Annotated in this window: 48 protein-coding genes, 1 tRNA gene and 1 pseudogene (1 of these 50 running past the window's edge); 38 read left to right on the top strand and 12 right to left on the bottom strand. The window is 37.7% G+C overall.

The genetic code is table 11. The features are described 5' to 3' along the window. Positions 1–12: 12 nt before the first annotated feature. Positions 13–669: an ankyrin repeat domain-containing protein gene (locus AQF98_RS05520; protein ID WP_055130919.1), complete on the bottom strand. Its 657-nt coding sequence runs from the start codon at positions 667–669 to the stop codon at positions 13–15. Positions 670–1117: 448 nt separating this feature from the next. Here AQF98_RS05520 and AQF98_RS05515 point away from each other — a divergent pair, with 448 nt between their 5' ends. The 5 genes from AQF98_RS05515 (at position 1118) to AQF98_RS05495 (ending at position 5981) form a co-directional block, all read left to right on the top strand. Further along, positions 1118–3667, top strand: coding sequence for a DNA translocase FtsK (locus AQF98_RS05515; RefSeq protein ID WP_055130918.1), 2550 nt, complete (start codon positions 1118–1120; stop codon positions 3665–3667). Positions 3668–3725: 58 nt separating this feature from the next. Further along, positions 3726–4376, top strand: coding sequence for an outer membrane lipoprotein carrier protein LolA (locus AQF98_RS05510; RefSeq protein WP_055130917.1), 651 nt, complete (start codon positions 3726–3728; stop codon positions 4374–4376). Between the two features lie 146 nt (positions 4377–4522). Beyond that, positions 4523–5287 carry an MBL fold metallo-hydrolase gene (locus AQF98_RS05505; RefSeq protein ID WP_055130916.1) on the top strand — a complete coding sequence of 255 codons (765 nt, stop codon included), beginning with the start codon at positions 4523–4525 and terminating at the stop codon, positions 5285–5287. A 16-nt stretch (positions 5288–5303) separates the two neighbouring features. Next, positions 5304–5387: transfer RNA gene (locus AQF98_RS05500), tRNA-Leu, on the top strand. A gap of 180 nt (positions 5388–5567) precedes the next feature. Further along, a complete protein-coding gene (locus tag AQF98_RS05495) occupies positions 5568–5981 on the top strand; it encodes a hypothetical protein (RefSeq protein WP_152969642.1) in 414 nt (137 codons plus the stop codon). 62 nt (positions 5982–6043) lie between these two features. Here AQF98_RS05495 and AQF98_RS05490 read toward each other — a convergent pair whose 3' ends face one another. The 3 genes from AQF98_RS05490 to AQF98_RS05480 all read right to left on the bottom strand — a co-directional run bounded on the left by AQF98_RS05490 (position 6044) and on the right by AQF98_RS05480 (position 10053). Next, complete coding sequence (locus AQF98_RS05490) at positions 6044–6790, bottom strand: LytTR family DNA-binding domain-containing protein (protein WP_055130914.1); 747 nt, start codon at positions 6788–6790, stop codon at positions 6044–6046. Between the two features lie 4 nt (positions 6791–6794). Further along, positions 6795–8414: a sensor histidine kinase gene (locus AQF98_RS05485; protein WP_055131085.1), complete on the bottom strand. Its 1620-nt coding sequence runs from the start codon at positions 8412–8414 to the stop codon at positions 6795–6797. 112 nt (positions 8415–8526) lie between these two features. After that, the gene (locus tag AQF98_RS05480; protein ID WP_055130913.1) at positions 8527–10053 is read right to left on the bottom strand and encodes a TlpA disulfide reductase family protein; all 1527 of its coding nucleotides are present in this window, start codon (positions 10051–10053) and stop codon (positions 8527–8529) included. Positions 10054–10296: 243 nt separating this feature from the next. Between AQF98_RS05480 and AQF98_RS05475 the strand changes: the two genes are divergently transcribed. Next, a complete protein-coding gene (locus AQF98_RS05475; RefSeq protein ID WP_055131084.1) occupies positions 10297–10725 on the top strand; it encodes a DUF1801 domain-containing protein in 429 nt (142 codons plus the stop codon). A gap of 17 nt (positions 10726–10742) precedes the next feature. Here the strand turns inward: AQF98_RS05475 and AQF98_RS05470 are convergent, their stop codons facing one another. After that, positions 10743–11798: a hypothetical protein gene (locus AQF98_RS05470; RefSeq protein ID WP_055130912.1), complete on the bottom strand. Its 1056-nt coding sequence runs from the start codon at positions 11796–11798 to the stop codon at positions 10743–10745. A gap of 143 nt (positions 11799–11941) precedes the next feature. Between AQF98_RS05470 and AQF98_RS05465 the strand changes: the two genes are divergently transcribed. From AQF98_RS05465 to AQF98_RS05435, 5 genes are all read left to right on the top strand, one after another. Next, complete coding sequence (locus AQF98_RS05465) at positions 11942–12685, top strand: AAA family ATPase (RefSeq protein WP_055130911.1); 744 nt, start codon at positions 11942–11944, stop codon at positions 12683–12685. 552 nt (positions 12686–13237) lie between these two features. Then, positions 13238–13591, top strand: a complete 354-nt coding sequence (locus AQF98_RS05455) for a hypothetical protein (protein WP_055130909.1) — start codon at positions 13238–13240, stop codon at positions 13589–13591. 596 nt (positions 13592–14187) lie between these two features. Then, positions 14188–15093 (top strand): hypothetical protein, encoded by a 906-nt coding sequence (locus AQF98_RS05445; RefSeq protein ID WP_152969641.1) that lies wholly within the window; start codon positions 14188–14190, stop codon positions 15091–15093. Between the two features lie 114 nt (positions 15094–15207). Then, positions 15208–16422 carry a serine hydrolase gene (locus AQF98_RS05440; protein WP_082434915.1) on the top strand — a complete coding sequence of 405 codons (1215 nt, stop codon included), beginning with the start codon at positions 15208–15210 and terminating at the stop codon, positions 16420–16422. 129 nt (positions 16423–16551) lie between these two features. Next, positions 16552–17178 (top strand): bifunctional 2-polyprenyl-6-hydroxyphenol methylase/3-demethylubiquinol 3-O-methyltransferase UbiG, encoded by a 627-nt coding sequence (locus tag AQF98_RS05435; RefSeq protein WP_055130906.1) that lies wholly within the window; start codon positions 16552–16554, stop codon positions 17176–17178. A 10-nt stretch (positions 17179–17188) separates the two neighbouring features. On the opposite strand, the gene AQF98_RS05430 is transcribed toward AQF98_RS05435, so the two are convergent. Further along, the gene (locus tag AQF98_RS05430) at positions 17189–18559 is read right to left on the bottom strand and encodes a phosphatase PAP2 family protein (RefSeq protein WP_082434914.1); all 1371 of its coding nucleotides are present in this window, start codon (positions 18557–18559) and stop codon (positions 17189–17191) included. Between the two features lie 81 nt (positions 18560–18640). Beyond that, positions 18641–18895, bottom strand: coding sequence for a hypothetical protein (locus tag AQF98_RS05425; RefSeq protein ID WP_055130904.1), 255 nt, complete (start codon positions 18893–18895; stop codon positions 18641–18643). A 168-nt stretch (positions 18896–19063) separates the two neighbouring features. Here AQF98_RS05425 and AQF98_RS05420 point away from each other — a divergent pair, with 168 nt between their 5' ends. Together AQF98_RS05420 and AQF98_RS05415 are read left to right on the top strand one after the other, a co-directional pair. Beyond that, a complete protein-coding gene (locus tag AQF98_RS05420; protein WP_055130903.1) occupies positions 19064–19753 on the top strand; it encodes a peptidylprolyl isomerase in 690 nt (229 codons plus the stop codon). 16 nt (positions 19754–19769) lie between these two features. After that, complete coding sequence (locus AQF98_RS05415; RefSeq protein WP_055130902.1) at positions 19770–20036, top strand: hypothetical protein; 267 nt, start codon at positions 19770–19772, stop codon at positions 20034–20036. A 48-nt stretch (positions 20037–20084) separates the two neighbouring features. On the opposite strand, the gene AQF98_RS05410 is transcribed toward AQF98_RS05415, so the two are convergent. The 3 genes from AQF98_RS05410 to AQF98_RS05400 form a co-directional block, all read right to left on the bottom strand. Continuing rightward, a complete protein-coding gene (locus AQF98_RS05410; protein ID WP_055130901.1) occupies positions 20085–20684 on the bottom strand; it encodes a YceI family protein in 600 nt (199 codons plus the stop codon). A 216-nt stretch (positions 20685–20900) separates the two neighbouring features. Continuing rightward, positions 20901–22337 (bottom strand): fimbrillin family protein, encoded by a 1437-nt coding sequence (locus AQF98_RS05405; RefSeq protein ID WP_055130900.1) that lies wholly within the window; start codon positions 22335–22337, stop codon positions 20901–20903. A gap of 36 nt (positions 22338–22373) precedes the next feature. Then, positions 22374–24020, bottom strand: a complete 1647-nt coding sequence (locus AQF98_RS05400) for a fimbrillin family protein (RefSeq protein WP_055130899.1) — start codon at positions 24018–24020, stop codon at positions 22374–22376. A gap of 614 nt (positions 24021–24634) precedes the next feature. Here AQF98_RS05400 and AQF98_RS05395 point away from each other — a divergent pair. The 11 genes from AQF98_RS05395 (at position 24635) to AQF98_RS05345 (ending at position 43062) form a co-directional block, all read left to right on the top strand. Then, the gene (locus AQF98_RS05395; RefSeq protein WP_055130898.1) at positions 24635–26116 is read left to right on the top strand and encodes an alpha/beta hydrolase; all 1482 of its coding nucleotides are present in this window, start codon (positions 24635–24637) and stop codon (positions 26114–26116) included. 185 nt (positions 26117–26301) lie between these two features. Further along, entirely contained in the window at positions 26302–26691 is a 390-nt protein-coding gene (locus AQF98_RS05390; RefSeq protein WP_055130897.1) for a hypothetical protein, read from the top strand. 143 nt (positions 26692–26834) lie between these two features. Further along, positions 26835–27920 (top strand): efflux RND transporter periplasmic adaptor subunit, encoded by a 1086-nt coding sequence (locus AQF98_RS05385; protein ID WP_369816913.1) that lies wholly within the window; start codon positions 26835–26837, stop codon positions 27918–27920. A 24-nt stretch (positions 27921–27944) separates the two neighbouring features. Then, positions 27945–31112 carry an efflux RND transporter permease subunit gene (locus tag AQF98_RS05380; RefSeq protein WP_055130896.1) on the top strand — a complete coding sequence of 1056 codons (3168 nt, stop codon included), beginning with the start codon at positions 27945–27947 and terminating at the stop codon, positions 31110–31112. Continuing rightward, positions 31105–32535 carry a TolC family protein gene (locus AQF98_RS05375; protein ID WP_055130895.1) on the top strand — a complete coding sequence of 477 codons (1431 nt, stop codon included), beginning with the start codon at positions 31105–31107 and terminating at the stop codon, positions 32533–32535. Before AQF98_RS05380 ends, AQF98_RS05375 begins: the two co-directional genes overlap by 8 nt. A gap of 149 nt (positions 32536–32684) precedes the next feature. Then, positions 32685–33071: a hypothetical protein gene (locus tag AQF98_RS05370; protein ID WP_152969640.1), complete on the top strand. Its 387-nt coding sequence runs from the start codon at positions 32685–32687 to the stop codon at positions 33069–33071. 73 nt (positions 33072–33144) lie between these two features. Next, positions 33145–37476 (top strand): CusA/CzcA family heavy metal efflux RND transporter, encoded by a 4332-nt coding sequence (locus tag AQF98_RS05365; protein WP_055130893.1) that lies wholly within the window; start codon positions 33145–33147, stop codon positions 37474–37476. 3 nt (positions 37477–37479) lie between these two features. Continuing rightward, positions 37480–38616, top strand: coding sequence for an efflux RND transporter periplasmic adaptor subunit (locus AQF98_RS05360; protein ID WP_055130892.1), 1137 nt, complete (start codon positions 37480–37482; stop codon positions 38614–38616). Positions 38617–38885: 269 nt separating this feature from the next. Beyond that, positions 38886–40358, top strand: coding sequence for an ankyrin repeat domain-containing protein (locus tag AQF98_RS05355; protein ID WP_055130891.1), 1473 nt, complete (start codon positions 38886–38888; stop codon positions 40356–40358). A gap of 2 nt (positions 40359–40360) precedes the next feature. Further along, entirely contained in the window at positions 40361–40852 is a 492-nt protein-coding gene (locus AQF98_RS05350) for a DUF2271 domain-containing protein (protein WP_055130890.1), read from the top strand. A 14-nt stretch (positions 40853–40866) separates the two neighbouring features. Further along, positions 40867–43062, top strand: coding sequence for a PepSY domain-containing protein (locus AQF98_RS05345; RefSeq protein WP_055130889.1), 2196 nt, complete (start codon positions 40867–40869; stop codon positions 43060–43062). 58 nt (positions 43063–43120) lie between these two features. Here AQF98_RS05345 and AQF98_RS05340 read toward each other — a convergent pair whose 3' ends face one another. Continuing rightward, positions 43121–44110: an FAD:protein FMN transferase gene (locus AQF98_RS05340; RefSeq protein WP_082434913.1), complete on the bottom strand. Its 990-nt coding sequence runs from the start codon at positions 44108–44110 to the stop codon at positions 43121–43123. A gap of 96 nt (positions 44111–44206) precedes the next feature. On the opposite strand from AQF98_RS05340, the pseudogene AQF98_RS05335 reads away from it, so the two are divergent. Next, positions 44207–44938: pseudogene (locus tag AQF98_RS05335) on the top strand (superoxide dismutase). A 90-nt stretch (positions 44939–45028) separates the two neighbouring features. Here AQF98_RS05335 and AQF98_RS05330 read toward each other — a convergent pair. Next, positions 45029–45760: a LytTR family DNA-binding domain-containing protein gene (locus tag AQF98_RS05330; protein ID WP_055130887.1), complete on the bottom strand. Its 732-nt coding sequence runs from the start codon at positions 45758–45760 to the stop codon at positions 45029–45031. Positions 45761–46262: 502 nt separating this feature from the next. Here AQF98_RS05330 and AQF98_RS05325 point away from each other — a divergent pair. The 13 genes from AQF98_RS05325 to AQF98_RS05265 all read left to right on the top strand — a co-directional run. Further along, on the top strand, positions 46263–46448 hold the full coding sequence (locus tag AQF98_RS05325; RefSeq protein ID WP_055130886.1) for a hypothetical protein: 186 nt from the start codon (positions 46263–46265) through the stop codon (positions 46446–46448). Then, positions 46441–47310 (top strand): hypothetical protein, encoded by an 870-nt coding sequence (locus AQF98_RS05320; RefSeq protein WP_055130885.1) that lies wholly within the window; start codon positions 46441–46443, stop codon positions 47308–47310. The genes AQF98_RS05325 and AQF98_RS05320 overlap by 8 nt, the downstream gene beginning before the upstream one ends. A gap of 206 nt (positions 47311–47516) precedes the next feature. Then, positions 47517–48086, top strand: a complete 570-nt coding sequence (locus tag AQF98_RS05315; protein WP_055130884.1) for a DUF4255 domain-containing protein — start codon at positions 47517–47519, stop codon at positions 48084–48086. Beyond that, positions 48083–48922 (top strand): hypothetical protein, encoded by an 840-nt coding sequence (locus tag AQF98_RS05310; protein WP_055130883.1) that lies wholly within the window; start codon positions 48083–48085, stop codon positions 48920–48922. The genes AQF98_RS05315 and AQF98_RS05310 overlap by 4 nt, the downstream gene beginning before the upstream one ends. A 28-nt stretch (positions 48923–48950) precedes the next feature. Then, positions 48951–50531 (top strand): phage tail sheath C-terminal domain-containing protein, encoded by a 1581-nt coding sequence (locus AQF98_RS05305; protein WP_055130882.1) that lies wholly within the window; start codon positions 48951–48953, stop codon positions 50529–50531. A 43-nt stretch (positions 50532–50574) separates the two neighbouring features. After that, positions 50575–51039 (top strand): phage tail protein, encoded by a 465-nt coding sequence (locus AQF98_RS05300; RefSeq protein ID WP_055130881.1) that lies wholly within the window; start codon positions 50575–50577, stop codon positions 51037–51039. Then, a complete protein-coding gene (locus AQF98_RS05295; RefSeq protein ID WP_055130880.1) occupies positions 51029–51496 on the top strand; it encodes a phage tail protein in 468 nt (155 codons plus the stop codon). The genes AQF98_RS05300 and AQF98_RS05295 overlap by 11 nt, the downstream gene beginning before the upstream one ends. A gap of 4 nt (positions 51497–51500) precedes the next feature. Next, positions 51501–51671, top strand: coding sequence for a DUF5908 family protein (locus tag AQF98_RS22120; protein ID WP_161805846.1), 171 nt, complete (start codon positions 51501–51503; stop codon positions 51669–51671). Between the two features lie 8 nt (positions 51672–51679). Next, entirely contained in the window at positions 51680–52363 is a 684-nt protein-coding gene (locus AQF98_RS05285) for a hypothetical protein (RefSeq protein WP_055130878.1), read from the top strand. After that, complete coding sequence (vgrG, locus tag AQF98_RS05280; protein WP_055130877.1) at positions 52363–54162, top strand: type VI secretion system tip protein VgrG; 1800 nt, start codon at positions 52363–52365, stop codon at positions 54160–54162. Before AQF98_RS05285 ends, vgrG begins: the two co-directional genes overlap by 1 nt. Positions 54163–54167: 5 nt before the next feature. Further along, the gene (locus AQF98_RS05275) at positions 54168–54467 is read left to right on the top strand and encodes a PAAR domain-containing protein (RefSeq protein WP_055130876.1); all 300 of its coding nucleotides are present in this window, start codon (positions 54168–54170) and stop codon (positions 54465–54467) included. Further along, the gene (locus AQF98_RS05270) at positions 54460–54885 is read left to right on the top strand and encodes a GPW/gp25 family protein (protein WP_200911844.1); all 426 of its coding nucleotides are present in this window, start codon (positions 54460–54462) and stop codon (positions 54883–54885) included. The genes AQF98_RS05275 and AQF98_RS05270 overlap by 8 nt, the downstream gene beginning before the upstream one ends. Positions 54886–54900: 15 nt before the next feature. Further along, positions 54901–57671, top strand: the 5' portion of a protein-coding gene (locus AQF98_RS05265) for a hypothetical protein (RefSeq protein ID WP_152969639.1). It continues 835 nt past the right edge of the window; the window shows 2771 of its 3606 coding nt (coding positions 1–2771); its start codon is at positions 54901–54903; its stop codon lies beyond the right edge, outside the window.

The following is a 57671-nucleotide window of genomic DNA, read 5'->3' as shown; positions in this document are numbered from 1 at the left end:
TGATACTCTCTACTAATCTTCATCCCTTAAAATCTCTGCAATTTCGTGAAATCCCTTTTCTGCAGCTAGGTCGGCAGGTAGTTTGCCACCTTCCATGCGTAAAGTAACTTCAGCGCCATGTTCCAATAAAAGGATAATGAGTTCGATATTGCCTAATTGTGCTGCAGTGTGCAAAGGGGCAACCCCTAGTTTTTGGCAAACATTTGGATAAGCACCCGCATCTAACAACATTTTAGTAATGCTGAAATTGTTAGCGGCTACTGCAGAATGGATCGGAAAAACATTGTAGCCGTTTTTACTGGCAATATTTACTTCAGCTCCCTTTAAAACCAAAAATCTTGCAATTTCTTCGTGGGCAAAATAACAGGCCAATCCTAAAGGGGTAAAACCGTCGGCAGAAAAAGAGTTAACTACTTGTGGATCTTTAAAAACCAATAAGGTTACAGTATCAAACTTACCTACAGCACAAGCATCGAAAATGTTCAGTTCAGGCACAAACCCTGCAATGGTATTGGCAATCTCTTGTTTTTTGTAAAAACAGGCCAATAAGATAGGAGAAATGTGATGTGAAGTAACCTGAACGGCCAGTTGGGGTTTTTGCGAAAGTAAAGCAATAATTTGGTCCAATTGGTCATTTTCAATATACGTTTCGAGCTGCGTAATGTCCATTTTAAAGTAGTTTTTAAACTAATCCGTTAAATTAACAAAAATAAATTGAGATTGTTAAATGGTCTGTCCAGAATAATCAACTTTAAGCTATGGCCATTTCTGTAAAAGCCAAGCAATAATTGCCCAACTTTTTAACAAAAAAACCCTGCTTAATAAAATCAAGCAGGGTTAACCTAAAACAAAACTATTTAAACAAGTAATCATGATAGCACTTTAAAGTGCAAATATTCATGATGCCCCCATTTCATAAAAAACAAATTATGTTTTAATGAAAATTTATTAAGTTTTAGGTATGACACTTATTTACACGAAAAGTTTAATAACCATTAAATAAATTTTGAGAAAGGCTTTTGGCAATTCGAAATAATTTGTTTAAATCGTAATTGTTTTATACGGTACAAAACAAGTATATGTTTTATATTTGTTCACTAATAACATTAAACGAAAGATGTCGGTAAGGGGAAATCAATTCAAATCCAACTCATTTAAACAAGATTCTGATCCGAAAAAACCCGGTCAGCGGTCGGCAGCAAGCAAAGAACCCCGAGCTAAAGCAGATCTTTTACCAACATTCGACCTACAGAATGGAAGATTGGTTAAAATTATAGGGCTTTTCTTTGTCATCATTTCCATCTATTTTCTGGTTGCTTTTACCTCTTATCTATTTACTTGGCAGGAAGACCAGAGTTATGTTATTGATGCAAACGGGGGCTGGAGCAATCTGTTTAAAACTGTTGAAGAATTAAAAAGTAATGGGGTAGACGATCCTGTGGTACAGAACTGGCTAGGTAAGATTGGCGCTTTATTGTCGCATCAATTTATTTACGAGTGGTTTGGTATTGCCTCTTTCTTATTCGTATTTGTCTTTTTTGTAATCGGTTATCGCTTGTTGTTTAAAGTAAGAATATTCGCTATCGAAAAAGTATTGGCTTATAGCTTTTTCTTTTTATTATTCATTTCTCTGGCCTTTGGTTTCGGGCATTCGTTTTTTGCAGAAACACCACATTTTTTAGAGGGAGAGTTTGGTTATTGGAGCAATCGTTTATTGGTAGCCCAGATAGGGCAGGCTGGTGTTGGTGGCTTGATTATCTTTTTAGGTCTTACCATATTGATCATTGCTTATAATATCGATTTTAAAATACCAGAACGCAGCAAAAAGGAAAATGATTTTGTGCCAGCACCTGTTGCACCTATTGATGTAGAAGACGAAATCATATCTGAACCTGTAGAATTTAGTGTAAATGATCGTTTCAAAAACCAGCCTAAAAAAGACCAAAATATCATTTTAACCCCAAATCGTTTTGAAGAAAAAGAAGAGGAGAAAGAAGATTTGGCTACCATATTGCCTTTAGGTACCAACGTGATGTTAACGCCTGCAGCTACTGCAGCAGCGGCAACACCTTTAGCCATTACACCAGAACCTGCATTTACGGTAGAGAAAAGCGAGGAAGAGGTAAAAGCCGATGGTTTAGTGGAACAGTTTGGTAATTACGACGAAAAATTAGACCTATCGGGATACCAATATCCAAATCTAGATTTATTGGAAAACTATGGTTCCAACAAAATTTCTGTAAATGCCGAAGAATTGGAAGCCAATAAAAATAAAATTGTAGAGACCCTTAACCACTATAATATAGAGATCGATAAGATCAAGGCTACCATTGGTCCAACAGTTACGTTGTACGAGATTATTCCAGCTCCTGGGGTTCGAATTTCGAAGATCAAGAACCTGGAAGATGATATTGCCTTAAGTTTGGCCGCATTGGGAATCAGGATCATTGCCCCAATGCCAGGTAAAGGAACCATTGGTATTGAAGTGCCTAATCAGCATCCAGAAATGGTGTCGATGCGGAGCATTTTAAATACCGAAAAATGGGCGCAAACTACAATGGATCTGCCAATTGCTTTGGGTAAAACCATTAGCAATGAGGTGTTTATTGCCGATTTAGCAAAAATGCCGCACTTATTGGTGGCAGGTGCTACTGGACAGGGTAAATCGGTAGGGATCAATGCCATTTTGGTTTCACTGTTATTTAAAAAACATCCAGCGCAGCTGAAATTTGTATTGGTTGACCCGAAAAAAGTAGAGTTAACCTTATTCAACAGAATTGAACGCCACTTTTTGGCCAAATTGCCAGGTGAGGCTGATGCCATTATCACAGATACCAAAAAGGTAGTGAATACGCTTAACTCCTTGTGTATAGAAATGGATCAACGTTACGATTTATTGAAAGATGCACAGGTAAGAAATTTAAAAGAGTACAACGATAAATTCATCAAACGTAAATTGAACCCAAATAATGGACATCGCTTTTTGCCTTTCATTGTTTTAGTGGTAGATGAGTTTGCCGATTTGATGATGACGGCTGGGAAAGAAGTAGAGGCACCAATTGCCCGTTTGGCCCAGTTGGCCAGAGCTATTGGTATCCACTTGGTGTTGGCTACCCAGCGACCATCGGTAAACATTATTACGGGTACCATTAAAGCCAACTTCCCGGCTAGGTTAGCCTTTAGGGTGTTGTCTAAAATCGATTCGCGAACCATTTTGGATAGTGGTGGTGCCGATCAGCTGATTGGTAGAGGGGATATGCTCTTATCAACTGGTAGCGACTTGATTAGGCTACAGTGTGCTTTTGTTGATACACCTGAGGTAGACAGAATTTCAGAATTTATTGGTAACCAACGGGGCTATCCAGATGCTTATCAATTGCCAGAATATATAGACGAAAATGCAGAATCAGCTAAAGCCGATTTCGATCCAGACGATAGAGATCCTTTATTTGAAGAGGCTGCACAATTGATTGTTACGCACCAGCAAGGTTCTACGTCGTTAATTCAACGTAAAATGAAATTGGGTTACAACAGGGCCGGAAGAATTATTGATCAACTGGAAGCTGCTGGGGTAGTGGGTCCGTTTGAAGGAAGTAAGGCCAGAGAAGTTTTATTGCCAGATCAATACGCTTTGGAACAATTCTTGAACAACTTAAATAACAAATAACAGATTTACGTTCTGCCAGCCTGAGTTGAAGTGTTGTTGGTAGATATAATTAAGCATTATGAAAAAGATAATAGTAGCATTGATGGTAATGGGCGCATTTGGTTTTACAGCCAATGCACAAACAGATTCTAAGGCCAAAGAAATCTTGGCTGCGGTAAGTAAGAAATATCGTTCTTACGATATTGTGAAAACCGATTTCACTTTCACGTTAAACAATGCACAAGCTAAGGTAAAAGAAACGCAACAAGGTACTTTATATGTGAAAGCAAATGCCAATAAGTATAAAGTAGCCATGACTAATCAAGACCTGATCAGTGATGGCAAAGTACAGTGGACCTACCTTAAAAACGATAAAGAGGTACAGATCTCTAATGTAGACAACAGTGGCGATGCCATTAACCCTGCAAAGATCTTCACGATTTATGAGAAAGGATTTAAATACCTGTACACTGGAGAAACCAAAGCTGGTGCAAAAACCTATCAGATGATCGATCTATCGCCAATTGATACTAAAAAAACAGTATTTAAAATCCGTTTGAGTATTGATAAGGCTTCAAAACAAATTGCCAATGTGGTGATCTTTGAGAAAAATGGCAATACGTACACTTACAACGTAAAAACATTCTCGCCAAACGTAAATGTACCAGAAACTACTTTTGCTTTCGATACCAAAAAATATCCTGGTGTTGAAGTGGTAGACTTAAGATAATTTAATTCAATTTACATGTTAAAAGGGTTTAGACTATCGGTTTAAACCCTTTTTATTTTAGCCTATTTTTGAGTATTATTGTTAAATTGAACTGTCATGCTGAGCTTAGTCTATATTGATGGCAAAGCATCTCTAATATAAATACATTGAAAGTCACATTTTTAGGTACAGGTACCTCACAAGGAATTCCGGTTATTGCCTGCGGTTGCGCCGTATGTCAGTCTACAGACCATCGTGATCAACGTTTAAGGGTTTCGGTTTTAATAGAATTGGGAGATAAAACAATTGTTATAGATAGTGGTCCCGACTTTCGCTACCAGATGTTGCGAGCTGGTGTAAAGGATTTGGATGCCATTTTGTTTACCCATGAGCATAAAGACCATGTGGCAGGCTTAGACGACATTAGACCTTTCAATTACCTCCTTAAAAAACGGATAGATATTTATGCTACTGAGCGGGTACAAGAGGCCTTAAAAAGAGAGTTTTCATATATTTTTTCGGATGTACAGTATTATGGCATTCCACAAATTAATGTACATACCGTAACTGATGAGGCATTTAAAGTAGGCGAAACCACCATTACACCCATTGAGGTATTGCACCATAAACTGCCAGTAATTGGTTACCGCATTAAAGATTTTACCTACATTACCGATGCCAAAACAGTTTCTGAGGCTTCTTTTGAAAAAATAAAGGGTACAAAATATTTAGTGATTAATGCTTTGCAACGCGAAGACCATATTTCTCATTTTACTTTACAGGAGGCTATTGCCTTTGCCAAAAAGGTAGGGGCAGCGCAGACCTATTTTACGCACATGAGCCATAACATGGGTTTACATGCCGAAATTGAAAAAGAATTGCCATCGCACATTAAATTAGCTTTTGATGGTTTGAGTTTTGAACTAGAATGATATATTTGCACCACAAACCCAGGTGGCGGAATTGGTAGACGCACCAGCTTGAGGGGCTGGCGCCTGTATGGGTGTGGGAGTTCGAATCTCCTCTTGGGTACATAGCATAAAAAACTTCCTATATGGGAAGTTTTTTTATTTTTGTTGTAAATCCAAAATCTAAATAATGTTTGAGAACGACTTTATCAAAAGCAAAAAACTAATTACTGTAATAGGTATATTATTGCTAACCAGCTTCGTTTTAAGCCTCTTAAAATGCACAATTTCAAAGTCTCCAAAAGTGACGGAAGAACAACTTTATACCGCATTTTACGAAGGTGCGAAGCAAATTTCAACAAACGATGCGCAAAGAAAAGCCATAGCTGATTGTTTGTTGGGTAAAGTTAAGTTGAAGTACCAAGACCATTTTGAAGATTTAGATTTGAGTAAGGATAAAAAGCTGATTGATTCGATCACTACTGAATGTGCTCAAACGATCACGAAAATATCTTGGACACCAGAAATAGAGCAAAAGATGCTTGCTAAATTTAGTTCGATGGAAGAATTAAATGGTGCAACAGCTGAAAAAAAAGAGGCCTATGCTAAATGTGTATTGTCAAAATTAAAAACAAAATATCCAAAGGGGTTAGATGGTCCTGTACCTCAAAAAGAAATGGATGAGGTATATGTAAGTTGTATGGACGTGTTGAAATAGGCTAAGAGCTCGAAATTCTTAAACAAATCATTCCATATAACTTTATCCAATAACTTCAGCACCTAGAGTTGTTGTAGGGTTTGTTTTACAGTGTCTTTATTGGGTTTAGAAACAGGTATTTTTTCTCCAGACATTAAGAGTAAAATGCCACCATCTTCTTTTAACCAGCTTTTTACATATTTCGGATTAACCAAATGGCTTTGGTGAGTTCTTAAAAAACCATTAGGACAAAGTAAATCTGCATATTCTTTTAAAGATTTAGAAACTAAAATCTTTTCGCCGTTTGCCAAGAAGAAAAAAGTATAGGTGTTATCTGCTTCGCAACGGATAATGTCTGCTAAAGGGATATACCTGATTTCGCTTTGCATAGGTAGCGCAATTTTACCGGTGGCTGCCTCGGGCTTTTTAAGCTGCTGCAACAAAAAATCGAGTTGTGAGGTATGGGTTTTTGCCAGCAATTTCTGGTCGGCTTTGTTTACCGCAATAATTAATTCCTCAATGTCTATGGGTTTTAAAAGATAATCTAGGGCGGCAAATTTTACCGCTTTTATCCCATATTGGTCGTAAGCGGTAACAAAAATAACTTCGAAATTACGTGTTGGAAGTAATTTTAATACATCAAAACCCGTTTGCTCGCCCATTTGAATATCGAGAAATACTAAATGAGGTACATATTTTTCAATAGCATTAACCGCATCATTTACATTCTGGGCTGTTGCCATTACAGTTACCTGCTGACAGTGCTTTTGTAGCAAAGTCTGCAGGTTTTCTAAGTTGGAAATTTCGTCGTCTATTAAAATTGCCCTCATTGTATTATAGCCAATCGGTTAATGTTAAGCTTATTATAGTTCCTTTAGTAGTCGATTGTATAGCTAAAGTAAAGCGATTTTCTTTATAAATGCTATTTAGGAGTTTAATTCTACTGTTACTTAATTGCAAACCCAAGCCACTGTGCTTGTTTTTGGTGTCAAATCCATTTCCATTATCGGTAACAGTTAATACCAAATCATTTACTTGTTTAACAAACGTGATCATAATTTTTCCATCTGTAGCTTTTTGTGATATGCCGTGCTTTACCGCATTTTCTACAAAAGGTTGTAGCAGCATACTTGGTATTTCTATGTTGTCTAAACCTAAGTTTTCGGAAAGGTTAATTTCGTATTTAAAGCCAAACCGCAATTGTTCCATTTGTAGGTAATCGTCTAATAAAGTTTTTTCTTGTGATAAACTAATCAACTCTTTATCGCCAAGTACATTACGGGTTAGCCTGGCAAATTTAGAAAGGTATTTATTGGCATTGTCTATTTCGTTTTTGTTCATTAAATTTTGAATACCAGAGAGGGCATTAAACAGAAAATGTGGGTTTAACTGAGAACGAATAGAGTTCAATTGGAGTTTTGCTGTGTTTTTTTGCTGCTCTTTTTCTGCCAGCTTTGTTTTATTTCTTTTTTTGGTGAAATAAAGGATAACTAGAAAGACTAATCCAATAGCAAATGCAACGATAAGTGTATAGATCAGAAGTTCTTTTTTGCTATAGCTTTCTTCATCTAAAGTTATGGAAAGGGTATGTCTGGTAATGTATTTTTCTATTTCTCTGGGCGAAATATCACAATCAAGGCAATTGCTCCATTTAATAGCGGGTTGAATAATAATTTCGTAATCTCCCGACTTTTTGAAAATATTCTTATCGATATTTATATTGGGTAAAGGCTCATGATCCACATCAATGACACCACCATAATTCCAAGTATTTGATTCGAAAATTATTTGATTTGTTTGTTTATCTTTTATTGAAGTTTGATAGAGATAGTCTATGTCTGATTTGTCTTTTATTAGGGTTATTTCCAAGTCTTTTTCTGAGAAGGTAAAATTTGTTTTCTCTTTTGGATCTTTTACCCAGCTATAGTGATAGCCCTTTTTAACTTTAGTAAGCTTTGAAAAACCTTTAATTTTTGCTTTGGGAATAGGTTTGCCATAAAAAACAGCTTTATCAATATCAAGCGGCTTTTCGATGCTATAGATTAATGTGGTAATAATTTTGCCTTTTATAGGGAAAGTGCCCAATGTTGTGGAGCGGAATATCTCTTCATCGCCTCCAGCGTTGGTGTTCTTTAGCTCGGCCATGTTAATCGACTTATTTACCGCTATTGGTTTATTATCTACTAATATGGTATACCGATAGTGCTGTATATTGATATGCTTTCTAAAATTAATCTGGATACTTACATTGTTTACATTTGGTAAATAACTAAGATTTGTGCGGGGCTGATTTGGGAACCCAATTGAATAAAAGACATTTTTGGCCGAACTATCAATATTCATAAGTAGATTCCCACCGGCGGCATAATTGCGATTAAAGTTGATGCCCTTTTGGGCATTTGCTGTAGATAACGCTATAATGAAACTGAGCAATGTGAAGATGAACTTTTTCATGGCATTAATTTTAATTTCAATCAAACTTGCAGCAATAATAGGAAAACTAAAACCATCAAACAGGAAAGACAATGTTTGAAATAGTAGAAATATAGATTTGTGCAGTATTCCTTTACAACAGACTTTTGATCATGGCTTTCACTTCCAAATTTCCAGGAAAGGCTGTAAATTTATTTTTGAGCACACGTTCTTTATTGAATAATAGGTAGGAGGGAATAGCTTCGAAGCCAAAATGGTCCATGATGTATTCCCACTGAGCAGCTGTGAGATAGTAATGCTCATCACCAATTCCTTTAATTTTCTCTTCCCATAGTTTTCGAGGAGAAGAACCATTTGTTAAATACACAAATACAATATCCTTATCCCGTAACTCATTTTTTGTACTTCTGAATTCCTGCATGGCATTCAAGCAAGGACCACACCATGTTGCCCAAAGGTCAATCAAAACAACTTTGTTTTGATGTTTAGCAAGAATTGTTTCTATAATTTTATCGTTAGGAACAGCCGAGATATCATTTACAACAGCAGGTGATTTGAATTTGTTTAACTCAACAACTTGTTGGTTTTTTCGAAATAGTATTTTTGCAATTTCTCCATTTTTCCAATAATTTGTGATATGTTCCTTTTGTTTTTCAGTTAGCGGTCTTATTTCTTCAGTTAACTGCCTTCCATAAGCATTAGCTGCTAAAATATCATAGTATAAACCATTGTCGAATCCAACCAAATCAGATAAAATAACTTTCACACTTGCCAACCACGAAGGAATGTCATTTTCTCCAATTAAAGGCAGCCCCAGTGTCTCATTTTGAAGAATTGCTTTTTGAAATTCTAGCAATGTTAAACATCGCAAATATTGAGGGTCATTGAGCTTAAAATCTTTCAAAAAACGGAAATAGGTTCTATCAATCTTTTGGATATTAGGTTTTCCGCTTTTATCATCACTTGTGTTGCGATAATTTCCGATCATCGTTTCTTCGTAATTAAATACATGTGCTATATATAACCATAAATGAAAATCTTTGGCCAGCATTTCTTTTAGTTCTTTGGATATTAATGTATCCTTATTTAAAATCTCTAATCTTTCTGATAAACTAACCTTAGCATGATTTAGAAACTCATCATAACTTTTGTCATACAGACGCTTCGGTGCCCTGTCTGGTCTAAATTCAATCATTTCACCTATAAGCCCAAAGCTTCTGGTCATGTCATTTTGATTCATAGCAGGGGTAACGACAATATTTTTGATATCATCACCGGAATTATAAGAAATATCAATGTTAGTAATACCACCACTTGTCAATTTCACAAGAAGAGGCTTTTCGGAATTTAAAGTTGTGTTTAAATGAACCAGAATAATATCTGTTTCCATTTCGACCACAATAGAAAATTTCCCTGATTGATCGACCAATGCTTTATATTTAACAAATTCTCCGGAAATTGGATTTGGAACAGTAATATTTACAAAAATGCTATCCTTGCCTGTCTTATTTGGACTTATTATTCTTCCTGTTAATTTAGCTGTACCCGCCACTATGGTAGGTATATCTGCTACCATAGGCACAGACTGTTTATCTATTTGTGCATTTACGGTAGATAGTGCAATAATGAACAAGAGGAATATGATGGTTAACTTTTTCATAATGTTTAATTTCAATCAAACTTATACTAATTATATCAAAACTAAAACCATCAAACAGGAAAGCCCCTGTTTGAAATAGTAGAAGTATGGTTTTGTACAGTATTTGAATATAGCCAAAAGTAGATGTAAGGGAGAATGTGGTTATCCCGTTTCCTAAATAGTTTTCATTTAGGTGATTTTGCTTAGTTTTAGCTATTTTGTATCTTGAGGTAAAGAACCGCAACCCAAAAATTGAATACCATTATGGCCGAAGTAAAAACTAAACAAACCAATGCAGACGTTACTGAATTCATCAATACGTTTGCCCATACAGAGCAGAAACGTAAAGACGCTTTCGAACTTATGAACATGATGCAAACCTTTACAGGTTACGAGCCCAAAATGTGGGGGCCATCCATTATCGGTTTTGGTCGTTACCATTACAAATCAGAACGAAGCAAACAAGAAGGAGATTGGCCAATAGCGGCATTTTCGCCACGTAAAGCAGCCATTTCATTATACGTTTATTGTGGTTGCCCAGGGCAAGATGAGTTATTGAAGGAATTGGGTAAATTTAAAATGGGCAAAGGCTGTATTTATGTAAACAAACTGGCTGATATCAATCAGGAAACGCTTAAAAAATTAATGCAATCGACCATTGATTTTTTGGCTGCAAAATATGGGATACTTTAAAGTTTAAATTAAGCTTATTACTTAAGGATTAGTGCTTCGATGCTTTTTTTGAGCTCTGCTTGGCTTTTTCCGGTGATGACGCTTACTTTTTCTAAGAAATTAGCTGTAGTGATTTCTTTATCGTAATAGATTTTATAAAAATATTCCAAGCCATAATTTTCAATCAGGTACTTGCAACAAACTGCTGCAAAAGCATAAGTTAGGCTGCTACTGTATTTCTGGTCAACCTCTCTGGCATACAGCTTATCGAAATTGCAGTTGCCTTTAGCATAGCAATCTTTTAATTCTGCAATACCCTGCTCATAGCTTTTAGTTCCCTTATCCATTCCACCGTAAAGCGATGCCATTCCTTCTTGTAAAAAGAAACAATTGGCACTCTGGCCTAAAATGGCATGTACAAACTCATGTTGATAATTGGGATTGGATCCGATAGCCACAATAAAACCTTCGGGAATATTGGTATAACCACCAAGGCCACCATTCCAAACCACAATATTAGAGAGATTGTTCAATTCCTCTTCGGTTGCACACATGTAGTAGTCTATTGGTTTGGTAAGTTTCGGTCTTTTAAGGAGTAGATTGAGTTTCCGAAATTCACGGTCTGCATTTTTTAGCTCTGCCTGCTTGATATTTAAAAATGGAGAGGTATAGAAATTGATCGACTTGGTTTTAAATTCTTTGAATCGAACTTGATCATATTCCTTACAGTTATCTAAAAAGTATTTGCCATTAATTTCAACGATATAATATTTGTATACGTTCGTAAAATTCTCTCCTAGTTTTTCTGGTTTACTTTTGGCCGAAATTTTAAAATAAGAAAGGGTATCGTTCACCTGTTGTAACTCTACAAGTTCAATGTCGAACAAGGTGGTGATTTTTTTTGGCGAAAATCGGTTCCAGATCCAGTCCATGCTATAATCCCATACCTCTTTGTTTTGATATTTTGGGTGCCATAAATCTTTGTTGATCTCATTTTTGTTGAGGTAAGATTCTATGAATTTAACTTTGTCAAGTGTTTTGGCCTTACTGGTATCAATCTTGGCAGAAATGGTCATTTGCGCAAAAGAATGCATACTCACAAAAAATAGAAAGATAAGGAAGAGTTGTTTTTGATGGCGCAATAGGTTTAGCAATTAGTTGTTAAATAAAAATTTGATAGTCGGTAAAAGTACAATTTCTATTCTAATTGATATCTTTAATCAATTAAGTATAACCTATGATTTCAAGTGGCGAACTTCTAGAGATTCAATTTCAAATACCGCAAGCGGCTTCATACCAATACCCATTTAACCTTCCATTTTTAAGAAATTTAGAAAAACTTAAAATACACCCACAAGTTACTTTTTTTGTTGGCGAAAATGGAATGGGCAAGTCTACCTTAATAGAGGCCATTGCAGTTGCCTCTGGCTTTAATGCTGAGGGTGGTACAAAAAACTTTAATTTCAATACAAGGGCATCCCATTCAGATCTGCATCAGCATATTAGAACAGCTAGAGGTACAAAACGCCATAGTGATGGTTTTTTCTTGAGAAGTGAAAGTTTCTTTAACCTAGCTACAGAGATTGAGCATCTGGATGCAGAGCCGGGAGGTCCAAGGATTATTGATTCATATGGTGGTAAATCTTTGCACGAACAATCGCATGGCGAGTCTTTTTGGGCTTTGTTTATGCATAGGCTTCGTGGAAATGGGTTTTACATTCTCGATGAGCCCGAAGCAGCAATGTCGCCAACCCGCCAAATGGCCATGCTCTGTAAAATGGATGAACTGATAGGTTTAGGCTCGCAATTTATTATTGCCACACACTCTCCAATACTTATTGCTTACCCTGGGTCAATTGTTTACGAGTTTAGCCAAACAGGCATCAGCATTAAAAAATATAAAGAAACTGAACTTTTTAAATCGTATGCCGATTTTATTAAAGACAGCGACAACCATATTCGTTATTTATTGAAGGATTAATAAAAAGTATAATTGCTAATGACAAGAAATGAAATAGAATGATTGCCTTAAATAACCATGAGTTTTTACCGAAATGAAAAAGAGAATTATTGTAAATCTAGTTTTGGCATTCATTTTAGTACCACTAATAAAATTGATTTGGGACTATATTCGAATTGAAATTAATAAAGACTATTCTGCTTTTTCGGGTTCATTTTTGGAGTACGAAAAAATGATAGCCTCGTCTGTTTTTTTAGTGGTACCTATATTTTTCATAATCTTTACATTATTACCCTATAATATAATTGTTCTATATAAGAAAGTCACAAGTTTTTTCATGAAAGTACTTCTATTTGAATTGATATTAATTATTGATTTTTGCTTGCTAGGAACTTTCATGAATATATGGAGCTATCCCTATTGGAAAAACATTTACTATTTGGCTTATTTTATACCCTATAGTTTTCTATTTGCAGGACTGATTCATTGGTTAGTTGATAAAAGGACCGTAGATCGATAAGAAATAATTTAACCCAATTATATAAAAACTGAATAGATAATTTTAATAGTAATATGAAGATCACATTCTACTCTGCTGTTATGATATGCCTTATCCAATCTTTCTTTTGGCTTTTCTTTCCTTTTGGGGGATTTGTTACGGTTATGAATTTGATAAAAGGTGGTCTATTTGGGGGGGCAGTTCAAACAGAAATGATTGGCAAGAATGTTGAGCATCTTTCAGGTATGCCTCAATTCTTTAGTTCGGCTTTCACTTTTTTATACTTTCTTTCAATATTTGCCTGTTCATTGTTGCCATTAGGTTATAAGCTAAAAGCAAATACAAAATATAAAATTGGTGTTATTTTGGCCACGCTATCAATTATTATACTTTTTGCAGCTAAAATTATCAATACTTATATATTCTAATTGATAATAGAAAGAAATGAAATAGAATGATTGCCTTAAATAACCATTAGTTTTTACCGAAATGAGAAAAAGAATCATCATAAATATAATTCTCGCTTTTGTTTTGGAAATCTTAATTCAGTTAATGAGAGATTATGTCAAATTTGAAATATTGAATGACCATTCTTCATTCTCAGGATCATGGTTAGAATATATTCAATTGGATGTAACTATGAGAATAATTATTAACCCGCTAATTTTTTTAATACTAATATTGCTACCCTATAATTTGATTCTTTTAAAAATTGGTCCACAGAAATTTAACTATCTACGTAAAACATGTATTTTTCTTTCAGTAATGGTGATAATGATATGTATGGTGGGCTGTTTTGTTAATGTGTGGTTTTATCCCTATTGGAAAAACATTTACTATTTGGCTTATTTTATACCTTATAGTTTTTTATTTGCTGGACTGATTCATTGTTTAGTTGATAAAAGGACCGTAGATTGATAAGAAATAATTTAACCCATGGTTCTTGTTTGTAAGTGCCATGGGCTATAAATTCAGAGGAGCTACGATAGCAGGAAAAACTTACCGGAACCAAATGCCCTTTACTATGAAAAAGAGTTATAAAATCTTATTGTTTTTAGTAGCGATCATCGCATTTGTTATTGTAAATCATACAGTACAAGCAAAAAACAGCTATTTTCTGTTGGATACTAAAAGTGATGCCTATAGCGTAAATAGGGTAACATTAAGTGCAAAACAGCTCTACAACCTGCCGGTTGAAGTTGAGCTCTACAACTTGCACTATAAAGATAGGTTGCTGCTTTTTTCTGTACTACCTGCCAAAGTTAAATGGGTCGAAATTGACGAAAATGAACTGAAAAGTGGGCTGATTGATTTTAAAGCTCTTGATCAACTTTTTGAAAGAAGCTTGCAGGCTTCCCTTAAAGCAGAATATTCAAATACCGATCGCATCAAAAGAGAGGATATTAAAATTGTGCTGGCCAAAAATGGAAAATACCTAGCTGCAAATTTTTGTATCAGTGAATATTTTGTCATTGCCAATAATCCATTATTGTTTCCCAATCAAATGGGTGAAGCCTTTATCAATATCAAATCGCCAATACTCAATGTTAAAGACTTCGAAATTCTTTTTAAGCAGACATTTAAAAAGAATTCGCCTAATGCCATTGGAGACCCGGATCACCATATGATGAGCTATCCTTTTTTTGTAAAGCCACTCAACTTTCTTTCAGGTACAACAACTATTTTAGCAAAAAAAGCCTACCGTTTTTGGCATTATTCAGATTGGAGAGTGATGGATGGTTACAATACCCAAAGAGGAGCAGAGCGTTTTCTATATGTTCCAGAATTGGGGATCGTAGCAGGTTCTTACGATTTTTGGTTTGCGAAGCAGGTAAATAGTCTAGTTTATGAAAAATTTATGGATAATTATCTTGCCGAGCGGATGATGTACCCAACTAGTATGAATGGTGTTCCTGTAGCGATCCAATAACTTTTTACCATTAAAATCTTAAGCAGTCGTGCAAATGTCAGGTAACTGACGGGCAGGTGTCGTTGTAGGCCTAATGGATTACCTAGATATTTGGATAACAAAAACTTATCCGATATGAAACCATTTAAATACCCAATTTTTTATCTGCCTATTTTTATCTTTTTGTTGGTGTCTAACACCTTATGTGCCCAAGTACATGTGGTTAAAAGGCTTGATGGCAGCAAAATATCAGTTGCCGAAATTGACAACAAGGTAAAAAGCATAATGGATGCTGCAAATGTTCAAGGACTGAACCTTGCTGTACTGAACAATAATAAACCAGTATTCGTTAAAGCCTACGGTTTTAGAAACAAACCCCAAAATAGCTTATTAGACACGGTAACCATTGTTTACGGTGCATCTTTTAGTAAAGCTGTTTTTGGCTACTTAATGATGAAATTGGTACAAGAAAAGACAATTGATCTGGATAAACCACTTTATCAGTACTTAAAAAAACCTGTGCCTGATTATCCTTATTTTTCTGATTTAAAGAATGACGATCGTTGGAAGTTGTTTACGGCAAGGATGTGCCTGAGCCATACCACAGGTTTGCCCAATGTAAGGCAGTTTAATCCGATAACCAGCGCAATGGATTCGTTAGGGATCATTAAAATTTATTTTACCCCAGGTACCAAGTATGCTTATTCTGGCGAAGGCTTTAAATTTCTGCAAATGGTAGTAGAAGAGCTGACCCAAAAAACAACAGAAGAACTGGCACAAGAAAGGATATTTAAACCACTTGGCATGAGCCGTACTGGTTACATCTGGCATAGTTCCTTTGGCGATGATAATGTAGCTGTTGGTCATTTGAACAATGGTTTGATCGATCAAAAAAGGAAACGTACCGAAGCCGTTGCCGGAGGCTCTTTGGTAACCACCATAGCTGATTACAGTAAATTTATCAGTGCCGTGATGCAACAAAAAGGGTTGAGCAAAAAAATGTACGAAGAAATGTTATCACCGCAGATCAGCATTCATTCTAAAACCCAGTTTCCGCCAATTAGCTTTGAAACCACTACCGAAAATGATGCCATCCACTTGGCCTACGGTTTGGGTTGGGGTTTGTTGGATTGTAAGCCATACGGTAAAGCATTTTTTAAAGAGGGCAATGGTGGCTCATGGCGAAATTATAACATCAATTTTATTGACAAAGGCATTGCGATCATTATCATGACCAATAGTGAGAATGGCGAAAAGATATTTCAAGAACTGATCGAAACTTTGGTTGGTCAAACCTGCATTCCTTGGAAATGGCAAGATTATGTTCCTTATTACCAGTCAAAAAAATGATGAATTATGAAGGTTTTAGCTTTTTTGTGTTGATAAGATGTAATCATCTAGGTGTTTTTAATGAAACATTGTTGCAATAAAAATGTTTCTTCGTAAATTGCCAACTCAATAGCATCAAGCAAAGAGATCATGATAGACGAGAACGAAAAACCAGAATTTTGGGAAACAGCCTTTGGCGAAAAGCAGGAGATGTGGGGCTTTGAACCCGCAAAATCTGCGATATTAACAAAAGATTTCTTTGTACAACAATCCTTAAAAAACATCCTTGTTCCTGGAATTGGTTATGGCCGTAATGCACAGCTTTTTAAAGACAACGGAATGGCAGTTACCGGCATTGAAATTTCGAAAACAGCCATAGCAATGGCCAGAAAACATTATGGTACAACCATACCTATCTACCATGGTTCTGTAACCGATATGCCCTTTGATGATGTGAAATACGATGGAATATTCTGCTATGCCTTAATCCATTTACTGGGTGCTACCGAAAGGGCAAAACTGATCAGCGATTGTTATCATCAACTCTCGGCAAATGGTTATATGGTTTTTACAGCAATCTCTAAAACAGCTTCAACTTATGGAAAGGGTAAATTTGTAAGTGAAGATTGTTATGAGGTATTTGATGGCGTGAAGCTATTTTTTTACGATCGAGCATCAATTGAAATGGCATTTGCCAAAGTTGGATTATTTGAGATCACAGCGGTTAATGAGAGCCAGCCATTTTTTTTAATCAAATGTAAAAAAGGAGTGCATTAGATAGGTAGCATTACCATAACAATGCAGAAATGCCTAAACCGTAAACAATATGGTTATAACGAATGGATACTTCGTTTTTAGGGCTGTAAATGTATTTCCCATCGGGATCAATTTCGCTCAGGTAATCGACTTTAAAGAGGTGCTTAGAACCAAAGTAATTGACATAAGCTTTTAAACCCAGATTTCTGCTCAATAATTTTTGCACACTGAAACCTGTAGACCAACTTGTGGTAGGTTTGGGTTTATACTTAAAATAGGGTACTTCTACCAAATTGAAAATGGCTTGGTATTCTTCTTTTAAATCTAAAATGATGTTACCATCGGCACCAATAGATTTACCAGCCAATAGATTTGCACTTAGAGAGAAGCCTCTTTTTAGTGGAAGAGAAAAATAGGGGCCAAGGTGAAGATACCTTACACCGGTAGGCTGGGTATAAATGTGGTCGGCAATTTCGGTAATGTCAGGGTCTGAGTATCGATAATTGTCGTTAATGATCGGAAAGCTAGAAAACGCAAATTGACCACCAATACCGATGTTTTTATGAAAAAACCAAGCCCCATTCAGTTCCATACCAAAACCGTGTTCTGCATTGATATTGCCTTTGGGGTTGTTCAGATCGTCTGTAACGGTTCTGGCTATACCAATGTTTAAGCCAATAAAACTTGGTTTTTCACTTCTGGGCAAATATTTTTTGGAGAAGGGTTCGTTGATTCCATTTCCCTTATAAATTTTATCAGCAATGAGGTAACCAATTTCTGTGGATAAAATGCCAATGCCTGCACCAGCAAGTACATCAGAAACCCAATGCCTATTGTTCATTTGTCGGCCAATAGCGGTGGCACTGGCCATGGTATAAGCCCCAATTCCATACAGTGGGTGTCGATATTGTCCATATTCCTTATCTAAAAATGCGGCATTCATAAAAGAGTTTGCCGTATGACCAGAGGGAAATGAATTAAAAGAACTTCCGTCTGGACGTTGGACATTGGCAGCACCTTTGATACTTTTTACCAGTAGTGTCATTGTAGCTGCAGAGAACAAATAAGAAACGGTTGTGCGTTCTAAAGAATGTTTGCCTTTTACACCTGCAGCATTTAACCCATATACCATTAAACCTGGGGCATACTGTAAATAGTCGTCAAAATGGTTTTTGAAGTTCGGTAAGTAACGGTTTCTAAACCTACGAATTTCTTCTCGCTGGTTCCAGCTGGCGGCACTAGCAGAAAAAAGGACTATTGGGGCAATAGAAGATTTTAAAAAACTAGTTTCTGCAGCTTTAGTTTTTGGCAAAACCAGTACACTATCAGTAAGAGCCTGTTGGCCGAAGCAGGTATTGATACAACACAATATGGATAGGCTAACGAAAAATATTCTATTCATGTAGGTAAGGCATGCTGATGGCTAAGTAATGGCCTGATCATACATTTGCAAGATCTAACTGCCATTACAAGCGCTAATAATTTACATTAAGCTTGGGGTTGATTGTTTAATAGTTTCAAAACTGCAGAGCGCAACTTTTGGAAATTGCATAAAGTTGATCCTTACTAAAACAGTTTCAGGGTGATAACTTGCTAGGCCTTTGCGAAAATATTCGGCCAGTTCATTGCTTGTTTCATTTGCTGTAAAGCTTTCGAATATGCTGATTTCTTTTTGGTCTTCTGGAATGAGCTCTATCCGTACCTTAGTTCTGGAAACAAGCTGGTAGTGGTATTTCATTTAAACGCATGGTGTGTAAGCCCTAAAGCTAGCAAATTTTAGATAATTTTGAACTATTAAGGGCTTGGCTTTTGTATAGATGAAGTACAAAGCTTGGAAATTGAATAGATTTCTTGATGCTAGAGATTTTTTCTACTTTCGTTGATAAGCCATTTAATCCTTCTAAAAATGAACCAGTTTAAAACTTTTTGTGCCTTATTGCTCTTGTTGATCAATATTTCTTTAGCAAATGCACAATCCATAAAAGCAGATCAATATGTTAAAATAGAAACCAGTTTAGGTACCATGGTATTTAAACTGTCGGCATTAACACCTAACCATTCGTCTAATTTTATCAAGTTGGCAAAAAAGGGCTATTTCAATGCCTACGATTTTAACAGGGTAATTAAAGGCTTCGTCATCCAAGGTGGTGAAACCGATTCGGCCTATGCGGCTATGGAGAAGAGTGGACAAATAATTAAACGAATGCCTGCAGAATTCAATAAAGCACTGTTTCACCAGAAAGGAGCATTAGCCGCTGGTCGCGATGATAACAAGGACAAATCTTCCTTTTTTGGTCAGTTTTATGTGGTAGATGGAAAGAAATATACAGATGCCCAGTTAGATGCAATGGAAAAAAGAGTGGGTAAAGACTTTCATTTCTCGGCAGAAGCCCGAAAGGTATATCAAGAAATTGGGGGTACACCTTCTTTAGATCAAAATTATACTGTTTTTGGACAACTGGTTAAGGGTTGGGAGGTTTTAGAACTGATTGCCAGTGCAAAAAAAGACAAAACTGATCGACCATTGGTGAAATTGAGTACAAAAGTTTCGGTACTCTCTAAAAAAGAAATTAGTGCCTTGTTGGCTTCAAAATAACATATACAATTAACAAATGGAAACCAAGAAAATCAGCAGATTCAATCATCCGTCAATAGGTATAATTGGCATGTGGGTAATAGTGGTTGCAAGTCAGTTTGATAGGAAAGTATCTCTTTACATTATATTTCCAACGATTGCCGTGATGCTCGTTGCAATATTTTTTAAGATGAAGCGAGAAAAAGCTGAAGGTGTTTTTGATAAGAGTAAATATATTACGGGGGGACTAATTATCCTATTTTCAATAGGTATGTTTATCTTTTTTCGTTTCTTTAAGATATAACATTAAAGGTGCCATAAACGGCACCTTTAATGTTTAAAACAATTTATTTTATTTGTGAAAGGCAAGGTCCAAAGTAATCTGGATATCGTCGGTCATGATCTTATCTTTAATGGTGCCGAAGAAGTCCATTGGTTTAGGGTCTGGTTTGTGGTCGATGTTCCATTTGGTTCTATCAATTTTCAGATTGGCCTTTACACTAACCAGATCACCTTTTTTATTAATTGTAGCATTAAACTCTATGGGATGACTAATTCCCTTAATGGTGAGCTTACCATTTACCCTAAAAACCAAAGGGGTACTTGTGGGTAAAAGCTGTGTCACTTCCATAGTTGCCGACGGATAATGCGCTACATCAAAAAAATCTGGTGATCTCAGTTGATTGTCTATTTCCCCTCTACCTTTTGGTGTAGGCCGATCACTGCTGCGCATACTTTTCATATCCATTACAAAAGAGCCAACAGCGGGGTTGCCATTGGGCAAGTAATCTATTCGGCCCGAGCTAAATAGAATGTAGCCATGGTGTTTGCCAATGGTTTCTACTTTCCATAAGATTTTGCTTTTTTTGTTGTCGAGCGTGTAACGTTGTTGTGCTTGTACACCTAATTGCACAAGTAATAACAAGAGAATCAATTGGGTTTTCTTTATCATAAAGTTTAGATTTTGATACAGCAAACCTAGCGATCCCTATAAAACCTAGGGTGATAACTATTGTAAATAAAATTGTAAATTTTGTAAAATTCACCAAATTGGTGTTTTCGAAAAATCTATTTATAGGTGAAACGACAAAAAAAGCCAAGTCTTTTTCAATATGAAAAAGGCTTGGCTTAACTAAAAAAGGAAATATTTGAAATCGTTTTTTAGCGGTTATTTGATGCCAATAATTACCACATTATCTAATCGCATACCTAAGTTGTTTGTACTAGTAGTACCGATAAACTCTATCGTGTTAGTTGCCAATGCTGTTATACCCGTAAGTTCTATAGTAGAAAATTTATTATTATCGGCAAAGTCAACCGGACGGCTTGGAACAGTAATAGCTACCCCATTTACCTTCACTGTAATTACATTAAAATCAGAAGCTGAACTTGATGATGATGCGTTTGGAGCTAGATCGTACTTCAATTTCAATTTTTGATAACCAGATAATTTAACACCTTCAATTTTAAGCGAAGCATCTTTTGTAGCTGGTAACCAAACATGAATATTGTCTGGATAAGCACTAATGGTTCTTAAGTCGGCAGTACCAAAACTATCACTAAAGGTTAATGAACTATTTGCCCACCCAGTGTAAGCACTTACTTTTGGTTTTGAACTTGCAGCGCCCGTACCGAAAGTTTCGGTATATACTACCTCTTCAACACCAGTAACCGGAGGGGTTACCTCATCTTGGCCAACAGTATAAGAACCAGAAGGTACAGTAGTCCAATCGGTAATTACAGCGTTTAATGCCGTAGCAACAGGAGTTGTACCCACTACATTTTTCAATTCTATCTCGTAAGTGTATCTTTTGCCAGCTTCAAATTTAGTGTTGCTAGGTAAGGTAAACTTAAATTTGGTGCCAGGTAAGGTAAAGGTAATTAGCTTTGCACTGGCATCAGCAACAGGCAATAAAATAGCTTCGGCAATAACTAAGGTATTTCTAGTACCTACTTTTGCAGCAATATCCACAGCTTGCGATGGATTGCTCAATACACCTGTAGCTAGATCAAAGTCTGCTTTGGTATTTAAGCCAGCTAGGCTCATCGCCAAACCGGTTAAATTGGCCACACCTTCGCCATTTTTTACAGTAAACTCTACTTTAGCTAACTGGTGCGAGAAAGTCAGGCTAGCGTTAGCATTGCTTTTACTTAAGCCTGTAGCATTATTTGAATATAAAAGATCTATGCTGTTCTGTTGGCTTTGGTTGCTCAAGTCAACAGGATAAATATTACTGCTCAGACTTTGCTTAAATGGGTAGTAAGCAACAAAATCTACTGTTTTTCCGTCTTCAGGGAAATAAATCGTTTGATCGCTTGTAGTAGGTTTAAAGTTACCATCGCCAGTGGTATTGTAGTTTTTGTTAGCTGCCAATACATTTGATAAGCCTGTACCACTTTTCATAAATACACCAATGGCATCATTAGCTTCCCAACTGTTGTTGGCTACATTGGTTAAGGTCTGACCATTTATGCTCGACGAAAATTTTACTGAAGTAGCATTTGGATCTACAACTTCGGGTGTATTTTCTTTTTTGCAAGAGCTGCTCATTACCAACAGCGAAAGGGCCGTTGCCAATAGAATGTTCTGTTTTTTCAATAGCATGTCAATTGTTTTTTAAGGTTTTGTTTAAGTATTTGTTTATTTCCAGATGTTGTTATCAATGGTAGTCTTGGTCTCAGTAGGTAACTTAGGGAAGAAAGTATAACCTGTTTCTTTTTCAAGATCGCTTACATTGATTCTGAAGCTATTGTATGAGCTTCCAGAAGGAATAATCTCATTGTTGATCTTAAAACCGATGGTATAATAGGTATCACCTTTTTTCATGGCCAAAGCTTTGTAATAGTATTTTGGAATGGCCGATCCTTTTGAATAGGTAATGGTCTGGTCGGTTTTGCTTTGGATGGCAGCACCAGTTACTACATAAAGTGTATCGCTCTGCGCAGTCCAAGTTCTAACCTGTTGCTCTAAATTGTTCCAAATTCCTTGGTTCATTGACGATACTTGTGCAGTCATATTCGAGTAATAGAAAGTGGTAGCGTTGAGGTCTCTTGTAGCCGTACGGTCGCCACTTGGAATTTGGTGACCACGGTCATAACCATTGCCAAAAGAGCTGCTCAGGTTTACTTGATCTGCCTGTGCAATAGCAGGGTCATAGGCCCATGCATCTGTACGGCCAGAACTACCTATGTAAGAAGAATGCATTGGATAGGCTACCCAATAAGCCACTTTATACTTTTTGTCGTACAACATGGCATAGTTTCTTACATTCGTTTTTCCTGGAAAACCATGGCTTACGTAAACTGTATTTTCATCTGTAGCGATGGATGGTGTTTCCATGTAACCAGAGCTGATAGGTGTGGTAGTTACCGTTTCTTGATCAAGAGAATAAGTGCCAGAAGGTACGTCTGTCCAATTGGTGATGGTTGAACTTGCCGATATTGCTGTACCACTTGTACCAGTTCCGCTAGTTTTAAGTTCTATTTCGTAGGTATATTTTTTACCTTTTTCAAACTTGGTATCTGTAGGTAGTTTCCATGTAAATGTCTTTGTACCTAAGGTAAATACCACTTTTGTTCCTGTTTCGTTTGTAGTTGGAATTAAGATGGCCTCGGCTATTGTTGTACCATTTTTTACACTTGTTTTTAGTGCAATATCTGCGGTGGGGTCTTGGGCAGTTAAGATCCCGGTAGCCAAATCAAATTCGGCACCTGTTTTTAAGGCAGATATATTTGCAGCAAGGCCATTTAAGTCGGCCACACCAGCCCCATTTTTTACAGTAAATTCAACCTTAGCCAGTTGATGCGTAAAAATTAGGTTTGCATTGCTATTCGTTTTACTTAGCCCTATTGCATTGTTTGAATATAAAAGGTCTATAGCAGCTTGTGCACTTTGGTTGCTTACATTAACCGTGTATTTATTTGCAGTAAGATTTTGTTGATAAGGATAATACGCAATAAAATCGACCGAACTCCCATTGTCAGGATAGTAAAGGGTTTGATCTGTTGTAGCAGGTGTAAATGCACCATTACCAGGGGTATTGTAGCCCTTATTGGCCGATATCACATTCGATAGGCCAGTTCCGGTTTTCATAAATACACCAATGTTGTCGTTGGCTGTCCAACTGTTGTCAACAGCATTGGTTTGGGGCTGTCCATTAATGGTTGATGAAAACTTTACGGCTGTGCTGTTTTCGTTTGTAATAATTGGGGTGTTTTCCTTTCGGCAGGCAGTACCGAACATCACGAGCATAAGCATGCCTGTGAAATGTAGATGTTTGATTTTCATTTTTTTTAAAATTGTTTTTTGATTTTTCTGTTACTGTTTCCAGCAATTTTTGGTGATGTAATAATTTTAAAGAGCAAAACCTGATAGGCTTGTCAATAAGAACTTGTATGAATAACGATGGATTTTAACCACAATTAATGTTACAAAGAAAGGTCGGTGGCCTACACTTTTGGGTTAAGGCTAAACAAAGTTTGTGTTAAGCTTTTGGAGCTTGTTCTTCAAATGGTAAAGGTTTTTTAATATTGGAGTGTTGGATAAAGCCGGGTTTTTGCTAGGCTTTGCTCTTATTTTTAACACTGTTTTTTTAATAGATGTTGTGGTGTTATGATAAGCCTTTTGTTTTCAGTTTGTTGTTTGCTCTTTTTTTGATTTTTTGTTGTTTAAACATTTAAATTATCGGCAATTGAAGTTGAACTATAATTGAGATTATACTTTACAATAAATTCAACTGCTACTTTTTAGTCTAGTTTGCACATCTCGATTTAACGCTAATTTGGCTGTTATTTTAGCCGTCCAATCAACCTATTGTTTGATTAAATCATTAATTTTCAATAAATTGGTAGGCTTGGTTTGGTGGTGCAGAAAATGAGTAAACCTTTTAGTTATTAAATTTAATGAGATCGATCATCGTTTTAATAGGTCTTCTTTTTGCAACATCATTATCTGCGCAGCAGTTAGATAGTAAACAAACTTATTTAGCCGAACTCAAATTACTTGGTAAATCATTCTCTAATGAGTTTTATCCGCAATACGATAAGATTTATGCCTTGCCTAGTCAACAATTTAGGGCTAAAATAGAGCAAGCCCGATCAAAATTCGATGCGGTATTATTAAAGTATCAAAAAACATTAGACAAGACCTATGTGGAAGATCAACAATTGGAGATCAAATATTATTTTGATAAACTGTTGATCGATTATCCTGTAAATCATGATATTTATATTGGTAAAACCTCAAAACAACTTTCCGGAATCCCAGAAAGCTTAAAGAAAAATTTGATAGGTTTTAATGATCCTCAATTGCTTACAAATGGAGATTTTGTAAATTATGTAAAAGCATTTTTTGCCTATCAGCTTAATTTGGAGTTAAGGAAACCTGCTTACCGACATATAGATAACCAACAACTCAATGCCATTTGGAAATTAATTCCACGTTATGTCAGCAATCAAAAATGTAAAGATTTTTGGACGGCCGAATACCTTTATCAGCACATGGACAATAATGGGGTCAAAAACCTGCAGACAATTTATGCCAATTTCAAATCATCTTGTAGAGATACAGCTCTTTTAAATAAAGTAGCCACTTTATATGCTGGAGATTTGGCGGGGAGGCGGGGACACCTAGTGAAGGCTTATAAAAAAATAGGTACGCTTGATCTTGACCTGCATATTTTTTTGCCCGATAGCTTAAAACAAGATAGCAAGAGACCGGTGATGGTTTATTTTCATGGTGGAAGCTGGTCTGAAGGTAAACCCGATTGGTTCTTTGATGTTTGCCAAAACTATGCAAAAAAGGGTTGGGTAGCTTGCGCTGTAGAATATAGAACCTATAGCAGACAGGGGACTTTACCTTTTGAGGCAGTAAAGGATGCAAAATCGGCCATACGCTGGTTACGTCAACATGCCAATGAATTGAATATTGACCCTAACCGCATTGTAGCTTCAGGTAATTCGGCTGGAGGGCATTTGGTATTGAGTACTGCTTTGGCCGATCAATGGAATGAAAAAACGGATGACCTTTCTTTCAGTTCTGTTCCTAATGTGTTGTTAGTGAATGCTGGCGTATACGACTTAACAGACCGACCTACCGCATGGATAAGAAAGGATTTGAAGGATAAGAACATGGTAAAAGAAATCTCTCCTAACTTCCTTATTAAAGCAAATTTACCTCCAACCTTAATCTTGCACGGAACTGATGATCAAAGTGTTCCTTATCAAAGTGCGCAAAAATTTGTGGAGCAAAGCAAACAAAAAGGAAATACCAGCATTGAATTTTATCCATTGGAAAAAGCTGGACACTTTATTTGGTTCGATCCTAAATATGCGCCAGAAGTGAATAAGACTAGAAACGATTTCCTTAAAAAACTAGGGTATTAAATAAATCTTTGATCGAAAAAAAATGCAGATCAGACAATTCTTCATCATTTCTTAATAATTGGATCAGAAATTTGTTGCTGTAATAAACTGGCTTGGCCAGCTATTATGTTTACAGATATGATAACTAAGATAATGGGACTGCTTCAAAGCAAACTTTCCGATTCAATTTTATTTTTGCCGTAGCTATGAAGACCGTTTTTACATTGCTGATCGTCTTTTGTTTCTTCTTATTAAGAGGTTCAAATGAAGCGCATGCCCAAACGCTCCAAAATGTAGAACCCTATACTGCTTTACAACACCTTCAAAAAGAAAGCCATAGCGACTTTGCCAATTTCGATTCTTCCATTCTACAAAAAATAAACAATACAGATCGGCTCGAAGATTTGTATACCATCGAAACAGAAGATGATGACGTTGTAACTTTTGGTAAATCCCTACCATTTGTTGCGATACTAGTTTATATCTCATTAACATTTTGCTTCTTCAACGAGGTAAAACACCGTTTGCCCTTCTGCAAACATTTATCTGATCTTGCATCTCGCACTTACCTGCTCCAAAGGGTTTTAAGAATTTAAGAGCAGATCTGCACTTTCGGATTTGGATAATAACTTAAAAAAATACTGCTCAATAGCTTAGTATCTTCTTTTTCCAGACCCGATTCTTTTATGCTTTAGAAACATTGTATCCCAATATAGAATAGCTTATTCACTAATTTTTTATGATAAAGAAAACTTTAATGCTCGCTGGCTTGTGTGCGCTATTAGCCCATACCAGCTGTACCCAAAAAAAACAAGAAAAAGAAGAAGTTACCAAATACACGGTAACCAGTCCATTAAAAATCGATACCTCTTTTACCAAAGAGTATGTTTCGCAGATCCGTTCTGTACGTAACATCGAAATCCGTGCTCAAGAAAAGGGCTTTCTGCAACAAATCTTTGTTGATGAGGGCCAGACGGTAAAAGCTGGTCAGTTGCTTTTTAAGATTATGCCTAAAATGTACGAAGCCGAATTGTTAAAAGCACAGGCCGAAGTAAAGGCAGCAGAAATAGAAATGCAAAATACCAAAACCTTGGTAGATAAAAATGTGGTCTCTAAAAACGAACTCGCCATGGCCATGGCCAAATTAGATCAGGCTAAAGCTGGTGTATCGTTGGCCAAGTTACATTTGTCGTTTACCGACATTCGTGCACCTTTTGATGGTACGATAGACCGTATACCAAAGAAATTGGGTAGTTTGATAGATGAAGGTGAATTGTTAACCAGCTTATCAGACAACAGCCAGATGCTTGCTTATTTCAATGTGTCAGAGCCAGAATACCTCAATTATCAGACTAATGTGAAAGGCCGTGGCAATACCCAGGTAAGTTTAGTATTGGCCAATAACGAAACCTTAGGGGTTAAAGGCAATGTAGAAACTGTAGAGGGCGAATTTGATAATGAAACCGGAAATATTGCCTTTAGGGCGAGGTTTGCAAATCCGAATAAATTGCTGAGAAATGGAGAGACCGGTAAAGTGTTGATGACAATGCCATTGCGTAATGCGCTCATCATTCCGCAAAAATCTACCTACGAGATTCAAGATAAGATCTATGTCTATGTGATCGATAAAAAAGGAGTAGTGCATGCAAGGAACATCGTTCTAGGCGGATCGTTACCAGACCTCTATATCGTGGCCAGTGGCTTGGTAGAAGACGATCAGATCTTATTTGATGGGGTGCAGAAAGTAAAAGAAGACGATCGAATCAAATACGCAGTTGTATCTCCAAAGGAGGTGATTTCGCATTTGCAGTTAAAAGCAGAATAGTTGCACACCTAATCAAAAGATTTTATGTTTAATAAATTTATACACAGGCCAGTCCTGTCTATTGTGATATCGCTGATCATCACTTTTTTAGGTGTTTTGGCCATTACCCAACTGCCAGTAACGCAGTTTCCTTCCATTTCTCCACCAAAGGTGAACATTACCGCCGAATATCCGGGGGCAAATGGCGAACTGATGATCAAATCAGTAATCATCCCCTTAGAGCGAGCCATTAATGGGGTGCCGGGCATGAAATACATGGCCTCTGATGCTGGAAATGATGGTGAGGCGACCATTCAAGTAATTTTTAACCTAGGTACCGATCCTAATCAGGCTTCTGTAAATATCCAGAACAGGGTAGCATCGGTAATCAATAAGTTGCCACCAATTGTGGTACGTGAAGGGGTGAAAATTACCAGAGAAGAATCAAATATGTTAATGTACATCAACCTTTACAGTAAAGATCCAAAGATGGACCAGAAATTCTTGTTCAACTTTGCAGATATCAATGTGCTGTCTGAGCTGAAACGTGTTGATGGAGTGGGTGTTGCCGATATTTTAGGTAACCGTGAATATGCCATGCGGGTTTGGTTGAAACCAGATCGAATGCTGGCTCACAAAATTTCTGCAGACGAGGTATTGAAAGCACTCGATGAGCAGAGTTTAGAAGCTTCGCCAGGTAAAACGGGCGAAAGTTCTGGTAAACGATCGCAAGCATTTGAGTATGTATTAAAATATCCCGGTCGTTTTAGTACCAAAGAAGGTTATGAAAACATTATCCTTAAATCTACGCCAAATGGCGAAATTCTTCGTTTAAAAGATGTAGCCGATGTTGAGTTTGGGAGTTCGTACTACGATTTATATTCCAACCTAAATGGCAAACCGTCGGCAGCTATTGTGGTTAAACAATCTTATGGTAGCAATGCCAGTCAGGTAATTAAAGATATCAAGGCCAAATTAAAAGAAATCAAATCGGCATCCTTTCCAAAAGGAGTAGATTATGAGATCAGTTATGACGTATCTAAATTCTTAGACGCATCGATAGAAAAGGTAATCCACACTTTACTAGAAGCCTTTGTTTTGGTAGGTTTAGTAGTATTCCTGTTCCTTGGCGACTGGCGTTCGACATTGATTCCTGCCATTGCTGTTCCTGTATCGCTTATTGGAACATTTGTATTTATGCAATATTTTGGCATTACGCTTAACCTTATTACATTGTTTGCACTGGTGCTCGCCATCGGTATTGTAGTAGACAATGCCATTGTGGTAATTGAGGCCGTACACGCCAAGATGGAAGAGAAGAATCTTTCGACATTGAAGGCTACAGAAGAAGCCATGCACGAAATCAGTGGGGCTATTATCGCCATCACCTTTGTAATGGCGGCGGTATTTATTCCCGTAGCATTCATGTCTGGTCCGGTAGGGATCTTTTATAGACAGTTCTCTATTACCATGGCAACTTCCATTATTTTATCGGGTGTAGTTGCCTTAACACTTACACCAGCACTTTGTGCCGTAATGTTGAAGAACAACCATGGCAAAGCCCGTAAAAAAACTTGGTTAAATAGAGTGCTCGATGGCTTTAACAATTGGTTTGGCCGTTTAACTGGTCGTTATCAAAAAGTATTGGGACTAATTGTTAACCGCAGGATGATTACCCTAACTATGTTTATTGCCTTCTGTGCTGCCATTTGGTTATTGAACAACAACCTGCCTTCGGGTTTTATCCCGAATGAGGATCAAGGGATGTTTTATGCGGTAATTCAAACCCCACCAGGCTCTACTTTAGAAAGAACCAATCAGATTGCCGAAAAACTGCAAAAAATTGCAGAAGGTATGGAAGATGTACAATCTGTTTCTTCTTTAGCAGGATATGAAATCCTAACCGAAGGTACTGGTGCCAACTCAGGTACTTGCTTAATTAACCTTAAAAGTTGGGAAGATCGTAAACATGGGGTGCAAGAAGTAATTAATGAATTAGAAGAAAAATCTAAAGACATTTCTGGTGCCACCATTGAATTTTTCCAACCGCCAGCGGTTCCGGGTTATGGTGCTGCAGGTGGTTTTGAATTGCGTTTGTTAGATAAAGATGGTTCTGGAGATTTTAAAAAGATGGAAACCGTAAGTAGAGATTTTGTGCGTGAGCTGAACAAACGACCAGAGCTGTCATCGGTATTTACCTTTTACAGTGCCAGTTTTCCGCAATATATGCTCAGAATCGATAACGATATTGCCCAACAAAAAGGGGTAACTATTGAAAATGCGATGAATACCTTGTCTACTTTGGTAGGGAGTAATTACGAAACCAGTTTTATCAAGTTCGATCGTCAATACAAGGTAATGGTACAGGCTTTGCCACAATATAGGGCATTGCCAGAAGATATCTTAAAACTCTATGTAAAGAATGAGCATGGCGAAATGGTTCCATTTTCTGCTTTTATGCATATCGAAAAAGTATATGGCCTATCAGAGATTACCAGACATAACATGTATAATTCTTCTGAAATTAGTGGTGCAGCTGCTGCGGGTTACAGTAGTGGTGCTGCCATTGAGGCCGTTACCCAAGTGGCTCAAAAAACCTTACCAAGAGGTTATGGGATAGACTGGGCAGGGATTTCAAAAGATGAGGTAGGTAGAGGCAATCAGGCCATTTATATTTTCTTAATCTGTTTGGCCTTCGTTTACCTGTTATTGGCCGCACAGTACGAGAGCTTTTTACTGCCATTTGCGGTAATCCTTTCGCTACCGGCGGGTATTTTTGGCGCCTTTTTGCTCTTGAAATTGTTAGGACTAGAGAACAATATCTATGCACAGGTGGCCATGGTAATGCTCATTGGTTTACTCGGTAAGAATGCCGTATTGATTGTAGAGTTTGCGGTACAGAAACACCGAGCTGGTTCTTCTGTGCTACAGGCAGCCATAGAAGGATCGGCAGTAAGGTTCCGTCCAATTTTAATGACCTCATTTGCCTTTATTGCTGGTTTAATTCCATTGGTTATGGCGTCAGGGCCAGGTGCCAATGGTAACCGAACTATCGGTTCTGCTGCGGCAGGAGGGATGGTATTTGGTACCTTATTCGGGGTATTGATTATCCCTGGACTGTATTATGTTTTCGGTAGAATAGCCGAAAGACGCCAGCTTGTTAAAGATGAAGAAGAAAATCCGTTAACCGAAGAAATTGATCACAATGTTTAAAGAGAAATATCCACTACTGGGCCTGGTGGCTATGGTACTAACCGTAGCCAGCTGTAAAGTTCCGGTGATTACACAAAGGGCCGAAAACAGGGTTGTTCCTGGGGCCTATAACAAAAACAGTGACACCACGAATAGTTCAAACCTGCAATGGCGTAAGTTTTTTACCGACAAAAACTTAGCGAACCTGATTGATACAGCCCTTAAAAATAACCAGGAGCTGAACATTACCTTACAGGAAATTGAAATTGCAAAGAGCGAAATCAGACTGAAACATGGACAGCTTTTGCCAACCGTGGGGGCTAAATTAGGCTTAGGTGTAGAAAAGGTAGGAAGGTACACCAGTCAGGGTGCAGGCGATGCCGGTACAGAAATTACCCCAGGTAAAGCAGTTCCAGATCCATTAACCGATCTAACTGTAGGTCTGTATGCCAACTGGGAGGTTGATATCTGGAAAAAGCTCCGTAATGCCAAAAAAGCAGCGGTTACCCGTTACCTAGCTAGTGTAGAAGGCAAAAATTTTGTATTGACCAACCTCATCTCAGAAGTAGCCAATTCTTATTACGAGTTGTTGGCATTGGATAATCAGCTAGAACTGGTTAAGCAGAATATTGCGTTACAAAATAATGCCTTAGAGTTGGTTAAAGTACAAAAAGAGGCCAGTAGAGTTACAGAATTGGCCGTACAGAAATTTAGGGCAGAGGTGTTAAACTCGCAAAGTTTGGAATTTGATTTACAGCAAAGCATCAAAGAGGCCGAAAATCGGATCAATCTGCTACTGGGACGTTATCCACAAGGGATTCCGAGAGACAAGAGCAGTTTCATTAGCGTTGCACCGATGGCTGTGCAGGCAGGTATTCCATCACAATTGTTAGCCAATAGACCAGACGTGAAGCAGGCCGAATTGGAACTGGTTGCCGCTAAATTAGATGTAAAAGTAGCAAGGGCAGAGTTTTATCCTTCTTTGGATATTTCGGCAGGTTTGGGCTTACAGGCTTTTAAACCTTCCTACTTGGTGAAATTCCCAGAATCGATGTTGTATTCTTTAGCAGGCGATCTGGCAGCCCCACTGATCAACAGAAATGCCATCAAGGCTGAATTTGCAGCAGCCAATGCCAAACAGCTCCAGGCCATTTACAATTATGAACGTACGCTCTTAAATGCTTATTTGGAAGTAGCTACACAACTTTCTAAAGCGGATAATTTAGAGAAAAAGTACGATTTGAAGTCGAAACAAGTAGAGGCATTGACCCGCTCCATAGACATTTCTAATGATTTGTTCAAATCGGCAAGGGCCGATTATCTCGAAGTGTTGATGACACAAAGAGATGCCTTAGAATCGAAGTTGGAACTGATCGAAACCAAAAAAGATCAGTTGACCACCAGAACCAGCATCTACCGAAACCTCGGTGGAGGTTGGAAATAGATTTCAGAAAAAGCGCCGTTTAACTAAACGGCGCTTTTTCTTTATGGTTCGTGTCGACACGAACCATGGGACACGAACCATGGGTTTGTGAATGTAAAAATAGCGATGCTATTTTTCTTAAAAACAAAGAAAATAATAACTTTGAACCGTTGAAAAAGCTATTTATCTTATTTATTCTCTCATTTCACCTGGTTTCTGCCACAGCCTTACACGAGCTGGTGAAATTGCCTGTACTTTTTCAGCATTATTTTGAACACAAGGCCTTAAACAATCAGCTTACCTTTGCAACATATTTGGTAGACCATTACAATGATGTACCTCATACAGATAATGACGAAGAGAGAGATAACCAGTTGCCCTTTAAATCTTCAAATCAGCAAGCACCAAATGGTTTGGGCAGTTTAGCCATTCCACAATACCATCAGGTAAACCTAAAATTCCCAATTCCTACCGCTGTTAAACTAGCAGTTGGCTATGAGGAAGAACATATCCCTAATTCTTACCAATCTAAGATCTGGCAACCGCCAAAAGTTTAATTCATTTCCAATTAGCCATTACCTTTTCAGGTTTTGGACCTTATCGAATGAGCATCAATTAAACTTAATTTTCATGTTGAATAAAATTATTGGGTTTTCTGTAAAGAATAAACTCATTGTTGCGCTATTTACCATAGCGTTAGTCATCTACGGCGTTTTTGAATTGACCAAACTCCCGGTAGATGCTGTACCAGACATTACTAATAATCAGGTACAGATCATTACCACGGCACCTTCTTATGGGGCCACAGATATCGAAAGGTTGGTTACCTTTCCAGTTGAACAGGCCAGCAGTAATATTGCAGGCATTAAAGAGATCAGGAGCTATAGCCGCTTTGGTCTGTCTTTGGTTACTTTAGTATTTAATGATGATGTAGATATCTATTGGGCCCGACAGCAGGTTTCTGAGCGCTTGCTAACCGTACAGGCCAACATCCCAGAGGGGATAGGCAAACCAGAAATGGGCCCCATCTCTACCGGATTGGGAGAAATTTACCAATATGTAGTGAAAGCCAAAAAAGGCTACGAAAAACAATACGACATTACCGAACTCCGTACGTTACAAGATTGGGTGGTACGCCGACAGCTTTTAGGGGTAAAAGGTGTTGCCGAAGTAAGTAGTTTTGGAGGTAAGTTAAAGCAGTACGAAGTAGCCATTAACCCCAATCAGCTCCAGGCACATGGCATTACCATAGCCGATGTATTCAATGCCTTAGAGGGCAACAACCAAAATACAGGCGGTTCTTATATCGAAAAACAAGAAACGGTGTTGTACATCAGAAGCGAAGGACTGATTACCAGCAAAGAAGACATTGAAAATGTAGTGGTTAAAAACACCCAGAATCGGGTTCCTTTATTGATCAGAGATGTAGCAGAAGTTAAAATCGGTGCCGCCACCAGATACGGCGCATTAATTTATAACAACGAAGGAGAGGTTTCTGGAGCTATTGTAATGATGCTCAAAGGGGCCAATAGCAATGTGGTGATCGAAAACATCAAACATAAAATTGCCGAAATACAGAAAACCCTCCCAGAAGGGGTAGTGATCGAGCCATTTTTAGACCGTACAGATATGGTGAGCAATGCCATCAACACGGTACAGACCAATTTATTGGAGGGGGCATTGATTGTGGTTTTTGTACTGGTGCTTTTCTTGGGCAATTTTAGGGCAGGTTTATTGGTGGCCTCCGTAATTCCACTTTCTATGCTGTTTGCCATTATCATGATGAACCTTTTTGGTGTAAGTGGCAACCTGATGAGCCTTGGCGCCCTAGATTTTGGTCTAATTGTAGATGGTGCCGTAATTATCGTAGAAGCCGTAATGCACCAGCTGAGCCACCATAAAAAACTCGGTGGATTAACCCTCTTTACGCAACACGAAATGGACAAGGAAGTGAAAAGTGCCTCTTCCAAAATGATGAACAGCGCTGTATTTGGGCAGATCATTATCCTGATCGTTTACCTACCTATTTTTAGTTTACAAGGTATTGAAGGAAAAATGTTTAAACCAATGGCACAAACGGTAGCTTTTGCCTTGTTAGGTGCCTTTATCCTTTCGTTAACTTATATCCCAATGGTAAGCAGTGTGTTCTTGAGCAAGAAAATTTCTTTGAAAAAGAACTTCTCAGATCGGGCAATGGCCAAAATAGAAAGTAAGTACAGTAACTTATTGCAAAAAGCATTAACTATTCCAAAAATACTCATTACCGTAGTGATCAGTTTATTTGTGGTGGCGGTTTTTTTATTGACCCGTTTGGGTGGCGAATTTATCCCATCCATTGAAGAAGGAGATTATGCGGTAGAAACCAGGGTCCTTTCTGGTAGCAACCTCAATACTACTATAGAAAATGTACAAAAAGTAGCGGCCATTTTAAAGTCGAGGTTCCCGGAGGTGAAAAACATTGTAACCAAAATTGGAAGCAGTGAGGTGCCAACAGAACCTTTGCCAATGGATATGGGCGATATGATCATCAACCTCAAGAAAAAGAGCGAATGGACTTCTGCTAAAACATTCGAAGAGCTTTCTGAAAAGATGGGTAAAGCAGCCAACGAAGTACCTGGTGTGACCACTAGTTTTCAGTTTCCGGTGCAGATGCGTTTCAATGAGCTCATGACAGGGGCAAGGCAAGATGTAGTCTGTAAAATATTTGGAGAAGATCTCGATACCCTGGGTATTTATGCCAAACAGCTCGGCAATATTGTACGCGGAGTTGAGGGGACAACCGAGTTGTATGTAGAACAGATTACCGGAACTCCACAAATTGTGATCAAGTACAACCGTGCTGCCATTGCAAAATATGGGCTTAACATTGCCGATATCAATAAAAATGTAAATGCTGCATTTGCGGGGCAAAGTACAGGGTTGGTATTTGAAGGCGAAAAACGTTTCGAACTGGTAGTGAGGTTGCAGAATGAGAAAAGAACAGATATTACCGATGTACAGAATTTGTTAATCCCAACAGCCAATGGCCAACAAATTCCTTTAACTCAGGTAGCCGAGGTAGAATTGGTAGACAGCCCGAGCCAGATCCAAAGAGAAGATACCCGAAGAAGAGTATTGGTTGGTTTCAATGTAAATGGTAGAGATGTAGAGAGTATTGTTAAAGAGCTTCAAGAACAGGTAGACCAGAAAATAAAACTGCCTACCGGATACACGATTAGTTATGGTGGTTCTTTTGAAAACCTGAATGAGGCCAAATCCAGACTTTCGGTAGCGGTTCCGGTATCGTTGATCTTGATCTTTTTGTTGCTCTATTTTGCCTTCGATTCGATCAAGTATGGCCTTTTGATCTATACAGCCATTCCATTATCTGCTATTGGGGGCATTTTCTTATTGGCCTTGCGGGGCATGCCGTTTAGCATTAGTGCTGGTGTAGGTTTTATTGCGCTATTCGGCATTGCCGTACTCAACGGAATTGTATTGGTGGCAGAGTTTAACAGGATTAAAAAGACAGGAGAACAAGACATGAAAAAAATTGTACTGCAAGGAACGGTAACCAGGTTACGACCGGTGTTAATGACCGCTTTTGTAGCTTCATTAGGGTTTTTGCCAATGGCCATTAGTAATGGGGCAGGGGCAGCTGTACAAAGACCATTGGCTACCGTAGTAATTGGTGGCCTAATGATTGCCACTTTGTTAACCTTGTTTGTACTGCCTATTTTATATATCAGTTTTGAAAAAGGCCTGAAAATAAGCAAATCAAAAAAACAGGTCGTGGCAACAACGTTATTACTTTTTGTATTGATGATACCTGCCCAAGCGCAAAAAAGGATCGGTTTAAACGAAGCAATTGAAATGGCGATGACCAATAATCTGAGCATTAAAGGGCAGCAATTAAGAGCAGAACAAGCCAAGCAATTGATCAAAACGGCAACAGATTTACCACAAACAAGTTTAATGGGCGAATATGGAAAGTTCAATAGCCCTTTTGTTGATGACCGCTTGAGCATTAGCCAAAGTTTTAGTTTCCCTACGGTTTATAGCAGACAAAAAGATAAACTAACCGAAGAATGGAAGGTTAGCCTGCTCCAGATTGACCTTAAACAAGCAGAAATTAAAAAACTAACAACCACAATTTTTTATGAAATGTTGTTGGTGCAAGAGCAAAAAAAAGTATTGGATACCATTAACAGTGCTTACCAAGAATTTTCTAGAGTGGCCAATTTGCGTTTAAAAACTGGGGAAAGTAATGTATTGGAAAAAGCAAGTGCTGCCAACCAATCTACCCAAATTGGGATACAGCTAAAAGGACTGCAAAAAGAGTTTGGCCTATTGCAACAACAATTAATGTTATTGACCAATAGTAGCGAATTGTTACAAGCACAAGCCAATAGTTACCAATTGGGTTTACCAACATTGGATACGGCTGCACTAGCCCAGCATCCTTATTTAAAAATGCAGCTGCAAAATGAGCAAATAGCAACGGCCAGCACCAAACTGGCACAAGCTCAATTGCTGCCAGAGCTTTTGTTGGGTTATAACAATATGAGCATTCAAGATGGAACACATACCCGTAGCGATAGGTTCAATTCGGTGCAATTGGGTATTGGCATCCCACTTTTTGCTGGGGCACAGAAAGCCCGGATCAAGTCGGCCAAAACGCAAGAAGCCATTGCTAAAAATGAAAGTACCCTAATCAGAAAACAATTGCAGACAGAAATGCAAGATGCATATCATCAGTTTTTAAGAAACCGTGAAATTGTAATGGAATTTGAAAATACGGCAATCAAAAATGCAAAAACGATTACCAATACCTTAAACAGGCAATTACAGAATGGCGAAATCAATTACCTAGAATGGACGGTGCTTAACCAACAAGCAATGGAGCTCAAACTAGCTTATTTAAATGCCGTTAAAGATTTGAACAATAGTGTTATCCAATTGAATTATCTCTTATCAAAATAAAAAATGAAGCAATTACTTATTAAATATGCCTGTATCATCTGTCTTGTAAATATATTGGGTTGTAGTGGAAGCTCAAAACCAGAACCAAAAGCTCAACCTGTACTAGTTGATGAGGATATGGTGCAGTTGAGTGCAGCACAGGCCAAACAGATCGATTTGATGGTTGAAGAAATACAGCCAAGAAAAATGAGCGCCACATTAAAGCTCAATGGCCAGATTGATGTGCCACCTCAAAATTTAATCTCCGTGAGCGTGCCTTTAGGTGGTTACCTCAAATCATCCAGTTTATTACCTGGTACGCAGGTAAGCAAAGGTCAATTATTAGCAGTGATGGAAGATCCGCAATATATCCAGTTGCAGCAAGATTACCTGATCATTAAAAACAAAGTAGCTTTTGCTACTAAAGAGTATGCTCGACAAAAAGAGCTGAACATAGGTAAGGCGAATAGCGATAAAGTGGTGCAACAGGCCGAAAATGAACTGAGACAATTGACGATCGAAAGTCAGGGATTGGCCGAGAAATTGAGATTAATTGGGCTCAATCCTGCGCAGCTTACAGAAAATAAGATCAGCAGAACAATCAATATCTATTCGCCCATTAACGGTTATGTAAGTAAGGTAAATGTGAACATCGGTAAATATGTAACCCCATCAGATGTGATTTTTGAATTGGTCAATCCAACAGATATTCATTTGAACCTGATCGTTTTCGAAAAAGACCTTCACCTGCTTAAAATAGGGCAACAGGTAACAGCCTATGCCAATACCAAACCAGAACAGAAATATAACACCAAAATTGTGTTGGTTAGCCACTCCTTAAATAGCGATAGAAGTACTGAGGTACATTGCCATATTGAAAAATACGATAAGGCATTGGCGCCTGGCATGTATATGAATGCTGAGGTACAACTAGACCATAAAGAAGTAGAGGCTTTGCCCAATGCAGCAATTGTAAATTTCGAAAACAAAGATTTTGTATTTGTGGCATTGGCAGATCAAACTTTTAAAATGACGGCCATTAGCAAAGGCCAGTCGGTAGATGGTTTTACTGCGGTTGATTCGACTTTAAAAGGCAAAAAGGTGGTGATAAAAGGAGCATACTCTCTTTTAATGAAACTCAAAAATACCATCGACGAATAGTTGTAGCGTTACAACAAATTAAAAACCAAAAGGATTGCTTGATACAGGCAATCCTTTTTTTATACCCCTGCGATGTAGTCAATACCTCCTAAAGCTTGTTTTTTGACCTGTTTTGTAAAAAAGAAGTGATGAAACACCACGCATTGAACAAATGAGGTTTAATTTTTTCTAACACTATTCTTATTTAGACTAATTCTTATTAAATTTGCTGAGCGCATTCATCTCCACCTATGCTAGCCCATCTTCATTAAAAAAATAGATCACAAACAATGAGAAAAATCGTTTTCACCCTACTTACCCTCCTCTCTTTGTCCGTGTATGGACAAAAAAATGTTTTTCACGACCAGGCTTTCTGGAAGGAGAGCCCAACTTTAGAAAGAATCAAAGCCGAAATTGCTAAAGGTAACAGCCCATCTGAGCAAAATACACAAGGTGCTGATGCAGTGGTTACAGCGATCAATGCACAAGCTGCCAACGAGTCTATCCAGTTTCTTTTAACACAAAATGGAAACAATGTAAATAAAATCATCAATAATGGTCGTACCTATATGTTTTGGGCAGCCCTTAGAGGCAATGTAACACTAATGGAGTATTTGATTGCTAAAGGCGCTAAAGTGAACGTTAAAGATGAAGTTGGTTATACCGTTTTAACTTATGCCGCATCTGGCGGACAAACCAATACAAAGGTATACGACATTTGCATCAGTCAAGGTTCAGATCCTAAAAAAGAACGTGTACGTGGTGGGGCCAACGCCTTGTTATTGGTAGCCCCATACGATAAAGATTTTTCGCTCATCAGCTATTTCATAGCAAAAGGAGTAGATGTAAAAAGTACAGACTCAACAGGTAATACCGCTTTTGATTTTGCGCTGAGATCGGCAACGGTTCCAGTATTGAAAGCCTTGGTAGCAAAAGGAGTGAAGTATAGCCCAAATGCGATGGTTACGGCTAGTATTGGCTCTCGTGCCGGAAGCAATTCATTAGAGGTATACCAATATTTAGAAGAATTGAAATTAGATCCTAAAGCAAGCAATGCCAATGGCGATAATGCGCTTCACTATGTAGCCAGACGTGCAAAACAGGACGAGATCATCAACTATTTCTTGGCCAAAGGTTTGGATATCAATCAGCCTAACAATGATGGGATAACTCCATTTATGAATGCGGCCAGTGCAAATACATCGGTTGAAAGTATAACAATGTTGCTTCCTATGGTAAAGAACATTAACCAAACAAACAAAAAAGGAACTTCTGCTTTGGCCATGGCGGTGCGTAGAAATACACCAGAAGTGGTCAAACTATTGATTGAAAAAGGCGCAGACGTAAAGGTTATTGATGCCGATGGCTATAACCTTGCTTATTATTTGGTGCCATCGTACAATGCACAAAGACCAGAAGCTTTTGAAGCCAAATTGAAAGTATTGCAAGACAAAGGTTTTGATATTGCTGCAACACAGGGCAATGGCAATACTTTATATCACCTTGTGCTGGTAAGAAACGGTTTGCCTTTACTGAAACGGATTGAAGGTTTTAAAGTAGATGTAAACGCTAAAAACAAAGAAGGTTTGGCGCCATTGCATAAAGCAGCCATGACAGCCAAAGACGATACCATTCTTAAATATTTGCTGGCTATTGGTGCAAAAAAAGACGTGACAACCGACTTTAAAGAAACGGCATTTGATTTGGCCCACGAAAACGAATACTTAACTAAACAACACATCTCAATTGATTTTTTAAAATAGATATGAATAACCTTAATAAAATAGTCCTAGCAATTGCTTTAGTCTTCATGATCCCTTTTACCTCAGCCGCACAAAAACCAGGCGTTACCAAATACAAATGCATGGTACAAATGACCAATTACGTTGGCGAGGCAGCCTATATCGTAGTTTCTTTAGTTAACCCCGCTGGTGCTTACGAGAAAACCTTATATGTAATGGGACCCGATAAAAAATGGTATACCCATATCAAAGAATGGCACAAGTTTAACACCAAAAAACCAGCCAACATCAGTGCCATTACTGGTGCATCTGTAGCGGGTGGAGACCGTAGTGTAACCACTTTTGAAATAGAGGATTCGAAAATCAATGCTGGTTATAAACTGAGATTCGAAACTGCAGTAGAAGATAAGGAGTACCATGTAAAAGACATCGAAATTCCATTAACCAAAGAAGGGCTTTCTGGAAAAACCGAAGGAACAAACTATATCCGTTACGTAAGATTTAGTGCGAATTAAGAGTAACTGAACATATGACGATTTCAATTTGGAGATATAGCCATTTAGTTTTGGCTTTATCTTCTTTTCTTATCATTGCATTGGCTTCCATTACAGGAATTATCCTTGCTTTTGAGCCAGTTTCAATAAAGACACTGCCATACAAGGTGGAGAATTTTAATCAGGTTACCCTGGCCGAAGCCATACCTGCACTTAAAAAAAGTTTTGAAGAAATTACCGATGTAACTGTTGATGCCAATCAATTTGTAGTGGTAAAAGGTATTGACCTAAATGGTGATGATGTAACAGTTTACGTTGACCCAAGAACAGGTAAAAGTTTAGGTGTTCCGCAAAAGAAAAGTGAATTTTTTCAGTGGGTAACTTCTTTTCACCGTTCTCTTTTTTTAAATGAATTGGGTCGGTTCTTTATCGGTCTTACAGCCTTTTTGTTATTATTGATTACCGTTTCGGGTATTGTGCTCATTATCCAAAGGCAAAGAGGTATTAAACGCTTCTTTACCAAAATTGTAAGAGAAAACTTTGCACAATACTACCATGTTACCTTAGGGCGTTTGCTGTTGATCCCGATTCTCATCATCACCCTTAGCGGAACTTATTTATCGTTGGTACGTTTTAAAATCATCCCCGATTTTACCGTATCACAAAAAGTAGATTTTGATGCGATTAAGTCAAAGCCTGAAAAAAAGCTAGCAGATTTTTCTATTTTTAAAAACATCCATTTATCGGAAGTCAACTCTATAGAATTTCCGTTTTCAGAAGATGTAGAAGATTATTTTACACTGAAGTTAAAAGATCGGGAGTTAACAGTTAATCAGGTTACTGGCGATACCCTTACCGAAGTATTATACCCTACAACTGTGCTGTTAACCAATTTAAGCCTTGATTTACATACTGGCAGAATCAATGCGGTATGGGCCATTGTTTTGGCTATTGCTTCGGCCAATATTTTGTTTTTTATCTATTCTGGTTTTGCCATTACCTTAAAGCGCAGAGCAGGGAATGTTAGAAACAAATACAAAAAGGACGAATGTAACTATATCATTTTGGTAGGTTCTGAAAATGGCACTACCAATCGTTTTGCCAAAGCCATTTATCAACAACTGATCAAAAATGGAGAAAAATGTTTCTTAACAGAGTTGAATAATTATTCGGTTTTTGCCAAGGCAGAGCATTTAATTGTATTGACCGCTACTTATGGTTTGGGTGATGCACCCACGAATGCCAATAAATTTATGGAGCTGCTTAAAAAATATCCACAACCTTTAAAAGTTGATTTTTCGGTATTAGGTTTCGGCTCAAAATCTTATCCCGATTTTTGTAAATATGCCTTTGAGATCAATAATGCATTGTCTGTACAAGAGTGGGCAACACCTTTGTTAGAAATACATACCGTTAATGATAAATCTCCTGAAGAATTTGGTCAATGGGCTACGCTTTGGTCACAAAAAACAGCAATGCCATTTGAGGTTTCTCCTAAATTGTTTGCCATCAAACCAAAACGTTTGCAAAAACTAATGGTAACAGAAAAAACAACCATTGCTCATGAAGAGGGCTCATTTTTGATCCATCTGAAACCTAAGCGCAGACTTCGCTTTACCTCGGGCGACCTTTTGGCAATCTACCCTGCAAGCGACCATAGAGAACGTTTGTATTCGATAGGTAAAGTAAATAAGGCTGTACAATTAAGTGTAAAACTACACGCCAATGGTTTAGGCTCTGGCTATTTGTACCAACTTGAACCTGGGCAAACCATTAAAGCCAGCATCAATCCTAATCCACATTTTAATTTCCCTAAAAAAGCATCCACAGTGATCATGATCTCTAATGGAACAGGTATTGCACCGTTTTTGGGAATGATTGACGATAACCATAAAAAAGTAAACTGCCATTTGTATTGCGGTTTCAGGGCAGCTACTTCGTTTGAGCTTTATCAGGAGGCTATGGATAAAAATTTAGCCAATCAGAAACTGCAGAGTTTAAATTTAGCCTACTCTAGAGAGGGCAATAAACAATATGTAAACGATCTGGTACGTCGCGATAAAGATTTGATAGCAGAAGCCATGCAAAAAGACGGAGTGATCATGATCTGTGGCTCATTGGCCATGCAAAAAGATGTAATTGAACTATTGGAAACCATCTTCCAGCAAAGCGACAATAAAGAAGTAAGTTATTATCAATCGCACAATCGGATATTGATGGATTGTTATTAAGTATTTCATGTCAAAAGCGTGGTTCGTGGTGACACGAACCACGCTTTTTGTTTTAACTTTATTTGACCAAATATTTCGAGATGTTCAAATTTGGTGAAGTATAAGTCTTCCCCTCATCTGTAATCAAGATACAGCTCATTTTTGGATAACGTTTCAACAACTGCAGACCTGCCTTTTTACCCATTACCATAATAGAAGTACTCAATCCATTTGCCATTTCGGCACTAGGGCCAAAAACAGTAACGCTGCATAAGCCTGTAGCAGGGTAACCAGTTTTAGGGTTGATAATGTGTGCATATCGTTTGCCATTAAACACCACAAACTTCTCGTAACTACCAGAGGTAACTACTGCTCCATGTGCTAAAGGAACTATCGCCATAAGCTCGTTTGTGTTTTTTGGATTGGTAATGCCAATATTCCATGGTGTACCATCGGGTTGTTTGCCCCAAGTGTTCATATCGCCAGATCCATTTACAATACCAGCTTTCACCCCTTTGGCCAACATCATTTCTCTGCATCTATCGGCAGCATAACCCTCTCCCAATGCACCAAAGCCAATTTTCATCCCTTTTAGTTTCAAAAAAATGGTGCTGTTCTTTTGGTCTAAGATGATGTTTTGGTAGCCCACTTTTTCAACCGATTTTTTTATGGCCTCTGGTGTAGGCATTTTTACCATAGAACCATCAAATTTCCAGATCCTATCCATCGCAGCAAAGCTGATGTCGAAAGCGCCACCAGTAAGTTTAGATAATTTAATTGCCCTTTGGGTAAGCTCAAAAACTTCTTTGTCTACTTTAACAGGGGCAATGCCTGCATTTTGATTGACTTTAGATACTTGTGTATAAGGACGCCAATCTGAGATGAGGTTTTCTATCCTGGTTACTTCTGCAATTACCACATCGATATTGGCTTCTGCGGCAGCAGAGTCTTTGTCAATAATGGTAATGTCGAACCTGCTGCCCATTAGGGTTACCGCTCTCTTTCTCAATACCTGCGAAAAAGATGTAAGACTAGAAAGGAGTAGGGCAATCAATAAAAGCTTTTTCATGTTCAATTCAACGTTTTGGATAATAATTTGAACAAAAATAACGTTTATTTAGATTAATTATAAATAATAATCTACATTTGATTTAAACCTAAAGATATGGATCAGCAAAATAGACGTATTTTTTTAAAACAGACCTTTAGCCTTGGCGTAGGCGCAGTGGTATTGCCAAGTCTTTCTGTTTTTACTGCCTTTGGTGCTCAAAATGTAAGCACTGCAAATGCGCAAGCACCGTTTCAGTTTACTCAGGTTAAATTACCTTATAACTACGATGCTTTGGCACCTTATATTGATGCCCTTACCATGGAAATCCACTATTCGAAACACCATACGGCTTATATCAAAAATGTGAATGAAGCATTGGTTAAAGAAAACCTCAGCTTTGCTAATGAGTTTGATTTTTTTAACCAAACATCTCGTTTATCTGCAAAATTAAGAAACAATGGAGGTGGTGCTTGGAACCATAATTTCTTTTGGGAGTGTATGCAACCAGCTAATGCCACCGCACCATCTGGAGCACTTAAAAACGCAATTGAAAAATCATTTGGATCTGTAGATCAGTTTAAAACATTGTTTACACAAGCTGCTCTGGGGCAATTTGGTTCTGGCTGGGCTTGGCTCATCAATGATTAAGGCAATTTAAAAATTACGGCAACCCCTAATCAAGATAATCCACTGATGGACGATGCACCAGTAAAAGGAAAACCATTGTTGGCCCTAGATGTGTGGGAACATGCCTATTACCTCAACTATCAGAACAAAAGAAACGACTATATCTCTGCTTGGTGGCAGGTGGTAAACTGGGATGAAGTAGCCCGTCGTTTGGTATAAATGGCTTAACCTGGTTGGTTGATGAAGTCCTGTTTACCCATGCCATTTCAATGTGGTGTGGGTAACGCAGGCACAAATTAAAACAGAAACTCAACTTAAAGAATTGCTGCCTAAAAATTGTTGAAACGACTGTTTGAATGTGGTTCCAATGCTAATTTCGTAATTATTTGTGAGCACGATATTGTTTCCATGAATAGATTGGATGTGCTTTTTAGCTACAATATGAGATTTATGTACCCGAATAAAATTGTTGTTGTGCCTTAGGGCGTATTCAACATCTTTCATAGAGTTATGTTGTACATATTGGGTAAGCGTGGTCTGTACAACTACATAATGTTCTAGGGCATTAATAGAAATAATATCATCGCATTTTACTTGCAGGTATTTGCCATTACTTGCCGATTTGATAAATAGAATATCTTTATTAGCCCCAGGAAATTCTTCTTTTGGTGGCTCTATTAGCCTATTGATCGTTTCTGCAAACTTTTGTTCAGAAAAAGGCTTCAATAGATATTGGTTACAAAGCACATCATAAGCCTGTAGGCTGTATTTGGCATGTCCGGTTACAAAAATCAACTTGTCTACCTTATCTCTAATCACCGAAGCAAGCTCTAGCCCAGATATTTTTGGCATATCAATATCTAATAAAAGAAAATCGATAGGTACTTTTGAAGCCGAAATTTCTTTAATTGCCTCCAAGGGATCATCATAGGTATGTAGTAGTTCTAGATAAGGCAAGTTGGCAATGCATTTTTTTAACTTTTCAATGCAATGCGGTTCATCATCAACAATTACACAAGAGAATTTTTGGGTAGGGTTCATAAGTTATTTGGGGCCAACTCTTCTTTACTGTTATTTTAAATTCTAATGTACAGATAACTTGTTAGAGTTCTGTTGCTTAATGAAAAATATATCCTTAAAATTTAAAAGATATGGATGTTAATGTATGAAAAATGGCAGTTAATGTATTAAATATGTAGTTTCAAGAAAAAAGTTCTTTGTAAATGCGCAGGCTACCTAAATTCGTTTACAAACCCTTACTAGCAAATTGTACGAACATGAATTTGTTTTTGGCTAAACTTTAGCTGCAAAATTGCTTGAATACTACTACCCATGTGTGATAGATAGCCATGTGCTATGCTGTCAATACAAATTAATTAACTGATCAAATTATTGGTATCAAAATGATAAAATCCAGAGAGAGGATAAGGAGTAGATGGTTTCGGATATCCCTATACCAAATAAGTTGAAATATTTACCTTATCATGAAGACAAAAGAAATGTAGTCCATAAATCCTAAGTCAAATTTTAACGCTCTCTCCAAATGAAAAAAAAATTGACAACCATCTCGGTGATGGATATGTTAGCGCTAATGGTACCAGTTAATGGCATTAAACAAGATGCATTTTTGGTATGGATGTATACAAAAGGTAGTTCTGGAAATAAATTGCGATATCCCAAATACAATTGGATAACGGAATTAAATTTTTTAGCTACCAAACGTGGCTGAAGAAAAACTGATCGTTATTGGTTGTGATGACAATACAACCATGTTCTCTATCTTAAATAGGATAAAGGACACTAATTTCTTTGTGCCCAATGTCATCTCTGTGACCAGAACATCTGATCTGATGACCATTGCCAGATCAATGAACCCCGATCTATTGATCATGTGTTTTCGCAACAACCAAAATGCGCTGAGCGACTTTAATATCTTTGTTAAAAAACCAGAGATTCCAATTCTTTGTCTAACCCGTAAATTTGAGAGTGAAATTTTAGGTGTAACCCAAACCAATATTGTATTTGCCTACCCATTAGAGCATTTGGCCAATAACGAATATTTCAATTCTACCGTTAATTCTATATTTCTAATGCGGTCAAAGCCTTTGCCAAAGGTAGAAGAACCTCATTTTACAGTTCCTGTAGCTAGAAATGCACCACCAGAAAATCATCGAAACTTGAGTAGATATGCTTTAGAGCTCGATCAGAAAGTAGAAGTATTGCTAAAAATAAAAAACCGGATCTCGAATCTTTATCCAAATGTTGACGATCCGACCAAAGCAGAATTAACTTCTATTGTTAATTCTATTAAAATGGCCGCCCACGACCACAAACTGTGGGAAGATTTTAAAGTTTATTTTGAGCAGACCAATCCTTATTTTTTATCGCAGCTGGCCAAAAAATATCCATCGTTAACTGCCATAGACCTCAAATATTGTTGTTATCTGGTGATGAATATGTCTAATGACGATATCAAGAGTTTGTTGGGAATTAACCAAGAAAGTGTGCGTACCCACAAATACCGTTTAAAAAAGAAAATGTCTCTGCCTAAAGATCAAGACCTTAAAGGTTTCTTAAGATCTGTAGGTTAATTTGCCTTTAGGTTTTTCTACTAAAAATAGACACGAATTCTCGTTGTCTACGATTTGTCTATGCCTTTGAGACAAACATCAATTATTGTCTACGAATGGTACATGGCCAATCTTAGCATCTACTCACTCTTCTCTATAGCTTTACATCAGCGATTTCAATTTTCAGGTGATCGTTGCTACTCAATTCAAAAAAAATAACTAAAGAGATGATCAGTAAGGCACTTCAATTTACTAAAGATGTTTTAGACCAGTTCATCAAGAACAGGTTTGGTTTAGACGACAGCAAGGTATTGTTGAACACGCTGATTGAAGGCAATGGGGCTTTACCACAGATCAACCAAAATAAAATAGTCATCTCTTTAATCAATATAGAGAAAGAAGGCGTTAGGCCTTTTTATAACCGCAATCAACTGTTAGAAAACGGAAATTATGCAACCATTAATCCATCAGAAAGATATAACCTTGTAGTATTGATCAGTTCAAATTTTGATGACTATAGTGAAACCTTAAAATTTTTAAATGCGGTGATTGTTTTTTTTCAGATCAATAACACACTTGATGCCAACACTTCGGCTAATGTCCCACCAGGGATTGATAAACTAGAGTTTGACATTGAAAAAATCACCTATCACCAGATGCAAGGTTTATGGACTGCTATGGGTGCCAAATATCAACCATCTGTGATCTATAAGATGAGATTAATTACCATCCAAGGAAACGAAGCAGAAGAAATTACTTCGGGTATTACACAAACTTCAACTTTATTGGCACAATGATGCAAAACAAATTCAATATCGTTTTTAAGGTAGAAGTGCAACATGCTTACTTCGAGCAGAACATTTGCGATTGTTTGCAATTTAATGCCTCAGCTACAACGGTACAGCTATTTACAAGATTCGATTTTAAAATGAGAAGAAAGATTGATGGATTTGAATTGTATACCAATGCCCAATCTGTGGTTTCTCTATTACAATACATCAATCAAGTTACAGGTACAACAGCCTTCGAATTTAATATCACCAGCAGCAATAGCTATTTCAATATTTTTACCGACTTACCGATCAATTGGTTGGGGCAGTTACATTACGATACACAGTCGGCTTTAAATGAGCAACAAGATGAAGCGCTTGTACTAGCTGTACAATTGGAAGAAACCTATCACACCTCAATTTTAGGAAGTTTGGTGGTGCATTTCAACGATATCATCAAATTTTCTAAGGAAAGTTTAGCCGCACAGTTTAATATCAATTTTAGTGCAAGAGCTACACAATGGCAATATTTCATCATTAATAAGAGTGCCATCCAATGGAGTAGCCCAAAAATCAACAGCAAATTGGCAATTGAGTTTGACGGGCCAGAAAACGTAGTGATAGAGACAGGAGAAAAGGCTCTGTTTTTTTCTTCAGGTACCCAATTGCTTCCTTTAAGCAAATACCCAAAATACAAACTTGATCTCGTTGATGCACCTTTTGGAAGCGATGATCGAATGCCACAAAATCGGATGGTTAAAACCATATTTAAGGGACTTCCAAACCCCGAAGCAAAACAAATTGGAAATGTAAATAGCAACACAAAAGACTTGGTTTCATCACCAATATATGTATATGTATAAAATCAAACAGTTTTAAAATTATAAGTTTATGAATTTATCTAATATCCAATCGCCTGGGGTTTACATAAACGAGCTTAATGCTTTTCCCAATTCGGTAGTGCCTATTGCAACTGCTGTTCCAGCTTTTATTGGTTATACGCCGCAAGCTGTGTACGAAGGAAAATCTTATTTGAACGTACCACAGAAAATCACTTCCCTATCAGATTTTGTGGCATTTTATTGTTACCCTGATCCACCGGCACCAGCTAGTCCATCAAAACAATACAATCCTGAGTATTACCTGGTTCAACAAAAAAGCCAGCCTACAGATCCAAACTACTTGGTTATTGATGGTGCTTTTTATTCTATTGTTCCAGATCCTAACACTATTTATTACCTCTACAATAGCATTAAGTTATTTTACGACAATGGTGGGGGCGATGCTTACATTGTTTCTGTTGGTACTTATGGTGCGCCTTCAAAAAGTCCAATGACTCCTGGTACACAGATCATCAACCCTAATGTTAAACTAAACGACCTAACAGCTGGGCTTAAACTCTTGATCAATGAACAGGAGCCAACCATGTACATCTGTCCAGAAGCCACATTGCTGTCTATTGGCGACAATAGCACCTTAATGGAAACCATGTTATTGCAATGTACACAGACCCAAACGGCCATGTGTTTGTTTGATATTATTGGTGGCAGAAACCCAGATCCAATTTTATATACCAACGATATTACAACTTTTAGGAATAATACAGGGGTTACGGGTTTAGATTATGGAGCTGCCTATTATCCATTTATTGGTACATCGATTATGCAAACCAATGATATTGATTATACCAATCTTTTTGGTGGAGATGTAAAACAATTGGCACCACTATTAAATTCGCCAACCAACCCAAATCCAGTGGCTGCTACCATTTTGTCGAATATAGAGAATCCTCCGGGTACACCTTTAACTGTATTACAATACCACAATGCGTTAATCAATGCCAGTAAAACTTACAGTACATTGATTAACCAAATTTTAGCAGGGGCAAATATTTTGCCTCCAAGTGGAGCCATGGCGGGAGTAATTACCACAACCGATAATCAGGTTGGCCCATGGCAAGCACCAGCTAACGTTTCTATTGTGGGCGCCACCTCATTGCCCATCTGTTTATCAGAAAGCCAACAGGCCAATTTAAATATGGATGCGGTTTCGGGTAAATCTATCAATGCCATCCGTTTTTTTAATGGTATCGGTATTTTGGTTTGGGGAGCTAGAACATTAGAAGGAAATAGCCAAGATTGGAAATACATGCAAGTAAGAAGAACTCTTACATTTATAGAGCAATCTTGTAAATTGGCTGCACATCCTTATGTTTTTCAACCCAATGATAAAAATACGTGGGAAGCGGTGAAATCGATGATTTCTAGTTTCTTAACCTCGTTATGGAAAGAAGGCGGTTTAATGGGAGGTACACCAACAGATGCTTTCTCGGTAAGCTGCGGATTAGGTACCACCATGACGGGTGATGATATCCTTAATGGACGGATGACTGTAGTAGTCAGAGTAGCACTCATTCGTCCGGCAGAGTTTATTGTACTTACCTTCCAACAACAAATGCCAGTTTCAGGCTAATTTAAACTCACAAGATTAATTTACACCATTAAAATATAAGATTATGGCAGATGATGGCAGCAAACAAGGCTCAACGTGGCCGATGCCCAAGTTTAGGTTTGAAGTAGACCTAGGTACAGAATTAAAAGGTGTGGCCTTCCAGGAAGTGTCTGGAATGGATGTAGAAACACAGATTATAGAATACCGTCAGAGTAATAGTCCACTTTTTTCGACCGAAAAAATGCCGGGTATTTCAAAGTATGGAAACATTACCATGAAGAGAGGGATTTTTGTAAACGACAATACCTTTTGGAATTGGCATGCCGAAATTAAGATGAACACGATCAAAAGAAGAACAATTTTGATCAAATTACTGGATGAGGGCGGCAAAGTGACCATGCAATGGACATTGAGCAATGCCTGGCCAACAAAAATTACCAGTACAGACCTTAAATCGGATGGCAATGAAGTAGCTATTGATACCATTGAGATTGCACACGAGCAATTGACCATTACCAATGGCAAGTAAGGAATATGCAGTAAGTTTTTACTTTGAGCTTTCTTTTAAAGGAGAAGACGCCTCTTTTCAAGAAGTAACGGGTATCTCTAAAGAAATGAGTGTAGAAGAAGTAGTATGCGGAGGCGAAAATAGATTTAAATATAGATTGCCAACCGTTGCTTCAAGTCAGAATTTGGTACTTAAAAGAGCTCTTATTCCCGAAGGATCATTGTTGAACGATTGGTGTGCCAGTTGTATAGATGATGGTTTGGCCAATAAGATTACTACGCAAGACATTTCTGTGAGCTTATTAGATGCAGATGGTACGGTGTATGTAAAATGGACTTTCCATAATGCTTACCCCATTAAATACGCAGTATCTGATTTGAAATCGCAAGAGAACGGAATTGTAATCGAGTCTATCGAATTGGCCTACACTTACTTTACCATTGCACCAACTTCGATGTTCGGAAATTTATTTGATTAAAACTATGCCCATTGAGATTAGAGAATTGATTATTAAAACAGAAATATCCACAACAACTAAAAATGATCATGCTGCAATAGCCGATAAGGATTTAGAAGTATTGAAAAGACAGTTGTTAGAAGAGTGTAAGCGGATAATTGCTGCTAAAACAAACAAGAACAATTATAAAAGATAGGAGCTGAAATGGAATTAATGAAGATTAGTGGTTTTACAGACGAGAACTTTCAAACACCCTTAAAGGATGCAAATTCGATCGTTATTAGCCCCTATTATTTAATGATTAATCCCGAATCGCTTAAAATACAGCGAAGCATTGAGTATAACCAACAACAGGTGCCCAATACAAGTTCGCCCTCTCAAAAATACAAAAGTACACCTAGCGATAAATTAAACTTCGATATCGTAATTGATTGTACAGGTGTGGTTGATTCAGACAGGACAGACATGTCTGTAGAAATCAATAAGCTCGAAACCATCGTATTTACCTACAATGGAAAAATACACCGACCCAATTTTGTGAAAATACAATGGGGGCAAAACTTAAGCTTCAATGGGGTATTGACATCATTCGATATCTCATATACCTTATTTAAACCAAATGGCAGCCCTTTAAGAGCTAAAATATCATTGGCTTTTTGTCAATATATTTCCCCTACAACGGTCGAAAAAACAGACAAGAAACTATCGCCAGATATGAGCCATTTGGTTACCGTGGTAAAGGGCATTACCCTACCACAATTGTGTCATACCATTTGGAATGATGAGTTGTATTATATCCAAGTGGCCAAATACAACGACCTCAATAAATTTAGACATTTAAAAGGGGGCGAAAAACTTGTTTTTCCACCCATTATACAAGCTCAATAATGGCAGCTTCAGACAACATAGAAACTGGGAGTGTAGCAACTTATGATATTAAGGTTGATGGGAATCTGATACCTGATGTATTTGGCATATACGCCATTACGGTAGAAAAGAAAACCAATAGAATACCCTTTGCCAAAATCGTTGTCTTAGATGGAAAGGCAGAAACCGGGATGTTCGATGCCAGTTCTTCAGCTACTTTTAAACCCGGTGGTAAAGTAACCATTGAAGCAGGTTATGATTCTGATAACAAATTGATTTTTAGTGGCATCATTACCAAACAAACCATCAGAATCGACGAAACAATCGGTTCTGCCTTGGAAGTTGAATGTAGAGATTTAGCCATCAAAACTATCATTGGTCGTAAAAGCCTCACTTTTTCTAAAAAGAAAGATAGCGATATTATCGAATCCATTCTTGGTAATTACAGCGATCTAAGCGCTGATGTAGCGGCTACCACAACCGTTTGGCCAGAACAGGTACAATATTATGTAACCGATTGGGATTTTATATTGGCCAGAGCCGAGGTAAATAGCTTGGTGGTAAATGCAATTAATGGCAAAATTTCTGTCCAAAAACCAGATGCAACCCCAACACCAGTATTGATAGTAAAGTATGGTGATAACCTGCTCTCTTTTAATGCTGAAATGAATGCGGTTACCCAACTTGGAGCGGTTAAAGCCAGTACATGGGATTTTAAAAATCAGACTATTAGTTCTGGTGAAGCTTCCAATGACTTGGCAGGTCCTGGAAATATCAGTTCAAAAGACTTGTCTGCAGTAATTGGTTTGGCAGATTATCAGTTACAAACTACCGCTCCAATGGAATCGGCCGATTTAACCACTTGGTGCCAAGCACAATTAATTAAAAGCGAGTATTCGAAAATACAAGGTGAAGCCAAGTTTCAGGGAACAAATTTGGTTGAACCCGGTACTTATATTACTCTACAAGGTTTGGGCGATCGTTTTAATGGTAACCACCTTGTTTCGGGTGTAGAACACGATTTTTCGAATGGAAATTGGGTTACAGAAGTAAGTATTGGACTTCCACCTACTTGGTTTATGGACGAGCCAGATATCATGGCACAATCGGCATCAGGTCTTTTGCCTGGTGCAAGAGGCCTATTTAATGGTACCGTAAAAAAAATGTACGAAGACCCCGATACCCAATTTCGGATTTTGGTAGATGTACCCTTATTTGATACCAATGGAGAGGGGATTTGGGCGAGGCTTTCTAATTTTTATTCGACAAATGGAGCGGGCGTATTCTTTATGCCTGAAGTAGGTGATGAAGTTATTCTGGGCTTTTTAAATGAAGATCCACGCTATCCGATCATTCTCGGTAGCCTATACAGTGGTACCAAAAATGTTCCCTTTACTGGCTTAACTGCAGATCAGAAAAACACAATTAAAGCCATCGTTTCCAAATCGGGTATTTCTGTAGAGTTTAATGACGATAAAAAAATATTCACCATTGCTACACCTAGTAAAAATACCATTGTTTTGAGCGATGATGCCAAGCAAATTTCCATTACCGACCAAAATAACAACAGTGTGGTCATGTCGTCTGGCGGTATCGTAATGAAAAGCCCATACGACATTAAGATAGAGGCAGATCAGCAAGTAACCATTCAAGGCCAACAAGGGGTTAAGATTTTAGCACCTACTGGCGATGTAGAAACGAGTGGAATCAATATAAAAGAAACAGCAGATAGCCAATACTCCTGCCAAGGCGGAGAGATGGCGCAAATTAATAGTGGAATGGAACTGACACTGAAAAGTGCCATGATAATGATCAATTAAAACTTATGCCGCCAGCAGCTCGATTAACAGATTTTCATGAATGTCCGATGATGGACCCCGGATTACCTCCAATTCCTCATGTAGGCGGACCAATTGTTGGTCCTGGAGAGGTTACGGTTTTAATTGCTGGCTTGCCGGCAGCAAAAGTGGGCGACATGCTGATTTGTGTAGGACCGCCAGATTCGATTGTGAAAGGATCGGCAACGGTATTCATTGGTGGTATGCCAGCTGCAAGGCTTGGCGACCAAACCGCACATGGTGGCGAAATTCTTTTGGGGGCATTTAATGTAGAAATAGGTGGCTAAATCAATCAAATATGAGCATAATTTTTTAGGATCGGGCTGGGCCTTTCCTGTTACTTTCTCTGCGGGCAATAGCCAGTTAGAATTGACGGCAAATGAGCAGAATATCAATGATAGTATCGATATTATTTTATTGACCAAAAATGGAGAAAGATGTTTTGAACCACAATTTGGCTCGGGTTTGCAACAATTTTTCTTTAAAAAGATGGACGAAACATTAAGAGGAGAGATTGCAGAAGCAGTTAAAATCTCGCTCTTAAATAATGAACCCAGAATAACAGTATATGATGTGAAAGTAGAATTTATAGACCTGTACAATGGTTTAACTGAAATCTCCATTTTGTACATGTATAACCAAACCAACACCAGACATAATTATGTGTTCCCTTTCCATATCAATGAAGGGACAAATTTGAGTTGAGCATAAATGAAAATTATGGACCAAAATAGCGCAATATTGGCTCAGGAAATGGCTCTCATTCCAGGCTCTTCCCTAATAGATGGAAGAACTGAAATTGATCGGCTTTCTTTCTTGTCTAATTTTGCGTCGGTGATTAATTTTTATAACCACGATAATACCATCAATGGCAATTGGGCTCCATTTTTATTAAAAGATCCAGCTTTTCTTTTGGCCCATATCTCTAAAACAAAAGTCGAAAAAATACTATCTGCCTATCTCATTACCTGTAACCAAATTGAGCCCATTGTTAAAAAACAACGAATCAATAGGGCACTTTTTATTGGGATGAATAACCTGTTTGATCAATTGACTACAATATTTGTGCGCATAGAAAGATGGACTCATTACATGCAGGTAACGGACATAGACTATGAGCTAAAAAAATATGTGCTTCATCAAGTTAAAAATACTTATAGTGCTTATTTCTGGGCAATTATGGCCATTAGAGAAGACCTTTCCTTATTGCCTTATGGATTTAAAATCAAAGCTGTTCCTTATGAGCAGTTTAACCATTTTGATGAGCAGATCTGGAAACAGAGTAGAAATAAGATTCCCTATTGGGAGGTATTGGGTATTGCCCATCAAGTAGATGAAAATAGTAGACCCCTAACTGTATATACAGCAATTCAAAAAATTGGCAATGAACTCTTAAATTTCTTAGAGGCCATTGTAACTTATGCAGCAAAAGAATATGAAACTGTTAAAAGCGAAAAAGGAAAATATCCAGACACGCTTTTGTTAAGGACATTTGTTGATCTTTTGGGCAATTATAAAGACCAGTTGAATGAGGTTTCGCAAAAACACCTCCAATTTTATTACCAAGATATTCTAAAACAATCTATCCAACCCGCAGTTGCAGACCAAGCACTTGTTTTTGCAACTTTGGCTAAAACCGATACCACTTTTACGCTGCCAGCCTATACATCTTTTAACGGTGGGGTAGATGCTCAAAAAAATCCAATCTTATTTGCTAATCAGACCGCTGTCAATCTTAATCCTGCAACAATTACTGGAGCATATACCATTGCTAAATGTAAGGATACAGGCAGTTTTCCTTTTACAGCACTCCAAGCTGTTTCAAATCCAACAAGTATCCAAAAGGATGAAGATGGAAAAGTAAAAAGTTGGAAATTTTTTGGCGACCAAAGCCTAGCAATTGCAAATGCATTGCAAACTGGTTTTATCATTTCTTCGCCATTACTGTTGTTAAGAGAAGGAAAACGAACCGTGACACTCGAATTTGAAAATATTGATTTTAGTCCATTTTTTGAGCAAATAACTTTTTACCTCAGTACCCAAAACAGATGGTTATTGGTCAATAAACCAGTTGATGTTAAATTGATTGCTAACAATTCAATTCAGCTTACCATTCATGCTGATGCACCAGAAATTGAAATTTTTTTAAAAAATCCTGAAAAAATAGCAAGCTCTTGGCCAATGTTGAAAATGGAGTTTGCAGCAGTAGCCGATCTTACCACATTATTACAAACCATTAGCGCTATTGATCTTTCTGTAACAGTTACTGGTGTTAAAACATTTCAATTGTACAATGATTTTGGTCCAATTAGCGCTAAAAATCCTTATCAGCCCTTTGGTTCAATTCCACTACTCAACAGCAATTTTATCATTGGCAACAATGAAATTTTTAGCAAACAACTGTCGTCTTTCAATATGGAGATTGATTGGAACAATTTACCACCAAGTTTTTTATTCTATTATCTAACTTACAACAAATACTTAGTGGGTAGCTTGGTCAAATTGCCTTTGTTAAAGCGCTTTACCAATTGGTTGTTTGGCAAAAACAAAACTGCAGATTTAAGAAGATATCCATTCCATAACCAGTGTTTTACAGGCGATTTTAAATTGCTGCAAGATGGAGAATGGAAAACATTTGGCATGTTGGCCACTGCTCAACTCAATGATGGTTTAACTACTACTGTTGCTGTAACCGCTCCTAATGCTACAGCCAGCGTAAATGAAATATTGCCATCATTATTTGCCATACAAGACCAATCTTTGGTAGCTCAAAGTTACTTTTCTTATTTGCCAGTTAGCAATCCTGCGGTTACGGTTGCAGATCCAACAGTAGTGGATCCAAGTATTCAAAACATCACAGCATTCAAATATACCGATAGCAGTACTTCTGGTTTTATGAAAATTGTGTTGAGCGGAAATCCTTATGGTTTTGGTTCTGGTATCTATTCCAATGTTGTAGCCCAAGTGGCCACCTATAACTCGTGGCTTTTATATAACAGCGCAACTATTGATGAATTAATTCCTCCCGCCAATTTACCATTTGCCCCAAAAGTATCGGGTTTAACCGTAAATTATAGTGCCAGTGCACAGTTAAATGGCGAATTGAAATATCCCTTTCAATGTTATTCTTATTCGCCCATGGCAACAGATCCTTTCGTTTTTAATTTGAAAGAAACTACTGTGAGCACAAGCGCAGCAATAGGGTCAGTTGTTAACAGCAATGAAAGCACCTCAACCAACGGTTTATTATTTGCTCCGAATTACAACGGATTTTTATTTCTGGAAATGGACAACTTGGCGCCAACAGAATCACTTAACTTTTATTTTGAATTAACCAGAGATCAGGTAGCGCTAAGCCAATCAGAGAGCAAAGCCGCCTATTATTACCTCAATGAAAATGGCTGGCATGCTTTAACAGTTGTGGCTGACGAAACAGCTAATTTTAGTTGTTCGGGTATCGTAAGCCTAGCTGTTCCAACACAAATAGCCCA

Source organism: Pedobacter sp. Hv1 (assembly GCF_001412215.1).
GTDB lineage: Bacteria > Bacteroidota > Bacteroidia > Sphingobacteriales > Sphingobacteriaceae > Pedobacter.
The sequence above is the reverse complement of the archived record's forward strand: the minus strand, read 5'-3'. Positions and strand labels throughout refer to the sequence as shown.

Excerpts from the sequence above, each read along its gene's own strand:
- AQF98_RS05520 (WP_055130919.1), bottom strand. The coding sequence starts at position 669 with ATGGACATTACGCAGCTCGAAACGTATATTGAAAATGACCAATTGGAC.
- AQF98_RS05515 (WP_055130918.1), top strand. The coding sequence starts at position 1,118 with ATGTCGGTAAGGGGAAATCAATTCAAATCCAACTCATTTAAACAAGAT.
- AQF98_RS05510 (WP_055130917.1), top strand. The coding sequence starts at position 3,726 with ATGAAAAAGATAATAGTAGCATTGATGGTAATGGGCGCATTTGGTTTT.
- AQF98_RS05490 (WP_055130914.1), bottom strand. The coding sequence starts at position 6,790 with ATGAGGGCAATTTTAATAGACGACGAAATTTCCAACTTAGAAAACCTG.
- AQF98_RS05485 (WP_055131085.1), bottom strand. The coding sequence starts at position 8,414 with ATGAAAAAGTTCATCTTCACATTGCTCAGTTTCATTATAGCGTTATCT.
- AQF98_RS05480 (WP_055130913.1), bottom strand. The coding sequence starts at position 10,053 with ATGAAAAAGTTAACCATCATATTCCTCTTGTTCATTATTGCACTATCT.
- AQF98_RS05475 (WP_055131084.1), top strand. The coding sequence starts at position 10,297 with ATGGCCGAAGTAAAAACTAAACAAACCAATGCAGACGTTACTGAATTC.
- AQF98_RS05470 (WP_055130912.1), bottom strand. The coding sequence starts at position 11,798 with ATGCATTCTTTTGCGCAAATGACCATTTCTGCCAAGATTGATACCAGT.
- AQF98_RS05465 (WP_055130911.1), top strand. The coding sequence starts at position 11,942 with ATGATTTCAAGTGGCGAACTTCTAGAGATTCAATTTCAAATACCGCAA.
- AQF98_RS05455 (WP_055130909.1), top strand. The coding sequence starts at position 13,238 with ATGAAGATCACATTCTACTCTGCTGTTATGATATGCCTTATCCAATCT.
- AQF98_RS05445 (WP_152969641.1), top strand. The coding sequence starts at position 14,188 with ATGAAAAAGAGTTATAAAATCTTATTGTTTTTAGTAGCGATCATCGCA.
- AQF98_RS05440 (WP_082434915.1), top strand. The coding sequence starts at position 15,208 with ATGAAACCATTTAAATACCCAATTTTTTATCTGCCTATTTTTATCTTT.
- AQF98_RS05435 (WP_055130906.1), top strand. The coding sequence starts at position 16,552 with ATGATAGACGAGAACGAAAAACCAGAATTTTGGGAAACAGCCTTTGGC.
- AQF98_RS05430 (WP_082434914.1), bottom strand. The coding sequence starts at position 18,559 with ATGAATAGAATATTTTTCGTTAGCCTATCCATATTGTGTTGTATCAAT.
- AQF98_RS05425 (WP_055130904.1), bottom strand. The coding sequence starts at position 18,895 with ATGAAATACCACTACCAGCTTGTTTCCAGAACTAAGGTACGGATAGAG.
- AQF98_RS05420 (WP_055130903.1), top strand. The coding sequence starts at position 19,064 with ATGAACCAGTTTAAAACTTTTTGTGCCTTATTGCTCTTGTTGATCAAT.
- AQF98_RS05415 (WP_055130902.1), top strand. The coding sequence starts at position 19,770 with ATGGAAACCAAGAAAATCAGCAGATTCAATCATCCGTCAATAGGTATA.
- AQF98_RS05410 (WP_055130901.1), bottom strand. The coding sequence starts at position 20,684 with ATGATAAAGAAAACCCAATTGATTCTCTTGTTATTACTTGTGCAATTA.
- AQF98_RS05405 (WP_055130900.1), bottom strand. The coding sequence starts at position 22,337 with ATGCTATTGAAAAAACAGAACATTCTATTGGCAACGGCCCTTTCGCTG.
- AQF98_RS05400 (WP_055130899.1), bottom strand. The coding sequence starts at position 24,020 with ATGAAAATCAAACATCTACATTTCACAGGCATGCTTATGCTCGTGATG.
- AQF98_RS05395 (WP_055130898.1), top strand. The coding sequence starts at position 24,635 with ATGAGATCGATCATCGTTTTAATAGGTCTTCTTTTTGCAACATCATTA.
- AQF98_RS05390 (WP_055130897.1), top strand. The coding sequence starts at position 26,302 with ATGAAGACCGTTTTTACATTGCTGATCGTCTTTTGTTTCTTCTTATTA.
- AQF98_RS05385 (WP_369816913.1), top strand. The coding sequence starts at position 26,835 with ATGATAAAGAAAACTTTAATGCTCGCTGGCTTGTGTGCGCTATTAGCC.
- AQF98_RS05380 (WP_055130896.1), top strand. The coding sequence starts at position 27,945 with ATGTTTAATAAATTTATACACAGGCCAGTCCTGTCTATTGTGATATCG.
- AQF98_RS05375 (WP_055130895.1), top strand. The coding sequence starts at position 31,105 with ATGTTTAAAGAGAAATATCCACTACTGGGCCTGGTGGCTATGGTACTA.
- AQF98_RS05365 (WP_055130893.1), top strand. The coding sequence starts at position 33,145 with ATGTTGAATAAAATTATTGGGTTTTCTGTAAAGAATAAACTCATTGTT.
- AQF98_RS05360 (WP_055130892.1), top strand. The coding sequence starts at position 37,480 with ATGAAGCAATTACTTATTAAATATGCCTGTATCATCTGTCTTGTAAAT.
- AQF98_RS05355 (WP_055130891.1), top strand. The coding sequence starts at position 38,886 with ATGAGAAAAATCGTTTTCACCCTACTTACCCTCCTCTCTTTGTCCGTG.
- AQF98_RS05350 (WP_055130890.1), top strand. The coding sequence starts at position 40,361 with ATGAATAACCTTAATAAAATAGTCCTAGCAATTGCTTTAGTCTTCATG.
- AQF98_RS05345 (WP_055130889.1), top strand. The coding sequence starts at position 40,867 with ATGACGATTTCAATTTGGAGATATAGCCATTTAGTTTTGGCTTTATCT.
- AQF98_RS05340 (WP_082434913.1), bottom strand. The coding sequence starts at position 44,110 with ATGAAAAAGCTTTTATTGATTGCCCTACTCCTTTCTAGTCTTACATCT.
- AQF98_RS05330 (WP_055130887.1), bottom strand. The coding sequence starts at position 45,760 with ATGAACCCTACCCAAAAATTCTCTTGTGTAATTGTTGATGATGAACCG.
- AQF98_RS05325 (WP_055130886.1), top strand. The coding sequence starts at position 46,263 with ATGAAAAAAAAATTGACAACCATCTCGGTGATGGATATGTTAGCGCTA.
- AQF98_RS05315 (WP_055130884.1), top strand. The coding sequence starts at position 47,517 with ATGATCAGTAAGGCACTTCAATTTACTAAAGATGTTTTAGACCAGTTC.
- AQF98_RS05310 (WP_055130883.1), top strand. The coding sequence starts at position 48,083 with ATGATGCAAAACAAATTCAATATCGTTTTTAAGGTAGAAGTGCAACAT.
- AQF98_RS05305 (WP_055130882.1), top strand. The coding sequence starts at position 48,951 with ATGAATTTATCTAATATCCAATCGCCTGGGGTTTACATAAACGAGCTT.
- AQF98_RS05300 (WP_055130881.1), top strand. The coding sequence starts at position 50,575 with ATGGCAGATGATGGCAGCAAACAAGGCTCAACGTGGCCGATGCCCAAG.
- AQF98_RS05295 (WP_055130880.1), top strand. The coding sequence starts at position 51,029 with ATGGCAAGTAAGGAATATGCAGTAAGTTTTTACTTTGAGCTTTCTTTT.
- AQF98_RS22120 (WP_161805846.1), top strand. The coding sequence starts at position 51,501 with ATGCCCATTGAGATTAGAGAATTGATTATTAAAACAGAAATATCCACA.
- AQF98_RS05285 (WP_055130878.1), top strand. The coding sequence starts at position 51,680 with ATGGAATTAATGAAGATTAGTGGTTTTACAGACGAGAACTTTCAAACA.
- vgrG (WP_055130877.1), top strand. The coding sequence starts at position 52,363 with ATGGCAGCTTCAGACAACATAGAAACTGGGAGTGTAGCAACTTATGAT.
- AQF98_RS05275 (WP_055130876.1), top strand. The coding sequence starts at position 54,168 with ATGCCGCCAGCAGCTCGATTAACAGATTTTCATGAATGTCCGATGATG.